Here is a 53,188-nt window from a genome sequence, read left to right as displayed (position 1 = left end):
GCGCCGGCGCGCGCCGCCGGCCTCTACCACTTCGCCCTGAACTACCCCAGCCGTAAAGACCTCGCCAACGCGCTCAAGCGCCTCCTGCAGGAGGGGCATCCCATCGACGGCGCCGCCGATCACACGACCCACCTGGCCCTCTACCTCCGCGACCCCGACGGCAACGGCATCGAGCTCGCCTGGGACCGCGATCCCTCCTTCTGGACCTACATGACCGATGGGAGCCTGACGCTGGAAAAAGTGCTGGGCGCCAACCAGCTGCTCGACGTGGAAGCCCTGCTGCGCGAGGCGGATGAAGAGGAGCGGCAGCAGGATGAGTAGCCCCGCCAAGAATCGAACTTGGATCTAGAGTTTAGGAAACTCCTATTCTATCCATTGAACTACGGGGCCAAAGCGCAAAACTAGTACTCTTTAGTCGTTGCTAGCGGTTTAGGACGTAGGAGTCGGAATTTTTGTAAGTTTCGTATTGTCGAATGCTATGGTGAGCCAGCATTTCAGACTTACATTTTTCAGTGGGAGAGTGTTACCACTTGAAATTAATACAAATTAATTAGTTCGTTTTTGGTAAGCAGTTTGTCATTCATGCCGTTCAATGAATACATTGTAAATTGGAATTACTTTGTGGACATTTCTGATTCCAATTTTATTTAGCTTTCAAACAGCACGGAAAATGTATATCAAGAAGATAGAAATCACAAATGTTCGCGCAATTGATCGTTTTGTGATGGAATTTGCGGAAGGCGAGGAGCCCGGATGGCATGTGCTGCTAGGCGAAAATGGTACGGGAAAATCTACTATTGCGCGTTCCATATCGGCTGTATTAATCGGGCCTGAAGACATTGGTCATGTGCGGCCAAATTGGGATGAGTGGTTAAAAATTGGTGAAGAAAGCGGCACCATCGAGCTTTTAATGAGTTTTAACGATCAATGGGATAAAACTGCCCAAACACGGCCACCTGCTGATCGTACATTCACATGCCAATTTACATTTCTAAGTAACGGCAGGGTTAAACTTGAAACGAATGCTTCAGCGAAAACCCGGAATCCTCTCAAATACAGCTGGTCGGGAAACAAAGGCTGGTTCTCTGCCGGCTATGGGCCTTTTAGGAGGTTGTCTGGTGGTGATCCTATCGAATTGCGACCTTTCTATTCTGCGCCTCGTGCGGGAGCTCATTTGAGTATGTTCGGAGAAAGTGTCGCCTTGACAGAGGCTTTGGTGTGGTTGAAAGATTTAGATAGAAGGCGATTGAAGGAGAATGAAATGAACGGATGGCTAACTGAAGCTGACATGGATTCAGGTGATGCAGGAAAAACGCTCTCCTTGATAAGACAATTCATTAATACTGCAGGGTTATTGCCATTCGGAGCACTGTTTCAAAATATTAATGCTGACGGAGAGCCCGTTTTTAAAGACGGCTTCGGAAATGATATCAAAATTGGTCAGTTAAGCGATGGCTACCGATCTGTACTAAGTATGGTCTTCGAACTTCTTCGACAACTATTCCTACAGTACTCACTGGATCGGGTGTTCGAAATCAGCTCATCAGACAATAAAATTAGTATGGTAGTCTCCGCACCAGGAGTTGTGATCATCGACGAAGTCGACGTTCACTTGCATCCTACTTGGCAGTCTGAAATAGGTCAATGGTTTCGTCAGAACTTTCCCAATATTCAGTTTATTGTAACTACACATAGTCCATTGATCTGCCGTGCAGCAGAACGAGGCAGCATTTGGAAACTAGCGAACCCCGGAGGTAAGGAGCGTGCTCATAAATTGAGTAAAATTGACAAAGACAAACTTGTCTATGGGGATATACTTGATGCATACGATACCGATGCATTCGGTGACGATATTGAACGGGGGAAGGAAGGGAGGAGTAAGCTTGAACGCTACCGTAAACTGACTTACAAGTTTCGGTACGGTCAAAAGATGACCCAAATAGAAAGCAGAGAACTCGCTTATCTCAAAACGCTCTTTGTTTCAAATGCTGAAAATTAAGAACAAGCGGCTCGATATCGCTACATTGAAGCACTTGGCTGCAAAACAGCTTCTGATTGATAGTCAGCCGACATTTACAGAGCGTACAGCAAAAGCCAAATCACTTTGGGGAAGTAAAACAAAATCTAAAGATGGTAAGGATGCTTTCAAAGTTATTGCCGAAAAACTTGACCTAATGTGTGTAGGGAAACGAATTTGCAATTACTGCGAACAAGCCGAGGCAATGGATATAGAACATATTCTCCCGAAGGGCTTTTTTCCTGAGAAAGCCTTCATATGGTCGAATTATTTGCTTGCTTGCAAGAATTGCAATACTGGTTACAAACTCGACAAAGCTTGGGTTTTTGTGCCTAAAGGTTCGAGCAATGTGGTGGAACTTATTCGAGGGGATGAGCCAGCATCCAATGATTCTGCTTTTATCGACCCTCGCCGCGAAGATCCAATGGACCTCATGCAGCTTGATTTGGCCGACTTTCAATTTTATGCTGCTGCAAAGTACCCGATGGGTTCTCAACAATTCGTAAAGGTCGAAAAAACGATAAGCATCTTACAACTTGACACGCGTGACAATTTAGTGCGCTATCGTAGGGATGCTTTCGTCAACTTTAAAAGAAGTCTTCGGGAATATGTTGCGGTAATGAATTCAACCGATTATGCGTCTCTCATACAAGCTACATACGGCGATCCTGCAATAGATTTACTACTTCCTTTCGACAAGCAGAAACGGAAAATACTTCGTGGGATCAAGAAGTCAATTCTTACAAGCTTGCATATTACAGTGTGGAGGGAAATGCAACGGCAGTTGGCTAGTATGCCAATCGATATCCAAGGTTTATTCAAGCAGTCTGGCGCAATCGATTGGTAAGCAATCAAGATTTTTCCTAGTTCCTCAATCTCAATAAAATGGAAAGGCCAGGAAGAACACCGCGCCTTCGCCTTCGCGGCCCTCCGCACGGATGCTTCCGCCGTGGCGCTCCATGATCTTCTGGCAAAGGGCGAGGCCGAGGCCCGTGCCTTCGAACTGGTCTTTGGAGTGCAGGCGGGTGAAGGGCTCGAAGATGCGCTTCGCCTGGTCGGGCGCGAAGCCGATACCGTTGTCGCGTACTTCGATGATAAGGTCGCCGGAGCTGGCGGGTGCCGTGAGGGTGAGCACCGGCGGGACGCCCGCGCGGGTGAACTTCAACGCGTTCTTTAACAGGTTGTAAAAGAGTTGGTACAGCAGCACCCGCGACCCTTTGAGCAGGGGGAGATCCTGGTAGTGCAGCGTCGCGTCTTTTTCGTGGATGGGCACTTCGAGGTCGACGGCGATCTCCTGCAGCAGGTCGGCGAGGTTCACGGGCTCAGGGCTGAACTCCTGGCCGTGCAGCAGCGAGTAGGCCAGTACGCCTTCTACCATGGCGTGCATGCGGTCGAGGGCGCCTTCCACTTTGTTGAGAAAAGTTTCGCCGGCGGGGCTGATGCTGCTGCGGGCTTCGTCGCGGTAGCAGCCCAGGAACAGGCGGGCCTTGCGCAGCGGTTCTTTCAGGTCGTGCGAGGCCACGTGGGCAAACTGCTGCAGGTCGTCGTTGGACTGCTGCAGCTGGCGCGTGCGCTCGCCCACGATCCGCTCGAGCGTTTCCTCGAAGCTTTTCTGCTCATGGATATCGAGCAGGGTTCCGGTCCATTTCGTCACCTGGCCCGCGCCGTCGCGAACGGGCTGCGCGATCGAGAGGTGCCAGCGGTATTCGCCGTCGCGGTTGCGGAGGCGCACCTGCTCCCGGAAGTCGGTAGCGGAGGCCATCGATTCTTGCCACACCTGCATCGCCCGCTCTTTGTCGTCGGGGTGAACCATGCTGGCCCAGGCCAGGTCGGCGTCCTCGATCCCCGAATATTCCTGCCAGCGGTTGGAGGCGTATTCGAGTTTGTGGCTCGTCGCGTCGCGCATCCAGGAAAGCTGCGGCAGCGCCTCGGTGAGCATCCGCAGGCGGGCTTCGCTGGCGCGGAGGGCTTCTTCGGCCTGGCGGCGCGCGGTGATGTCCACGCAGGCGCCGGTCATATAAGCGGGGCGGCCATCGGCGTCGAGGTAGGTTTTGCCTTTATCGTCGAGCCAGCGGATCGTTCCGTCGGGCCATACCACGCGGAATTGCAGGTCGAAGTCGGCGGCGCTGTCGGCACACTGGCAGCAGCATTCAATAACTGCGGCGCGATCGTCGGGGTGCACACATTCTATAAAGGAGTCGAGGCTGCGCACGGTTTGACCCGGCGGCAGACCGAAGAGGCGATCCAGGTTTTCGTCCCAGGAAAGCCCGTTGGTCTGGATGTTCCAGCGGAAGGTGCCGGTACCGGAGGCGGTGAGTGCGGCCTGGAGGCGCTGCTGCCCTTCGGTGAGCCAGTATTCGCTTTCCTTCCACGACGTGATGTCCTGCACGACGCCGGCGAAACGCGCGGCTTGCCCGGGTTGTGCGGGAAAGTATTTTCCTTTCGAGCGCAGCCAGCGGGTGCTGCCGTCGCTGGCGCTGCGCACGCGGTATTCCTGCTCCAGGATGCCGTTGCCGGCGGGGTCCTGTGCCGCTTCGAGGTTGGCGAGGGCGCGGGGCAGGTCGTCGGGGTGGATGGCAGCGCGGAATTCGGCCAGGGTGATCTCGGCTTCGGGGGGCAGGCCAAACAGCGCCTTGGTGCGGTCCGACCAGTTCATGCGGCCCAGCTCGGGAAAGAATTCATAGGTGCCCAAGGCTCCGCCTTCGAGGGAAAGGGCCCGGTGCAGCTCACTGTCGCGGAGCGCCTGTTGCAAGTCGTCGGGCGAGGACGCCTGCGCGGAAGGAAGGGCGGAGGGATATGGTTCCATGTTGCGGGGTCAAGGGAAGGGGTAAAGATAGGCGAAAGGAGGCGCTCCGGGAGGGTGGGGCGGGGCTCTTTGCCGTAAAAATACGGAGCCATTTACCGTATTTCCTCTATTGTTTGGGCCAGAATGTTGCACCAATTTTATGTCGCGCCGGTCAAACGGCACCTGTTACTGCAACCAAAACCCCTACTATATGCCTTACTTACTCCAATTCTGGATCCCGTTCCTTGTGCTCGGATCCGCGGTCGTTTTCTGTGACCGCCGCTGGTGCATGCTCCGCGACCTGACCCAACCCAGCCCACAGCCCTACAGCTGGAGCCGCGTGCAACTGGCCTGGTGGACGGTCATCATCCTCTCCAGCTTTATCGCCATCATCTGGATCGGTTACGTACCCGCCGGCAGCAGCGCCCGGGTGTACGAGGCGCCGGCGCTGAACGGCGCTGCCGTGGTCTTGCTGGGCATCAGTGCCCTCACCACCGTCACCGCCCGCACCCTCGATGCCAACAGCCCCCCGATCCACCACACCCTGGGCGGCCGCGGCAACGGCGAGAACTTTTTCCTGGACATCCTTTCCGACAACATGGGCGTGTCCATCTCGCGGTTCCAGACCGTGGTGTTCAACTTCGTGTTCGGCGTCTGGTACGTGCGCGAGGTGCTGGCTCACCTGGACCATTTCAAGGATCCCAGCTTCGTGATGCCCGACATTTCGCAGAATAACCTCATCCTGCTCGGTATGAGCTCGGCCACCTACGCGGTGATGAAAGTGACGGAAAACAAGGAGAAGCAAAACAAGCTGGAGGCTGCCGCCGCCGCGGGCGCTGCGGTCGGGGCCACGGTGCCCGATACGGCTATCGATCCCGAACCGGCGGTGGGTTAGGGTTATGGTCAATGAGTAATGAGTAATGAGTAATGAGTAATGAGTAGGTGTTGCGCCGAACCAGTTACCAATAGACCAATAGACCATTCGACCAATCCACCCGACTCCAAACCCCCAACTCCAAACCACAAACTGTTTTTATGTTCCAGGATAAATACGCCATCTCGGCCCAACTCCTTCCCAGCGGCACCCGGCGCCGCAGCGGGCGCATGCTCGGTCCCGTTAAGTTCATCGTGGCCCACGACACCGGAAACCCCGGCTCATCGGCCCGCATGAATGTCAACTATTACATCAGCACCGCCAACGGGCAGTCGGCCTCGGCGCACCTGTTCGTGGACGATAAAGAGATCCTCGAGTGTGTGCCCGCACTGTTGTCACGGCCCGAAAAGGCCTGGCACGTGCTGTACAACATGCCCAAGGACAATGAGCTCTACGGCGCCGACGCCAACGACTCCGCCATCGGCGTGGAATACTGCTATGGCGGCGGCATCGACGACGACAAGAGCTACGCCAAGTACGTATGGCTGCTGGCGAAGCTTTGCTACGAGTTCAAGCTCGACCCGGCCACCTCGGTCGTAGGCCACTTCTTCCTCGACCCCAAACGCAAGACCGACCCCGTGACCGGTCTCGCCCACAGCCGCCGCACCTACGAGCGCCTGCTGCAGGACGTGGTAACGGAGTACAACGAGTGCACCGGCCAGGGCGGGGCGCCGGCCTATACCGAAACACCCGTGTCGGCAACAGCCAATACGCTGGTGAAGCTCAACCTGCGCAGCGCACCGAGCACCCGCGCCGGGCTTGTGCAAACCCTTGCCGCCCGCACGCCACTGCAGCTCGTGGCCCGCATCGACAACGGCGAGCCGGTGAATAACAACCGCGTGTGGTACAAAGACCGTAACGGCAACTATTGCTGGAGCGGCGGCATCCAGTTGGGTGCAGCAGCAGCTCCCCTCTCCCCCGGAGCGGGGTCGGGGGTGAGGGCCGCCCCCCTTACCTTGGGGAAGGGGTTGGGGGATGGGTCTGCGAGCGGTGGTGCTCCGCTACTGGGCTACCGTCCCGACCAGAAGTGTATCGACTTCATCAAGTCGCACGAAGGATTCAAGCTCTCGGCCTACCAGGACAGCGCCGGCATCTGGACGATCGGCTACGGCTCCATCCTCTACGAAGACCGCAGCAAGGTGAAGCCCGGCGACCAGATCACCTCCGACCGCGCCGAGACGCTGCTGGCCATGGAGGTGGAGGAGAAGAGTGAAACGGTAAAGCGGATGATCCAGAACCCAAAGCTCAATCAGAACCAGTTCGACGCCCTCGTAAGCTTCGCCTATAACGTGGGCACCGAAGCGCTGCGCGGCTCCACCCTCCTGCGGCGCGTCAACGCCAACCCCGAAGACCCGAGCATCCGTGAGGCCTTCCGCATGTGGAACAAGGCGCATGTAGACGGGCAATTGGTGGAGATCGCCGGGCTGACGAAGCGGCGGGATGAGGAGGCGGATTTGTATTTCTCGTGACGGTAACCATTTCATTTAAATAACTACTAAAACTTTTTTATGCCTGACAATACTCAGGGTAACATTGTTCCCCCTGTTGTTGCACCCAGTTCCCAGGAAACGGTGCATTTCGACCTGTATAAAATCGCACAGACGGACGAGCCCATTACCGTGAATGTGATCCCCGGAGATACCGGGCAGCTTTCGCAAACAGATATTTCCGTGGATGGTAGCCCCATCGTATCCAACCAGCAAGGGGCGATCAACGGCTGCGCCATCGGGACCAACAATTCACTCCGCGGGCAGTTTCTGAACGTGGTCACCACGGTGACCGATATGCCCGGAGATACGATGGAGACGAGTTTCCGGTTCGAACTCAATGGTGGTCTGCAGCCGTATAAATACTCTATGGCAAAGACAGTCCAGTCGGTCGGCGAAACCGTTATCTATCGCATTAAAATCTTTTTCACCATTCACTAATCGTCATGGCAAAATCCATCATCGCCGCCTTGTCGTTGCTCACGATCGCGGCCGCGGGACAGGCGCAGGTAAAGGTCGATACCACAATCAAGCTCGATCTGCTGCAAGCGCCCGTGAATCCAGCCTTCAACATTTTAGGAATCAGCAACACCGACATTGAGCGGCCCACCGACCTGACCTCTTTCTCGGCCTCCCTGCAGCAGGCATCCAATAATTTCACCTCGTTTCCCAACAGCTACGCGGCACAGGTTGCACCGTTTCTCCTGCGGAAGGACAAGTATAGCCTGGCCGATTTCCGGGGTCAAAAAAATGCGATACCGCAGTCCTTTCTTGTTTCATTAGGGTTTACCCACCAAGGACCGAAAGGGCAAGAGAACGTGGACAGCCTGAAAACCACCAAGCTGGGTTTGGGCCTGAAGGTGTCGCTCATCCGACCGAATTGGTCAGAGCACACAAGCGCATTGTTCGACACGCTGATCCAGCGTCAACAGCGACTCAAGAACGTTTATACATCCGTTTTTGAAAGAATGTCTGGTCAGCTTTGGAAAAAGCAAGATACCTTATCGGGCCTCGAAAGGCAGGGTGACCTGTCCGATGCTGACCGGGCGACCTTTCAGCGTTTGGTAGTTGAAATCGGCACGCTGACCACTCAGCTTCACAATGCCGCCGTGCAGGCAGCAGATAGTAGCGCAGCCTTCCAGTCATTGAAAAATGCTGCAGCCAGTTTCAAATCGGAGCGCATCGGCTTCGCCGTTGATTTGAACTCCGGCTTCGCTATGAATTTTCGCCAGAATAATTTCGATGATGCGCAACTATATCGCGGTGGTGTTTGGATCACCGCAGGTTTTGAAGGCGGCAATAAAAGGATATCTGCCTTGGCGTTGTTGCGCTATCTCTATCATCCGGATACTGCGTTTGCAGGGAATGTTCCAAATGGCATTCAGTACTCGACCTTCGATGCCGGGGGCAAGTTGCTGGTGCCTGCGATGGAGGGGAAATTCGTTTTCAACGTAGAAGCGATCTACCGCAGTGTCCTGAAGAAAAATGTGCTCGATCCTTCCTGGCGCGTAGTGCTCAATACGGAGTACGACCTCGGATTGAACAAGAAGCTCACATTTGCCTTCGGACGCGACTTTGATGGGACCGTTACCAAAGGAGGAAATCTCGTTGCCGCAATCAATTTCATAGCTGGATTCGGAAGTGAGCGAAAGATCAGTAAGTAAGCTTTGCTTTTCATAGAGCCGGCAATTTTGCAACTTCGCCGACAATGCTCCACTACTACCTCGTCTACAAACCCTTCAATACCCTCTCGCAATTCACACCCGAGGCGCCCGGCGATCAAACGCTGGGTGACCTCGGGTTTTCGTTTCCCGACGATGTGTACCCCGTGGGGCGGCTGGATAAGGACAGCGAAGGACTGCTGCTGCTCACCAACGACAACAAGCTCAAGACCCGCTACCTCGACCCGAAGAGCAAGACGCCCAAGACCTACTGGGCGCAGGTGGAAGGGGTTATCAGCGACGAAGCGATCACGGCACTGAGGGGAGGGATTACGATCAACGAGAAGGGCAAAACGTACCGCACCCTGCCTGCGCTGGCCCGCCGCCTCGACGAGGAGCCTGAACTGCCGCCGCGCAACCCGCCGGTGCGCTACCGCAAAGAGATTCCCACCTCCTGGGTCGAGCTTACCCTGGTGGAAGGCAAGAACCGGCAGGTGCGCCGCATGACTGCCGCCGTGGGCTTTCCCACGCTCCGCCTCGTGCGTGCGGCCATCGGCCCGCTGCACCTCGGCCGCCTGCAGCCGGGCGAAGTGCGGGTCATCAAGCGCCCGCAGGGTATGTAACCGCTCCCGGCGCTCGGGGACGACTCCCAGGTGTTTCCCTGTCCCCCGAATGGGTTAGGAAGGTGTTTCGGTCTCCCATTCGCCGCCTGGAATCCACCGGTCGTCTAAAACAAAGCCCTTAGCGCCGGCTAGGGGTGTGCTTTCGTTTTGTCGTCCGGATGGCTTACCGCTGCCGGGTTCACCAACCGCATTATGTATCCCATGATCACACTCCAATTTCCCAACTTCAGCGCCATGAAAAGCATGGTGGAGCGCAGCAGTCTCCTTGTCTGCAGCTTCGATATCCTCAACTACACCATCACGGGAAAGTTTCCGCCCGAGCTCGTCAACCAGGCCATCTCCCAGCTTGGCGCCTCGCATTTCCGTAAGAATTAGGGCTTCGTAAGGCCAGAAGGATTAGTGAAAAGGGCTGTTTTAGCGTAATTTGCGCGCAGCCGGTGTCCGGCGACTCCCCTTAACTGACCTTTCATGATCCTTATCGTCGACGATAAGCCCGAAAATATTTTCGCCCTGCAGCGCATACTGGAAGTGAACCAGTTTGCCACCGACGCCGCCTCTTCCGGCGAAGAAGCCCTTAAAAAGCTCTTAAAGACCGACTACGCCCTCGTTATTCTCGATGTGCAAATGCCCGGGATGGACGGATTCGAAGTGGCCGAAGCCATCACCAGCTTCAACAAGACCCGCGACATTCCCATTATCTTCCTTTCGGCCGTCAACACGCACAAGCGCTTTGTAACGAAAGGCTTCGAGTCGGGCGCCGTCGACTACATCACCAAGCCCGTCGACCCCGACATCCTCATCCTCAAGGTTCGCAACTTTTACCGGCTCTACGAAAAAACGCAGGCCCTCAAGGCCGCCGAACGCGAGCTGAAAGCCCTCAATGAAAGCCTCGAACGCCGCGTGGCCGAGCGTACACGCGAGTTGCTGGAAACGAACCGTGAGCTGGAGATCTCCAACCACGACCTGCAGCAGTTTGCCTCCGTGGCCTCGCACGACCTGCGCGAGCCGCTGCGCAAAATCCAGCTTTTCGGCAACATGCTCCGCGACGACGCCGGCCTCCAGGGCCGTCACGCCACCAACCTCGAAAAGATCATCCGGTCGGCCGAACGGATGAACAACCTCATCCAGGACCTGCTGAGCGTTACGAAGCTGTCCGAAGCCGAACGCTTTGAATATGTGTCGCTGACGAGTCTCCTGCAAGATGTGCTCTCCGACCTCGAGCTGGTGATCCGCGAAAAAGGCGCCCGCGTGGCGTTCGGCGAGCTGCCCTCGGTAGAGGTCATTCCCGGCCTTATCCGCCAGCTGTTTCTCAACATCGTGTCCAACGCCCTCAAGTTTGCCAAGCCGGGCGAAGCGCCCCGGGTGGAGGTGCGCGCCGATTTTACCGACCGGCCCGACCCCGATGCACCCGGACACCCGGACGGCAATTTCTGCCGCATCCGCATCGCCGACCAGGGCATCGGCTTCGATGAAAAATACACGGCCAAGATCTTTACCCTCTTCCAGCGCCTCCACGGTCGCGAGGAATACGAAGGCACCGGCATCGGCCTGGCCATCGTCAAGAAAATCGTGGAAAAACACAGCGGTCTCATCTTCGCGCGGAGCCGCCCCGGCGAGGGCGCCTGCTTTATCATCTTGCTACCGGCGCGTCGCGACAGCGCGCCCGCTTCCAACACGGAAAGCGCTACCGTCAACGGAACCCCCATATGAAAAAAGTTTTCCTGAGGTTGCCCCTCCCGGTCAAGCTGATGCTGGCCGTCCTTATCCCGCTGGTGCTGCTCGTTTTCTTCGCCATCCAGATCTTTCGCGAAAAGGCCGAGCGCATGGAGCTGCTGGGCAATTACCAGTTCGCCATCAACCGCTCGGCGCAGATCAGCCAGCTGGTAGACGCGCTGCAGGCCGAACGCCGCTATGCCTTTGGCTATGCGCTGAAAAACGAGTTTCGCACCGAGCTCGTCACCCAGCGCTCCCGCACGGATGCCATGCTGCAGCAATTGCTTGAGCTGGACAGCAGCCTGCGCAACATGCCGGCCTATACCTTCCTCGACAGCCTGCCGGCCGTACGCCGCCAGGTAGACGACCAGGTGGTGGCGCCCCCGCTGGTGATGAACTATTACACCAACGTCATCTTCCGCGTCAATACGTTCAACGGTGTGTCGATGGGCGCCAACCAGCTGCTGCGGCCGATCGCCCCCGAGCTGACCTCGCAGAAGCTATTGTCCGAGATGGTTACTTACCTGGGTATCCTGCGCGCGAGCATTTACATGCAGCTGCACCTGCACCAGCTTAACGGCACGTCGGTGGAAGGGCTGCGCGGGATCTACGACATTTTTAAAAGCTTTGAACACGAATTCCGGGCAAAGGGCTCCGATTCGGCCCAGCATGCCTACGATGTCCTGCTTGCCCAGTCTGCGCTCCGGCCTACCTACCAGTTTGTAGATACGCTGTTCCGCGGCGCGGCGATCGACTCCAACTACAACGCCGAACGCTGGTGGGACATCTCCGCCAACGGGGTCGACCAGCTCCGGTCGCTGCAACGCGCCACCCTCAACAAGGCGCAGAAAGGCGTGCAGCAGCTGTACGACGAGGAGCGTGAAAGGCGCGACAAATCGCTGGTATACCTCATCGCGGCCCTCGTGCTCGTGGCCTTCGTGGTATCGACGGTGATCGTAAGCATCAGCCGCCAGCTCAATGAGCTTAATGAAGCCGCGGTGCGGATCGCGCGTGGCGAAACCGGCGTGCACCTGCAGCCGCAGGCCAACGACGTGGTGGGCAGCCTTACCCGCTCGGTGATGTCGATCGACGCCTCCAACCAGCGCCTGGCGGAAGCGGCCGACGCCATCGGCAGCGGCCGCTTCGACCTCGACGTGCACGCACGCAGCGAAGAAGATGTGCTCGGCAACGCCGTGGTACGGATGAAATCCGACCTGCAGCAATATGCGCAGGAAAGCGAGGACAAGCTGTGGCAGGCAGCGGGCATGGATGCCGTCAACGAATGTATCCGCGGCGAAAAAGATCCCGCACGGCTTGCTTACGATGCGCTGCAGACCATCGCCGACTATTGCGGCGCGCAGGTAGGCCTTTGCTACGTGCGCCAGCAGGACCACCTCGAGCACCGGGCCTCTTATGCGGTGGACGATGAAAGCAAGGTGCAGAAGCAAATCGCCTTTGGAGAAACCCTCGTGGGCGAGGCCGCCCGGAAGCAGAAGCTGATGCAGCTGGCCAATGTGCCCGAGCAATTTGTAAAAGTGCGCACCGGCAGCGGTGAGGCCGCGCCCACGCAGGTGGTCATCCTGCCCCTCGTGTTCAACGAACGCACCGAGGGGGTACTCGAGCTTGCCGCGCTGCAACCCTTCACGCCGCGTGTGCTGGCTTTCCTCCAGCAGCTGCAGTCCGTGGTAGGCGTGGCGCTGCATACGGCGCGCAACCGCGCCCGCCTGCAGGAGCTGCTCCACGAAACGCAGGCACAATCCGAAGAACTCCAGGCACAGCACCAGGAATTGGAAAACATCAACGCCGAACTCGAAGCGCAGGCCGAAAAACTGCAGGCTTCCGAAGAGGAGCTGCGCGTGCAGCAGGAAGAACTGATGGAGGCCAACCAGGAGCTGGAGGAACGCACCCGGCTACTCGAGGAGCGCAACCTGCTCATCGCGCAACGCAACCGCGAGATCCAGCAAAAGGCCGAGGAGCTGGCGGTCAGCACCCGCTACAAATCGGAGTTTCTGGCCAACATGAGCCACGAGCTGCGCACGCCGCTCAACTCGATCCTGCTGCTGTCGCGCCTGCTGGCCGAGAATATAGAAAAGAACCTCAGCACCGACCAGGTGGAATATGCCCAGGTGATTCAAAGCTCCGGGCAGGGGCTGCTGGCGCTTATCGACGAGATCCTCGACCTGTCGAAGATCGAGGCCGGCAAGATGGAGCTCGAGTTCCTCCCCGTGCCGCCGGCGTCGCTCGTGCACGACCTGCGCGGCATGTTTGTGCCGCTGGCGCAGGACAAGGGCCTCCGCTTCGAAGTGGAGCTGGATCCCTCGCTGCCCGGGCAGATCGAAACCGACAAAATGCGCCTCGAGCAGGTGCTCAAGAACCTATTGTCGAACGCGCTCAAGTTTACTACCGAAGGCAGCGTAACGCTGAAGCTCGAAGCCGGCGCGCCCGGCTATGTGCGCTTCGCGGTGCGCGACACGGGCATCGGCATTCCCGCCGACAAGCAGGCCCTTGTATTCGAAGCCTTCCGCCAGGCCGACGGCTCTACGCGGCGTAAATACGGCGGCACGGGCCTCGGTCTTTCAATCAGCCGTGAGCTGACGCGCCTGCTGGGCGGTGAGCTGCGCCTCGAAAGCGAGCCTGAAAAAGGGAGCACCTTTTACTTTGAGCTGCCCGAGACGCGGAAGATCGCCGAAGCCGCCGCCAGCCCGCCGCCCGCGGCCCTGCCTACGCGCCCCGACCCGGCCCCTGCGCCCGTAACGCCCGGCCCCGCCGAACCGGCAGCCGCCGTGGCCGCCCCGCAGCGGCATACCGCCGTCAACATACCGGCGCCCGTGCCCGACGACCGCGACGCCATCACTCCCGGCGACAACGTGATCCTCATCATCGAAGACGATACCGGCTTTGCACGCGCCCTGCTGGAGTTTACGCGCCAGCGCAACTACAAGGGCCTCGTGGCTGTTCGCGGCGACGAAGGCATCGAGCTCGCCCGCCACTTCCTGCCCAAAGGCATCCTCCTCGACATCCAGCTGCCGGTAAAAGACGGCTGGGAGGTGATGGACGCGCTGAAGCAGGACCCGCTCACGCGGCCTATACCGGTGCACATGATGTCGTCGCTCGAAGCACGCCGCGAAAGCCGCATGAAGGGAGCCGTGGATTTCATCAGCAAGCCGATGGCTTTTGAGCAGATGCAGGACGTGTTTCAGAAGCTGGAGCAGGTGGTGAACAAGGAACACAAGAAGGTGCTGATCGTGGAAGAAAACGCACGCCACGCCCAGGCGCTGGCCTACTTCCTGGAAACCTTTAACGTCAACGCGCAGATCGCCGGCTCCGTGTCGGCATCGGGCGCAGCGCTGCAGCGTGAAGACGTCGATTGTGTCATCCTCGACATGGGCGTGCCCGACCCGCAGGCCTACGAAACGCTCGAGTCGCTCAAGCAGCAGGCGGGTCTCGACAGCCTGCCCATTATCGTATTTACGGGCCGCAGCCTCTCGCGCAACGAGGAGCTGCGCATCAAGCAATACGCCGATTCGATCGTGGTGAAGACGGCGCATTCCTACCAACGCATCCTCGACGAGGTATCGCTGTTTCTGCACCTGGTAGAAGAGCAGGAGGGCGATAAACCGAAACGCAAAGGCAAGCTCGGCGCGCTGGGCGAGGTGCTGACCGGAAAGAAGATCCTCATTGCCGACGACGACGTGCGCAACATCTTTTCACTGTCGAAAGCACTGGAGCCGCACGGCATGGAAGTGCTGTCGGCCACCGACGGCCGCGAGGCACTGCAACAACTCAGGGAACACCCAGACGTAGACGTGGTGCTGATGGATATCATGATGCCCGAGATGGACGGCTACGAAGCCATGCAGGCCATCCGTAGAAATACGGACTTCCGCAGCCTGCCCATCATCGCCGTCACCGCCAAGGCCATGAGCGGCGACCGCGAGAAGTGCATCCAGGCCGGCGCCTCCGACTACATTTCCAAGCCCGTGGACGTAGACCAGCTACTCTCGCTGCTCCGGGTATGGCTGTACGAGTAATGGGATAATGGGGCAATGGGATAATGGGATGATGAGTAAAGAGTAATGAGCAATCAGTAATGAGTTTAAGCGTTGAACGGTTGGCAGGTCCTTGTTACCAATTAACCAATCAACCAATTAACTATTCAACGAAAAAAGGCCCGCAGGGCAAGCGTATGGAGATTTTGATCATAGATGACGAGCCCCGGAACATCTTCGCGCTGCGCGCGGTGCTTCAGTCGAAAGGCTACAAGGTGCAGGCGGCGGCTTCGGCGCCGGAAGGCCTGGAGCGGCTGCGCAGCGGAACGGCCATCGGCGTGGTGTTGCTCGACATGATGATGCCCGAAATGGACGGCACCGAGGCGCTGGCGCAGATCCGCGCCGACAGGCGCCTGCGGGAGCTGCCGGTGATCGCCGTGACCGCACAGGCAATGGCCGGTGACCGCGAGCGCATGCTCGAGGCCGGCGCCGACGAATACATCTCCAAACCGGTGGATGTGGACCGCCTCTTCAGCCTGCTGCAGCAATTCCAAATAAAGGGAGCTTAGCATTTGCACCCGGCCATGCGCCACCTGCAAAACACCAACTCCAAACTCCAAACTTCCCTATGATACGTGATGCCGAACTGGACCTGTTGCTGAACGACCTGCTGGAAAAATACGGCTACGATTTTTCCGAGTACGCGCGTGCATCGCTGAAGCGGCGCGTGGCCCGGCTCTTTTCGCTCGACCGATTTCCTTCCTTTGCCGAGTTCCGCTACCGCCTGCGTTCCGACGATGCTTACTTCCGCCGCTTCGTGGAAGAGGTGACCGTCAACGTGACCGAGATGTTCCGCGACCCGGCCTTTTACCGCGCGCTACGCAGCGAGGTGCTCAATGTGCTGGCCACCTACCCGCTCATCCGCGTGTGGCATGCCGGCTGCGCCACCGGAGAGGAAGTATATTCGATGGCCATCCTGTTAAAGGAAGCGGGCCTGCTGCACAAATCCTTGCTTTACGCTACCGACCTCAACCCCGACGCGCTCGAGCGGGCACGCAAAGGGATCTACCCGTTGGCGCATATGAAAACGCATTCCGAAAATTACGTGCAGTCGGGTGGGGTGCAGGATTTTTCGCAATACTATACCGCGCGCTACGACTACGCCTCCTTCGATCGCGAGCTGTCGAGCAAGATGATCTTCGCCACCCACAACCTCGTGTCGGACCGTTCGTTCAACGAATTTCAGCTCATCCTCTGCCGAAACGTGATGATCTACTTCGACCGGCCGCTGCAGGAGCGGGTGCTGCAGTTGTTCCACCAAAGCCTGGAGCCGCTGGGCTTCCTCTGCCTGGGCAGCAAAGAGAACCTGCGCTTTTCGGCGGTGGCACAGCATTTTACGGTATGGAATAAAGAAAAGATATGGCGCAAGACAGGCGCGTAAAACTGGTGGTAATCGGCGGCTCGGCGGGAAGCCTCGAGGTGCTGCTGCAGGTTCTTCCGTTCCTGCGGCCTGGCCTGGCCTATGCGCTGGTGATCGTGGTGCACCGGAAAAGCGCCGAGTCGATGCTGGCCGAGCTGCTGGCGAGCCGCACGCGCCTGCCCGTGAAAGAAGCCGAGGACAAGGAGCCCCTGCTGTCGGGCACCGTTTACCTCGCGCCCGCCGATTACCACACGCTACTCGAAAGCAACGGCAGCCTCTCGCTCGATTGCTCCGAAAAAGTGAACTGGAGCCGCCCGAGCATCGACGTCACTTTTGAAACCGCCGCCGACGTGTACGGCGAAACGCTGGTGGGCCTGCTGCTGTCGGGCGCCAACCACGACGGTGTTGTGGGGCTGGGGCGCATTGCCGCTAACGGCGGGCAGGTGTGGGTGCAGGATCCGGCTACGGCGCAGGTGGCCTACATGCCGCAGGGCGCCCTGAACGAACTACCGGTGGACCGCGTACTGCGACCCGAAGAAATGGCCGATGCGCTCAACGCGCTCTAGCCGGTCGCTGGCGGTCAGGAAAGCGGGAAGCTGATACAGATGGAGCAGCCCATGTTCGGTGCGCTGGTCATTTCCATTTCTCCCTTGAATACTTCGATGCGGTTCTTCATGTTGTGCAGGCCAAGACCCCTCCGTGCCTGCTGCAGGTCGAAGCCGACGCCGTTGTCGGCGATGCAGATGCGCAGCCGCTCGCTCTCCCCGCGGATATCGATGCTGACCTTGCTTGCCCGGGCATGCTTGACGATGTTGTTCAGCTGCTCCTGTAAGATGCGGTACACCGTCAGCTGCAGGCCGTTCTCGATGCGTTCTTCCGCTATGTCGAAGGAAAAATGGACCGTAAAGAGGTGCAACGTGCGGTACTGCCCGATCAGTTCATCCAGGGTGGCGCGCAGGCCGATGTCGTACAGTACCGGTGTCACGAGGGCCTTCGAAAGGTTACGGATCTCGGTGATGGCGCGCTGCAGGAGGCCTGCACTTTTCGAAACATAGTCGGCCTGCTGCGTGGGGTAATAGCCGATGTTTTCGATATAGAGCTTTGCGGTGGTGAGGATCTGGTTGACGTTGTCGTGCAGCTCCTTGCCGATCTCGCTGCGTTCTTTTTCTTGCGTGTTGATGATGGTGCGGGCGATCTCTTTCTGCACCGTGATCTTTTCTTCCAGCACCTTGCGCTCGAGGGCAAGCTTATCCGTCACGTCGTTGGCGTTGACGAGCACGTGGTAACCATTGTCGAGGTAGATGCCGTGCGTGGTGAGCTCCACGGCGATGACGCTGCCGTCTTTGGTCTGGTGGCGCGAGAGGTTCTGCATCCTGCCCGCGGGCATGAAGTCGCTGAAAAGGAACTGTCGTACGCGTTCGCGCTCCGACGGTGGCTGCAGGTCGATCACGGTCATGGAAAGAAACTCCTCGCGGCTGAAGCCGTAATGGTCGATGGCAGCGTCGTTCACCTCTACGAAGCGCAGGTCTTCGCGGCGGAAGATCCATTTTGGCTCGGGGCTCTGGTAAAAAAGAAGGCGGTATTTTTCTTCGGACAGCCGGATGGCTTCTTCGCTTACCGTGCGCTGCGTTACGTCGTGCACGGCACCGATCATCCGGAGCGGGCGTCCCGAAGCGTCCCGTATAATTACGGCCCGGTCCTGCAGGTACAGCAGCGAGCCGTCGGCATGAAAAAAACGGTATTGGTCTTCCCAGAGCGCCTGGCCGGGGTCGCGCACGGCGGCGAGTTGCTTGCGGAGTACGCGGTCGCGGTCGTCAGGGTGCAGGTTTTCGAGCCAGAGTTCACTGACGTGCCGCGTCGGCAATTCGAATCCGAGCAGGCGGGTAAACGACTGGTTGATGTAGATCTCGTTCGTTTCCAGATTCCAGTCCCAGAGCACGTCACTGGTGGCCTGCGATACAAACTGGTAGCGCTCGTAAAGTTCCTTGTACTGCCGCTCACTTTCAATGAGGCGGCGCGTCTTTTCAACGCGGTCGGTGGCGTCGTGGATAAAGCCGAAGGTGCCGGCGGGCTGCCCGTTCTGAAACCGCGGCACCAGCGTTACCTGCGCCAGCTTGCGCCCGGAGGGAGTGTTGAATGCCACGTACCCCGTATCCGGACAGCCTTCCAGAGCGCCCGTTAGTAGGTGTACGGCCGTCGCGCGCTCGCCCTCTTCGGCCAGGCCGGGAAACCAGGTACCGTTGACCACCGCTTCGGCGCAACCAAAAAACTCGGTCATCAGGTCGTTGCACATAACGATGCGTCCCTGTTCATCGGTTTGGAAAAAAACGCGTTGACGGGGGAGGGCAATGAGTGCTTCGGTATCCTGGATCATGTGCTGCAGCATGCAAAGAGCCCTGGGGCTTTGGGTAGAGACCGCGAAAGTTACCGATTAATGAATTAACCGGTTAACTCATTAATCGGTTCATCGCTATTTGTACGCCTGCTCGTGCACGCTCTTTACGGCGCGGCCCGAAGGGTCGTTCATTTTCTTGAATGCCTCGTCCCACTCCAGCGCGATGGCGGTGCTGCAGGCTACGGAAGGCTCCGAAGGAACGCAGCGGGCGGCCTCGTCGCCGGGGAAATGCTCGGCGAAAATGCTGCGGTAGTAATATTCTTCTTTCGAGCGCGGCGTATTCACCGGGAAGCGGAAGGCGGCATTGGCGAGCTGCTCATCGGTGACGCCTTCCGCCGTCACTTTTTTCAGCGTGTCGATCCAGCTGTAACCTACACCATCGGAGAATTGCTCCTTCTGGCGCCAGGTCACTTCGGCCGGCAGGTAGTCTTCAAAGGCCTTGCGAAGGATCCACTTCTCGATCTTGCCGTTGCCGCTCATCTTGTCTTTCGGGTTGCAGCGCATCGCTACGTCCATGAACTCCTTGTCGAGGAAGGGCACGCGTCCTTCCACGCCCCAGGCCGCCAGCGACTTGTTGGCGCGCAGGCAGTCGTACTGGTGCAGCTTGCCCAGCTTGCGCACGGTTTCTTCGTGAAAGGCCTTGGCGTCGGGCGCCTTGTGGAAATACAGGTAGCCGCCGAACAGCTCGTCGGAGCCTTCGCCGGTAAGCACCATCTTCACCCCCATCGACTTGATGACGCGGGCCAGCAGGTACATCGGGGTGGAGGCGCGGATCGTGGTGACGTCGTAGGTCTCGATGTGGTAGATGACATCGCGGATGGCGTCGAGGCCTTCCTGGATGGTGAAGTGCACTTCGTGGTGCACGGTGCCGATATGGTCGGCCACCTTCCGGGCGGCCACGAGGTCGGGTGCATCTTTGAGGCCCACGGCAAAGGAGTGGAGCTGCGGCCACCAGGCGTCTTTCAGGTCTTCGGTCTCCACGCGACGGGCAGCGAATTTTTTGGCGATCGCCGAGATCACCGAAGAATCGAGGCCGCCGGAAAGCAGCACACCATACGGTACGTCCGACATGAGCTGGCGGTGCACCGCTTCCTCCAGCGCTTTTTTCACCGCTTGTATATCGGTCACCGCTTCTTTCACGGCATCGTAATCGGTCCACTCGCGCTGGTACCATGTTACCGGCGTGCCGGTGCGGCTGTCGAGGAAGTGGCCGGGGGGGAATTCCTGGATTTTCGTGCACACGCCGGCAAGGGCTTTGAGCTCGGAGGCGACATAGAAAGTGCCCCATTCGTCCCAGCCCATATACAGCGGGATGATGCCCATATGGTCGCGGGCGATGAGGTACGTATCGTCGTTGTGGTTGTAGAGGGCGAAAGCGAAAATGCCGTTGAGGTCTTCGAGGAAGTCCGTGCCTTTTTCCGCGTACAGCGCCAGGATCACTTCACAGTCGGACTGCGTCTGGAACGTGTACGGCTGCCGAAGGTTCTTCTTGAGCTCGCGGTGGTTGTAGATCTCGCCATTGACGGCGAGTGCCAGCGACCCGTCGGGGCTGAACAGTGGCTGCTTTCCCGAAGCAGGGTCCACGATGGAGAGCCGCTCGTGTACGAGGATCGATTTCTCGCACACGAAGATCCCTGACCAGTCGGGGCCGCGGTGCCGCTGGCGGCGCGACATATTGAGGGCCTGCGGGCGCAGGTCGTCTGCTTTCTTTTTCAGGTCAAAGACCCCTACGATTCCACACATACTTGTTCTGTTTGGGTATATAAAAAGAATGCTTGCCCAGGCATTGGGACAAGCATCGTATGGCAACGAATATAACAAAAATGGCTGATGCCTGATGTAGGTTGTCTGATGCCTTTTTAAACGGAAAAAGGATCGATGGGCGATCCTTTCAAAAATATCAGGCATCCGAGATCAGCCATTCTCCAGGATCAGCCGGTCGATCGCGATGGCGGTGACCAGCATCACGCGGCGTTCTTCGGGCGACATCGACTCGCGGCTGAGCTCGATGTAGTAGGTGTTCTTGCCGCGGGTGTCGCCGGGCGTGGTTTTGGGATCGAATTCGCGGATGCTGCCGAAGCTATGGTAGTCGCGGTCGATGATGGCCATGTCCCAGCTGCTCTGGCTGCCGGTCACCTCGCCGATCTTTTTGCCTTCGGCGTTGAAGACCTTCAGGCGCGGCTTGCGCGAGCGGTATTTGTGTTTCAGGAACCCGATCACTTCGTTGCGGCTGTCGATCACTTCGGTGCGCGATACCAGGAGCGTCCATCCCCGGCGGATGGCGGCCACGGGGCGGCCCTGGCGGTCGGTCACCTGGAAGCGGAAGGGCAGTACGGACGATTTGAGAAAGATGCGCAAGAAGTGGCCCGCCAACGATACGCGCTGGACGAGGCTGCCCAGGCGCTGGCCGGAGCCGTCCCAGATGCCGAATTCGTTGCGGGAGCGCAGGCGGCTGCGGCGTTCTTCCACATAAAAGGCGTTGCCGGCGAAAAAGGCGTCAGCGCCGGTTCCCGTCCATTCATTCGTAGCCGTTGCCAACATAAGGTTCAGTCTTTGCGGTAAGATGCAAAAATAATCCTAAATGCGGCCGTTTATTCGGCTTAATGGCGCAGATCCTCGGCCAGCAGCTGCTGCTGCACCTTATCGATGAGCTCGTTGAAGTCGAAGGGCTTCGGCAGGAAATCGTCCGCGGCTTCGCGGCAGTCGTTCCAGGAATCGTCGCCCGACATGAGGATGACACGCAGGTCGCGGGTATCGGCGTCGGCGCGCAGGCGCGCGCAAAAGGCACGTCCGTCCTCGTCGCCCAGGCCTACATCGAGCAGCACCAGCGCCGGCTGGTGCGTGCGGATCTTGCGTTCCGCTTCGGCGGCCGAGCGCGCCAGGAAGGTTTCATAGCCCTGGCCTTTCAGGATGATCTGGGTGACCAACAGGAGGTCTTCGTTGTCGTCAACGAGGAGGATCTTGGGGTTCATAGGCGCGAGTGTTGTCTGGCCGCACTTGGCAAAAAAAGGGCCATTCTTCGGCTGCGCTCGGAACGACAAAAGAAATGGCGTTGCGATAGGCGCGAAAGAAGGCGGATTTTGTATGATGGATAGCATAACGCAACTATACTTTCGTAGGGCACCGGGGCCGGTACCGCCGTGGGCGCGGGTTTTTTCGCTCACATACGATTCACGAATCTTTAACGCGGCCGCCGCTCCGGCAAATGGTCCGTCCTCAGAAGCTTAAGGAGCAAATACATCCATGTCGTAGGTATGCCCGCTTTCCGGGGACGGTTTTTCGCACGGATTAGTATCTTGGCCGGGGCTATCGCTGCTCCCGTAAAAAGAACCGCATGAACCCGAACGTTGATTTCTATTTCGAAAAAGCCGGCCGCTGGCAAAAGGAAACGGAATACCTGCGGAAGCTGGTGCTCAGCTGCGGGCTCCAGGAAGAGCTGAAGTGGGGCTGCCCCTGCTACACACAAGACGGCCGCAACATCGTGCTCATCCACCATTTCAAGGAGTACTGCGCGCTGCTGCTGTTCCAGGGCGCGCTGCTTAAAGACGAGGAAGGCCTGCTGGTGCAGCAAACGGCCAACGTGCAGGCGGCGCGACAGCTGCGCTTTACCAGCCTGGTGGACGTGCGGGCGCGGCAGGCAGCTGTGAAAGCCTATGTTTTCGAAGCCATCGAGGTAGAGCGGGCAGGCCTGCGCGTGCCGCTGAAAAAGACAACGGAATTTCCGATGGCCGAGGAGTTTCAGCAGGAGCTCGCCGGCGACGCCGCCCTGAAGGCCGCCTTCGAAGCCCTCACGCCCGGGCGGCAACGGGCCTACCTGCTCCATTTTTCGTCAGCCAAGCAGCCGAAGACACGCGCGGCCCGCGTGGCACAATGCCGCCCGGCCATCCTGGAAGGCAAAGGACTAAACGACTAAATCCCCCCGGCTATGAAACCGCACCGCAACACCTTGTCCAACGAGGAGGCACAGGCACTGCTCCGGACGCTGCAGCTCCGCTTTGAAAAGAACAAAAAACGTCACCCGGGGCTCCACTGGGCCGCGGTGCAGGAGCGCCTGGCGGCGGCGCCCGGCAAACTCTGGTCGCTCCAGCAAATGGAAGAAACAGGCGGAGAGCCCGACGTCATCGGGACAGAGCCGGAAACAGGCGCGATCCGTTTTGCCGATTGCGCCGCCGAAAGTCCCAAGGGACGGCGCAGCCTCTGCTACGACCGGCAGGCACTGGACGAACGCAAGGAGCACAAGCCCGCCGACAGCGCCCTCGAGGTGGCCGCGGCCATGGGCATCGAACTGCTCGACGAAGCCGGCTACCGGGACCTGCAGCGGCTCGGTCCCTTCGACCAGAAGACCTCGAGCTGGATCCGCACACCCGTAGAAATACGGAAGCTCGGCGGCGCCCTCTTCTGCGACTACCGCTACGGGCACGTGTTCGTATACCACAACGGCGCTTCCTCGTATTATGCCGTCCGCGGTTTTCGCGGGGCGCTCACCGTATAAATGCGGCTACACGAGATGAAAGGGCTGCTCTAACCGGGGGTAGCCTTTGTTTTTTTAAAATGCCCATAAAATCTACGCGATGGCCTCGCCGGAAGTGTGGGCAACAAATATGGGAGGCACCCCGCCCCATTGGTCTAAATGGGGAAATAAGAACAGGAGTTCCGGCACTGCTTTATTAAAAGCTTCTAATCTTGAGGTTTACTCCTGTTTGCGGGCATCGGTAATCGAGGCGCTTCCACACAATGTCCCATTTTAGCATCCTTTTTGCATTTTGGTTCCCACTTGTGGTGACAGGTCATCGGCGACCCCTATGGGCCTGTATTGATTCCGTGCTGCTAACCTGTAAAACCTGATCTATGATCCGACTTATACCTACGTTACCTCCGACTGAATAAGCGCATTGGCGCCCACTCATCTGAACCTTCCTCGTCTTTTTGCTAAACAACCCCCCAAACCGCCCCGATTATGTGCCGGCAAAACCCCTTTATGCGAATGGGTATCAGCAGCCTTTTGTGCCTGCTGCTGCTTTTCTGTTCCTCCCTTTCCGCGGAGGCCCAATACAGTTTCTCGTCCAGCGGACTGAAGCTGAACGGTGCCACCGTTTACAATCCTACGTCTATCCAGTTCGGCCCCGACAACCGCCTGTACATCGCGGAGCAGGCCGGCTTTATCCGTATTTATACGGTGCGGCGCAACGGCCCGAACGACTACTCGGTGACCGGCTTTGAAACGATCACGCTGGTCAACGCGATCCCGAACCACGATGACGACGGTACCCTGAACAGCGGCATCACCCACCGCCAGATCACGGGCATCCTGCTGCGCGGTACCGCCGCCAATCCCGTCATCTACGTAAGCTCCAGCGATAGCCGCATCGGCGGGCCGAGCGGAGAGACCAACCTGGATACCAATTCGGGCATGGTTTCCATGCTTACCTGGAACGGTACCGCCTGGGTGAAGATCGACCTCGTGCGCGGCCTGCCCCGCTCGGAGGAAAACCACTCCGTGAACGGCATGCAGCTCGACGATGCGACCAACACGTTGTTTCTCGCTGTGGGCGGGCACACCAATGCCGGCTCGCCGTCCACGAATTTCAACTTCACAACGGAGTACGCACTTTCGGCCGCCATTCTTTCCGTCAAGCTGAACACGATCCTGGCCCTGCCCACCAAAGGCAGTGGCAATACGGCTTACAAGTATGATCTCCCCACGCTCGACGACCCCACGCGGCCCAACAACCCCGACGGTACGGACCTGAACGATCCCTTCGGTGGCAACGACGGCCTCAACCAGGCGATGCTCGTTGCGGGCGGCCCCGTGCAGATCTATTCTTCCGGCTACCGCAACCCCTACGACCTGGTGCTCACGAAGGCGCGTAAGCTGTATACGATCGACAACGGCGCCAACCAGGGCTGGGGCGGCTATCCCGCCGGTGAAGGCACAGCTAACGTTACCAACGACTATGTGCCCGGCGAGCCTGGCTCCACGAGCGGCACGCCCACGCAGGCGCTGGTGAACAACCTCGACAACTTTCATTACATCGGCCAGATCGATAGCTATACACCGGGCAGCTTCTACGCCGGACATCCCGCGCCCATCCGGGCCAACCCCGCCGGTGCCGGCCTGTATACCCACGACGGCAGCACCGGAATTTTCCGCAGCAGCAAGACCGGTCCCAACCCGCTGCCGGCCAACTGGCCGCCGGTGCCCGTAAGCATGGCCGACCCGCGCCAGGGCGATTTTAAAATGCCGGGCACGGAAGACGGCTCGCCCCTGACGTTCAGCTCGTCTACGAACGGGATCACGGAATACACGGCTTCCAACTTTGGTGGTGCCCTGAAAGGCGCACTGCTGGCGGCGGAATACAACGGCTCCATCGCGCTCATCAAGCTGACCGCCGACGGCACGGGCGTGACCAACGCAAAGAACCCGACCACGAAACTCGACCAGGAGCCGCCCTTCGCTTCCAACTTCGGCGCTACGCCGCTCGACCTCATTGCGCAGGGTGATAACGATATTTTCCCCGGCACCGTCTGGGCTATCACCTACGGCGCCCACGAAGTGACCATCTTCGAGCCGCAGGATATTGCCAATTGCACCGGTGCCAATAACAATACCGACGAAGACGGCGACGGCTTTACCAACGCCGACGAGATCGCCAACGGTACCAGTCCCTGTTCGGGTTCGAGCAAGCCGGCGGACAACGACGGCGATCATATCTCGGACCTCAACGATCCGGATGACGACAACGACGGCATCAACGACAAGCTCGATGCCTTCGCCATCGACGCCGACAACGGCCGCAGCACAACGCTGCCCGTTGCATACAACCTGTTTAACAACGACCCGGGTACGGGCTTCTTCGGCCTGGGCTTCACCGGCCTCATGAGCAACCGCGACAGCGTCTACACGCGCTTGTTCGATGCCGACAACCTCATCGCCGGCGGCGCCGTGGGCGCCTTCTCGGTGGTAGACGTGCCAACCGGTGACGCGCTGGGCAGCGAGAACAAACAGCAGAACGGCTTCCAGTTGGGCGTGCAGACGAACGGCCTGCCTTTCACGCTCCGATCCCGGATGACCGGACCCTTCTTTAACAACCAAACACCGCAGGGCGGACAATCGCAGGGCATCTTCCTCGGCAACGGCGACCAGGACAACTACCTGAAGATCGTGCTGAATGCCAACGGCGGCGTTGGCGGTATCCAGGTCGTGTATGAAAATGGTGGCGTGGTCACGAGCAGCCAGTATGCGATCAGCGGTGGCATCCCGGCATCGCAGCTTGACCTTTTTTTGAAATTCAATCCCGCCAACAACACGGTGCAGGCCGCCTATGCTTCCGGCAGCGGCGGTGCGGTGACCAACGTCGGAGCGCCGATCGTGGTGAGCGGCGCCGTATTGAGCGCATTGAAAGGGACTTCGGTGCTGGCCGTCGGCATCATCTCCACCTCGAAAGGCGGACCGGTATTCACCGCTACGTGGGATTATATCTACCTCACGGCCGATGCCGTGGCTTCTGCCGGCAACTGGCAAACCATAACACCGGCATCGGGCACCTTTACCGGCCGGGAAGAGAACGCTTATGTGCAGGCAGGCGATAAATTCTACCTCGTTGGCGGCCGTGGCAACAAGCCCGTGCAGGAATACAACCCCGTAACGAAAGCATGGGTGGACAAGGCCTACCAACCGCTGGAGCTGCACCACTTCCAGGCCCTGACGCTCGACGGGCTCGTGTACGTGGTGGGCGCCTTCACCGGCTCGTACCCGCACGAAACGCCGGTTTCGAATATTTACCTGTTCAACCCGGTGTCGAACAAGTGGCTGACGGGCCCCGTCATCCCGCAGGCCCGCCGCCGCGGTGCCGGCGGTGCGGTGACGTACAACGGCAAGGTCTACCTCGTAGGCGGCATCACCGACGGCCACTGGGCCGGCTGGGTGAAGTGGTTCGATGAATACGACCCCGCCACCAACACCTGGCGCACGCTTCCCGATGCACCGCATGCCCGCGATCACGTGCAGGTGTCGGTGCTGAACGGCAAGCTGTATGTAGCCGGCGGCCGCCGCTCCTCCGCATCTACGGGCCAGGATTTCGATTTTACCGTGCCTGAAGTGGATGTATACGATTTCGCTACCGGCGCCTGGACCACCTTGCCCGCAAGCAGCAACCTACCGACGCCGCGCTCCGGTGCCGCGAACGTAGTGCTGGGCAACGAGCTCATCGTGATCGGCGGCGAAAGCGCAACGCAGACCGCAGCCCATGCCGGGACTGAAGCACTCGACGTAACGACCAACACCTGGCGCACGCTCGACAACCTCGTGGAAGGACGTCACGGCACGCAGGCCATCGCCAGCAACGGCGGCATCTTCATCGCCACCGGCGCGGGCAACCGCGGCGGCACGCCAATCCTCGGCACACAGGAAGCATTCTATTTCTACGCGCCAACGACGCCGGGCGGCACAACGCTCACGCAAAGCACCTTGTCGGCGCCCACGACGCTCAACTTCGGGACGGCCCCGCTGAACAATCCCAATACGCAAACCCTCGTGCTGACCAACGGCAACGGCAACCAGGCGATCGTGGTGTCTTCCATCACGGTATCCGGTGCAGGCGCCTTTGCCTACAGCGCGCCCTCGACACTTCCGTTCATCATCCCCGCCGGCAAGTCGGTAACGATCAACGTTACCTTCAAGCCGACGGCCGCAGGCAGTCATACGGCCAACCTCGTGGTGGCGCATTCCGGCCAGGGTGGCACACTTACCACGGTTCTTAACGGCACGGGCAGCACCATAGCTTACCGCATCAACGCCGGCGGCGACGCCGTGACCAACAGCATCGGCACGTTCAGCGCCGACCAGTATTTCTACCCCGCGCCGGGCTCCACGCTCAGCGTTACCAACGCCATCAGCAATACAACCGACGACGCTATCTACCAATCGGAGCGCTACGGCCGTGAGTTCGACTACAACTTCCCCTTAGCCAACGGCCCGTACAAGGTGGTGCTGCACTTCGCAGAGCTGTATTGGACTACTGCCGGCAGCCGCATCTTCGATGTGTCGCTGGAAGGCGTGAAGAAACTCGATAACTACGACATCGTGGCGAAGACCGGCAGCGCCTTTACGGCCACCTCCGAAAGCTTCGTGGTGACGGTCAACGACGGTACGCTGAATATCCACTTCAGCGCGCTCACTGAAGATGGCGGCAAAGACAACGCGAAAGTGTCGGCCATTGAGATCCTGAGCTCCAACATCGCAAACGAGCCGCCGGTGAGCGACGCCGGTCCGGACAAGACCATTACCCTGCCCACAAACTCGGTCGTGCTCAACGGCTCAGGTGCCGACGCGGGCGGAACCATCGCATCGTATAAATGGACACAGACAGGAGGCCCCAACACGGCCACCTTCAGCAGCCAGACCGCAGCGGCGCCCACTGTCAGCGGGCTCGTGCAGGGCACCTACGTATTTGCGCTCGTGGTGACCGATAACGAAGGCGCTACAAGCGCCGCCGACCCGGTGAGCGTAACGGTAAACGCCGCCGCCCCGCCGGCCACGTCCGCCATCCGCATCAATTCCGGCGGTCCGCAGCTGACGACGGGCATTGGCAGCTTCTCGGCAGACCAGTATTATTACAGCGGCACCGTTGCGCAAACGAGCGCGGCCATCGCCGGCACGACCGACGACGCGCTGTATCAAACGGAGCATTGGGGCGGATCGTTTGCCTACAATATTCCTGTGAGCAACGGCCAGTACAAAGTAGTGCTGCATTTTGCCGAATTCACCTACACCACGGTCGGCCGCCGCATCTTCGACGTGTCGCTGGAAGGGGTGAAGAAGCTCGACAACTACGACATCATGGCCAAGGTGGGCGCCTATACCGCCACCACCGAATCCTTTACCGTGAGCGTAACCGACGGCACCCTTAATGTGGCCTTCAGCTCGCTGCCGGCCGATGGTGGCAAGAACTACGCGAAAGTGTCGGCCATCGAAGTGCTCCCGGTAACCAGCACAAATGCGGCCCCGGTGGCCGATGCGGGCGCCGACAAGGCGATCACGCTGCCCACCAATTCAGTGCTGCTCAACGGCTCGGGCACGGATGCCGACGGCACGATCGCTACCTACAACTGGAGCCAGGTGAGCGGCCCTAACACGGCTTCGTTCAGCAGCCGTACCGTAGCGGCGCCCACCGTGAGCGGGCTGGTGCAAGGCACCTACGTGTTTGCCCTCGTGGTGGGCGATAACGGTGGTGCCATCAGTACGGCCGACCAGGTACGTGTGACCGTGAATGCGGCCCCGACGAGTGGCGGGTCTACCTACCGCATCAACGCGGGCGGCGGCCAGCTCAGCGCGGGCATCGGCACTTTCAGCGCCGACAACTACTACTCCGATTCGCCGGGCGGCGGCACCTACAGCAACAGCAACGCTATCGCCGGCACGACCGATGATGCCCTCTACCAGACCGAACGCTGGGGTTACAACTTCGGCTATGCCTTCCCCGTTCCCAGCGGGCAATACAAGGTGGTGCTCCACTTTGCGGAGATGTACTGGACCACTGCCGGCAGCCGCGTGTTCGACGTGTCGATCGAGGGTGCGAAGAAACTGGACAACTACGACATCGTGGCGAAGGTCGGCACCCTGACCGCGACCACAGAAACCTTCACGGTAAGCGTGACCGACGGCCTGCTCAACATCGACTTCTCCTCGCTTGCTGTGGATGGCGGCGTTGACAATGCGAAAGTGTCGGCCATTGAGATCCTGCCGGTAACGAGCACCAATGCCAACCGTGCCCCGATCTCGAATGCAGGCGCCGACCAGGTCATTACGTTGCCCACGAGCTCCACGACGCTGCTGGGTTCCGCCAAGGATGTAGACGGTACCGTAGCGTCCTACCGTTGGGCGCAGGTAAGTGGCCCCAACAGTGCCACCTTCAGCAACGCCAACATGCACAAGCCCGTGGTCAGTGGGTTGGTGGCCGGCACCTATGTGTTCGCGCTCACAGCTACCGACAACCTGGGAGCAACCGGTGCGCCCGATAATATGACCGTGACGGTGAACCCGCCCGCGGTGACCGCTACGGGCCGCGGCTTCGATGGACAGGCGCTGACCGGTGCCGCAAGCCCTGAGGCGAAGAAGCCCGGTACTATTTCGTTGACGGGCGCTGCTGCTTTCAGCGTGAAGGCGTATCCCAACCCCAGCAACGGCGGCCGCATCTTCGTGCAGTTCCCGGAGCCCCTGCAGGGAACGATCAGCTGGACGCTGTACTCCGCTGCGGGCGAACGGATGGCGGGCGCGCAGCAACCGCTGCCCTACGCCACCACCGAACTGCCGCTCGACTTCAGCAAATACGGCCTGCCGCAAGGTGTCTACTACCTCGAAATAGTATCGGGCAGCCGCAGGAAGACGATCCGAATACTGTTTTCCGGCCGTTGAGTAGGGTAAATCCAACGTTGCAGGAAGCAAAAGGGCCACTCCATAAGGAGGGCCCTTTTCTATTTTTTTTAAAAAAAACACACTCTTTTTTCAAACACATGAGCGGGTGGCTGCTCATGTGTTTTGTATTTCAGCATCCTTTTTGCGGCTTTCTTTCCGATCTCGATGCTGACCCAGGACAACCGATGACTTGTTGAACGACAAGTGCCGACATGGATGGCCCGGACACATTCGACCTGATGCCCTCCCCCACATAGACAAACGATGGAACGGCTGCGCCGTGCAGCACCCTAATGCCTTTTTGCTAACCAACACCTAAATCGTGAACTATGTGCAGGCAAGACCATCCTAACAGATCCAGCGTCAAAACCTTATCCTTCCTGCTGCTCCTGTTGCTACTTTCCTTCGCGCCGCATGCGCAGTACAGCTTTTCCTCCAGTGGCCTCAAGCTGAACGGCGCCACGCTGTTCAACCCGACTTCTATCCAGTTTGGTCCGGATGGCCGGCTTTACATTTCCGAGCAAGCCGGCTTTATCCGCATCTTCACCGTGCAACGCATCGGTTCCAATAACTATTCGGTCACTTCCTTCCAAACCATCACACTGGTGAAGTCGATCCCGAACCACAACGACGACGGAACACCCAACAGCTCCGTCACCGAACGCCAGATCACGGGCATCCTGCTGCGCGGTACCGCAGCGAATCCCGTCATTTATGTGAGCTCCAGCGATAGCCGCATCGGCGGACCGAGCGGAGAGACCAACCTCGATACCAACTCGGGCATTATTTCGATGCTTACCTGGAACGGTAGCGCCTGGGTCAAGCTCGACCTCGTGCGCGGCCTGCCCCGCTCGGAGGAAAACCACTCCGTGAACGGCATGCAGCTCGATGATGCGACCAACACGTTGTTTCTCGCTGTGGGCGGGCACACCAATGCCGGGTCGCCGTCAACGAATTTCAACTTCACGACCGAGTATGCGCTTTCGGCCGCCATTCTTTCCATCAAGCTGAATACGATCATGGCGATGACCACGAAGGGCAGCGGGAACAATACGTATAAATACGACCTGCCCACGCTTGATGACCCGACGCGGACCAACAACCCGGATGGCAGCGATCCGAACGATCCCTTCGGTGGCAACGACGGTCTCAACCAGGCGATGCTCGTTGCGGGCGGCCCCGTGCAGATCTACTCGCCCGGCTACCGTAATGCGTATGACCTCGTGCTGACGAAGTCCCGTCGCCTGTACACCGTCGACAATGGCGCGAACCAGGGCTGGGGCGGCTATCCCGCAGGCGAAGGCACGGCCAACGTCACCAACAACTATGTGCCCGGCGAGCCGGGCTCCACGACCGGAACCTCTACGCAGGCAGTGGTGAACAACCTCGACAACCTGCACTATATCGGCAATATCGACACCTATACGCCGGGCAGCTTTTACGGCGGGCACCCTTGCCCCGTGCGCGCCAACCCGACGGGCGCGGGCCTCTATTCGCACAACGGCACCACCGGCGTGTTCCGTACCAGCAAGACCGGTCCCAACCCGCTGCCGGCCAACTGGCCGCCGGTGCCCGTAAGTATGGCCGATGTGCGGCAGGGCGATTTTAAAATGCCCGGCAATGAAGACGGCGCGCTGCTCACTTTCAGCTCGTCGACCAATGGCATTACGGAATACACGGCCTCCAACTTCGGCGGCGCGCTGAAAGGCTTCCTGCTGGCGGCGGAATATGACGGCTCCATCGCGCTCATCAAGCTCACCGCCGACGGCACGGGCGTGACCAACACGAAGAACGCCACCTCGAAACTCAACCTGGACGCACCTTTCGCGTCTAACTTCGGCGCCACGCCGCTCGACCTCGTGGCGCAGGGCGACAATGATCCCTTTCCCGGGAGCGTCTGGGCGATCACCTATGGCGCCGATGCCGTGACCATTTTCGAGCCGCAGGATTTCCTCACCTGCACCGGCGCCAACAACAATTCCGACGAAGACGGCGACGGTTACACCAACGCCGACGAGATCGCCAATGGCACCAACCCCTGCTCGGGCTCAAGCAGGCCCGCCGACAACGACGGCGATCATATCTCGGACCTCAACGATCCGGACGACGACAACGACGGCGTCAACGACAAGCTCGACGCCTTCGCCATCGATGCCAGCAACGGCAGTACGCGCACGCTGCCCGTGACCTACAACCTGTTCAACAACGACCCGGGCACGGGCTTCTTCGGCCTGGGCTTCACCGGCCTCATGAGCAACAGGGACAGCGACTATCTCAGGTTGTACAACAAAGACAATCTGATTGCGGGGGGCGCCGTTGGGGCCTTCTCCATCGTGAACGTTCCTTCGGGTGACGCACTGGGTAGTGAAAACAAGCAACAGAACGGCTTCCAGTTTGGCGTGCGTACGAACGGCGTGCCCTTCACCCTGCGCGGCCGCATGACCGGCCCCTTCTTCAACAATGCGACGCCGCAAGGGGCGCAGTCGCAGGGGATATACCTGGGCAATGGCGACCAGGACAACTACCTGAAGATCGTGCTGAACGCCAACGGCGGCACGGGCGGTATCCAGGTGGTATATGAGAATGCCGGCGTCGCCTCCAGCAGCCAGTATGCGATCAGCGGCGGCATCCCGGGATCCTCCATCGATCTCTTGCTGCAATTCAATCCAAACAGCAACAGCGTGCAGGCTGCCTATGCCGTAAACGGCGGATCGGTGTCCAACATCGGCACCCCCGTAGTAGTGAGCGGCGCTGTGCTGAATGCGCTGAAAGGAACGACCGTGCTCGCCGTCGGCATCATCTCCACCTCGAAAGGTGGCTCTCCGTTTACCGCTACCTGGGACTATCTCTACGTGAACGCCGACGCTGTTACGGCAACGGGCGGCTGGCAGCTGCTCACCCCGGCCACGGGCAACTTTAACCCCCGCGAGGAGAATGCGTACGTGCAGGCCGGCAACAAGTTTTACTTATTGGGCGGGCGCGGAAACAAGCCCGTTCAGGAATACAATCCTGCAACGAAAGCCTGGGTGGACAAGGCCAGCCAGCCGTTGGAGCTGCACCACTTCCAGGCACTGAGCTGGCAGGGGCTGATCTACGTTGTGGGAGCCTTTACCGGTGCTTACCCGCACGAAACGCCGGTGGCCAACCTGTATATCTACAATCCCGCTTCCAATGCCTGGTTCACCGGCGCCACGATACCGCAGGCACGGCGGCGCGGCGCGGGCGGCGCGGTTGTATTCAACAACAAGATCTACCTCGTAGGCGGCATCACCGATGGCCACTGGGCCGGCTGGGTGAAGTGGTTCGACGAATACGACCCGGCCACCAACACCTGGCGCACGCTTCCCGATGCGCCACGCGAGCGCGACCATGTGCAGGTAGTGGTTGTCAACAATAAACTGTACGTAGCCGGTGGCCGACGCTCCTCGGCGGCTACCGGGCAGGATTTAGACTTTGCCGTAGCGCAGGTAGACGTGTTTGATTTCAACAGCAATACCTGGTCTACGCTTCCGGCGGGCAGCAACCTGCCGACGTTGCGCTCGGGCGCCAGCAACGTGGTGCTGGGCAATGAGCTGATCGTGATCGGTGGCGAAAGCGCCGCGCAAACCGCTGCTCATGTGCAGACCGAAGCGCTGAACGTTTCCACCGGTACCTGGCGCACACTCGCCAACCTGCAGCAAGGAAGGCATGGCACGCAGGCCATAGCCAGCAACGGCGGCATCTACACAGCTGCGGGCCCAGGCAACCGTGGCGGTACGCCCCTGTTGACAACGCAGGAAGCCTTCTACTTCTCTGGCCCCACCACACCCAGTGGCAGTGCCTTATCGCAAAGCGCGCTGACGGCACCGGCTACGCTGAGCTTCGGCTCCGTGGCGTTGAACGGAACAGGAACGCAATCGCTGGTGCTCACCAACACGACCGGCAACCAGGGCATCCTGATTTCGGCCATCAGCATCACGGGCGCTGCAGCGTTTTCTTATACCTCGCCCAACGCAGTGCCCTTTGTGCTGCCGGCAGGACAAAGCGTTACGATCAGCGTACAGTTCCGGCCGACGTCAACGGGAAGCCAGTCGGCCAGCCTCGTGGTGACGCACTCCGGTTCCAACGGCAGCAACACAACCGCGCTGAGCGGTACCGGCGGAGGTGCTGCCGCAGCATCGTACCGTATCAATGCGGGTGGTGGCGCCGTGACCAACAGCATCGGCGTTTTTGCGGCAGACAACAAATTTTCGCCCGCACCCGGCAATGTGAGCAGTACCACAACAGCAATCGCCGGCACCACAGACGATGCGATCTACCAGACGGAACGCTGGGGAAACAGCTTCGGGTATGCATTGCCGGTAGCGAATGGCCAGTATACCGTAGTGCTGCACTTCGCGGAAATCTATTGGACCACCGCGGGCAGCCGCGTGTTCGACGTGATGATCGAAGGCGTGAAGAAGCTCGATAACTACGATATCGTAGCGAAGGCCGGCGCCTTTACTGCCACCAAAGAAACGTTCACCGTGAGCGTCACCGATGGCATACTTAACATTGACTTCTCTTCGCTCACAGCCGCGGGCGGAAAGGATAATGCGAAAGTGTCGGCTATCGAGGTGCTCGCGGCTGCGCCGGCGGGCCCTGCTGTCAGCTCCTTTACACTGGTGAATGCCGCGAATGAGCAGGACATCCAGACCCTGGCCAATGGCGCCACGATCAACCTGGCCACGCTGCCCAGCCGGAGCCTGAACATCCGGGCCAACACCTCGCCGGGCACGGTAGGTAGCGTCGTTTTTTCGCTGAGCGGATCGCAAACGCGCAATGCGACGGAAACAGCGGCACCCTATGCGCTCTTCGGCGACAATGCCGGCAATTACAACGCATGGACGCCGGCACCCGGTTCCTACACGCTGCAGGCAACACCGTTTACTGGCCCGGGCGGTTCAGGTACGGGTGGCGCGGCGCTCACCCTGAACTTCTCGGTGGTGGACCAGGCGACGACGACGGTAACGGCGCGCAGCAGTGCTTCCGGTACTGGCAAAGAGGTGTCCGTGGCAGATGACCTCGAGCTGCAGGTATACCCGAATCCATCCAGCACGCGATGGGTGTTCGTTCAATTTTCCGAACCGCTGCAGGGTGAACTTTCTTACGCCCTCTATACCGGCGCCGGCGACCGGATGCTGGTGGAGAAACAGGTGTTGTCCAACGCGACCTCGCTACTGGAGCTGGACTTCAGCCGGTATGACCTGGCCAACGGTGTCTACTACCTCGAGCTGAACGCCGGTGCCCGCCGGAAGACCGTCCAGCTCCTGTTTACCGGGCGCTGACCGGCGTACTTGAGTACGTATAACGACAATGCAATAGGAGCCGGATGTAAATGCCGGAAAGGTGTCGCCCAGGGACACCTTTTTCATGGAGGGGCAGAAGGGATGTTCCGGCCGCGCGGGAATCCTGTGAACGTGCATCGTTTTTTCTACAAACCCGCGCGCGGGTGGTTGACTGGAAGCTCCGCTAAAAAATTCAATCGGATTCAGAACGAAGAAGATACGGTCAATAGTAATTGTTAGCACTCTATTTGTAGTGAGATCCTTGCTGCGCGCAAGCTCCCTGCGTCGCTTCCCTCCCCCTGCATATTCAATAACCTCACCTGAATCCTTGCTTATGAGTGTATCAGTACTCAGGCCTGTAATCGGGTAGCTGCATTGTGGCTCACCCTGTTATATATATGATCGCTAACCTAAACATCCAACTATGCTCCGGCAAAAAATCTGCAACGGTATCGGTACACTTGCGTGCCTGCTCCTTTCTTTTCTCGTTAACATGGTCCAGGCGCAGTACAGCTTTTCTTCGAGTGGTTTGAAATTAGTGAACGGGGCCACCGTGTTCAATCCGACTTCCCTCCAATTTGGTCCGGACGGTCGGCTGTATATCGCAGAGCAGGCGGGTTTTATCCGGGTCCATACCATCCGGCGCAACGGCCCCAATGATTATTCGACCACCGCTTTCGAAACAATCTCGCTCATCAATTCCATTCCGAATCATAACGACGACGGAACGGTGAATGCCGCCGAAACCCACCGGCAGATCACCGGCATACTCGTGAAAGGAACAGCAGCGAACCCCGTGATCTACGTAAGCTCCAGCGACTACCGCGCCGCCACCGGCGCCGGCCTCGAAACCAACCTGGATACAAACTCCGGGATACTGTCGATGCTCACCTGGAACGGCAGCGCCTGGGTCAAGATCGACCTCGTGCGCGGCCTGCCCCGCTCGGAGGAATACCACTCCGTGAACGGCATGCAACTCGATGACCAGACGAACACCCTTTTTCTCGCCGTGGGCGGATTCACCAATGCGGGCTCACCCTCCACCAACTTCAATTACACCAACGAATATGCGCTGGCAGCTGCTGTTCTTTCCATCAAACTGAACACCATCATGGCGATGCCCACCAAAGGCAGTGGAAACAATACGTATAAATACGATCTCCCGACGCTCGACGATCCCACCCGGCCCAACAACCCCGACGGCAGTGATCCCAACGATCCCTTTGGTGGCAATGACGGCCTCAACCAGGCCATGCTCGTGGCAGGCGGGCCGGTTCAGATTTATTCGTCGGGTTACCGCAATGCCTACGACCTCGTGCTGACGAAGGCGCGCCGGCTCTATACGATCGACAACGGCGCCAACCAGGGCTGGGGCGGCTATCCGGCCGGCGAGGGCACCGCCAATGTGACCAACAATTACGTTCCCGGCGAGCCCGGCTCCACAGGCCCCACGGCCACCGAGGGCCAGGTGAACAACCTTGACAACTTTCACTACATCGGAAACATCGACACCTACGTTCCCGGCAGTTTTTACGGCGGGCATCCCTGCCCGATCCGCGCCAATCCCGCCGGCGCCGGCCTGTATACCCATAATGGGACTACCGGCGTATTCCGCAACAGCACTTCTGGTCCGAACCCGCTGCCGGCCAACTGGCCGCCGGTGCCCGTAAGCATGGCCGACCCGCGCCAGGGCGATTTTAAAATGCCGGGCACGGAAGACGGCGCGCCGCTGACCTTCACCTCATCCACCAACGGGATTACGGAATACACCGCCTCCAATTTCAACGGTGCGCTCAAGGGCTGTTTGCTGGCCGCGGAATACAACGGCGCTATCGCGGTCATCAAGCTGACCGCCGACGGCACCGGCGTGACCAATGCCCGCGACCCATTGACGAAGCTGAACCAGGAGCCCGACTTCGCCTCCAACTTCGGCGCCACACCCATTGACCTGGTGGCCCAGGGCGACAACGACCCCTTTCCCGGCACCGTTTGGGCACTGACCTACGGCGCCGACGCAGTCACCATCTTTGAGCCGCAATCGATCGGCACCTGCACCGGCGCCAACAATACAACCGACGAGGACGGCGATGGCTATACCAATGCCGACGAGATCGCCAACGGCACCAACCCCTGCTCGGGCGCCAGCAAGCCCGCCGACTTTGACGGCGATCATATCTCGGACCTCAATGATCCGGACGATGACAACGACGGGATCAACGACAAGACCGACGCTTTCGCCATCGATGCCTCCAACGGCAGTACCCGCACGTTGCCCGTGAACTACGATCTCTTCAACAACGACCCCGGCACGGGCTTCTTCGGCGTGGGCTTCACCGGCCTCATGAGCAACCACGACAGCGATTACCAGAAGCTGTATAACAACGACAACCTGATCGCCGGCGGTGCTATCGGTGCCTTCTCCGTGGTGGACGTGCCGGCGGGCGACGCGCTCGGTTCCCTGAATACCCAACAATACGGGTTCCAGTTCGGCGTCAAAACGAACGGCGCGGCCTTCACGTTCCGCTCTTCGATGACCGGGCCCTTCTTCAATAACCAAACGCCGCAGGGAGCACAATCGCAGGGCATCTTCCTGGGCAACGGCGACCAGGACAACTACCTCAAGATCGTGCTGAATGCCAACGGCGGCGCGGGTGGTATCCAGGTGGTATACGAAAATGCCGGGGTCGTTACCAGCTCCCAGTACGCGATCTCCGGCGGCATTCCCGGGACCAACCTGGAGCTGCTGCTCAAATACGACCCGGCTACCGGCAGTGTGCAGCCGGCATACGCGTCCAACCGTGGCACAGCCATCAACGTAGGTGCACCCATTCCGATGAGCGGGGCCGTACTGAATGCGCTGAGGGGAACCACGATCCTGGCAGTAGGCATTATTTCAACCTCCAGCGGAGGACCGGCGTTTACCGCTACCTGGGATAATCTCTACGTCACTACCGACCAGGCTGCTTCTACACCGCTGTACCGTATTAATGCGGGTGGGCCCTCCGTGACCAACAGCATGGGCGTCTTCGCTGCGGACAATCGCTTTTCGCCGGCGCCCGGCAACACGCACAGTGTTACCACTGCCATCAACGGCACCACCGACGACGCGATCTACCAGACCGAGCGCTGGGGCAATTCCTTTTCCTATGCCCTGCCGGTCAGCAACGGCCAATACAAAGTAGTGCTGCATTTTGCCGAGATCTACTGGACCGCCGCCAACAGCCGCGTGTTCGACGTAAGCATCGAAGGGGTGAAGAAGCTGGACAACTACGACATCTTCGCCAAGGTAGGTGCCTTCACGGCCACCACCGAAACCTTCGTGGTCAATGTAACCGATGGTACCCTGAACATCGCCTTTAGTTCGCTGACGGCGGTGGGTGGAAAGGACAACGCTAAAGTGTCCGCTATCGAGGTGCTCAGCAACAGCACGGCACCGCCTGCGAACCAGCCGCCGGTGGCCAACGCGGGCGCCGATGTAACGATTACCCTGCCCACCAGCTCCACGGCGCTCAACGGCTCGGGCACCGACGCCGACGGTACGGTGACCGGCTACAGCTGGACCCAGGTGAGCGGCCCCAACGCCGCCACGTTTAGCAATGCAACAGCGGCCAGTCCCACGGTGAGCGGGTTGGTGCAGGGCAGCTACGTGTTTGCACTCGTGGTGACCGACAACAACGGGGCTCCGAGCAGCGCGGCAGACCCGGTGACCGTACAAGTGAATGGTGCCGCAACCAACTCGGTCTTCTACCGTATTAATGCGGGTGGCCCTTCGTTGACCAACAGCATCGGCACCTTTGCCGCCGACAACAGCTTTGCGCCGTCGCCGGGCAACACCTTCAGCGTTGCAACCGCTATCGGGGGCACTACCGATGATGCCCTCTACCAGAGCGAACGCTGGGGCAACTCGTTTGGCTATGCCCTGCCTGTATCCAACGGCACCTACAAAGTGGTGCTGCACTTTGCCGAGATCTATTGGACTTCCGCCAACAACCGCGTGTTTGATGTCATGATCGAAGGGGTGAAGCGGCTCGACAACTACGACATCTTTGCCAAAGCAGGCGCCTTTACCGCCACTACCGAAACCTTTGTGGTGACGGTCACCGATGGCACGCTCAACATCGACTTCAGCTCGCTCACGGCAGTCGGTGGTAAGGATAATGCGAAAGTGTCCGCGATCGAGGTGCTCAGCAACAGCACGGGCACCAACACGCCTCCCGTCGCTAATGCGGGCGCCGATAAGACGATCACGCTGCCCGCCAGTTCCACCACGCTCAATGGGTCGGGCACCGATGGCGACGGCACCGTTGCCGGCTACACCTGGAGCCAGGTGAGCGGTCCCAATACGGCCAGTTTCAGCAGCAAGACCCTGGCAGCACCCACGGTGAGCGGGCTGGTGCAAGGCACTTATGTGTTCGCCCTGGTGGTGACCGACAACGGTGGTGCCAGCAGCACACCCGACCAGGTGACTGTGTTTGTCAACGCTGCCTCCCCGGGACAAGCGGTGACCTCTTTTACCCTGATCAACGCCAGCAACGAACAGGCGATCCAGGATCTGACCAACGAGACGACGATCAACCTGGCCACGTTGCCCAGCCGGAGCCTGAATATCCGGGCCAACACCTCGCCGGGTACGGTTGGCAGCGTCGTTTTTTCGCTGAGCGGATCCCAAACGCGCAATGTCTCCGAGTCGGGGGCACCTTATGCGCTCTTCGGCGACAATGCGGGCAACTACAACGCCTGGACGCCGGCGCCCGGTTCCTACACACTACTGGCAACGCCGTTCACGGGCCCGGGCGGCTCGGGTACGGGCGGCGCGGCGCTCACCCTGAACTTCTCTGTAGTGGACCAGGCAACAACGGCTACCGGGCGTAGTACAGACGATGAAGCCGGCAAGGCCGCAGTGCGCGCCAACGAACTGCAGCTGCAGCTCTACCCGAACCCGTCCCGTACGCGGCGCGTGTTTGTGCAATTTTCCGAACCGCTGCAGGGTGAACTCTCGTACGCCCTCTATACCGGCACTGGCGATAGGATGCTGGTGGAGAAACAGGTGTTATCCAACGCGACCTCGCTGCTGGAGCTGGACTTCAGCCGGTATCACCTGGCCAACGGGGCCTACTACCTGAAGCTGACAACGGGCGGGCGGCAGAAAACGGTGCAGCTGTGGTTGTCAGGGCGATGAAGACCTGCCTTTTTGCGGCCCCTTCAGACGCAACATCATGAATGCCAACTTTCAAATCCACGACTTACGCACGCTTCGCTTCGGGCGCCGCCTCATCGACCTGCACCGCAACTTCCACTTCCGGGGTTTCAACTACGACCTGCAACAGGCACGGGTAAAATTGTACTGGGTGAAGGGCGGCGGCAACTGGATCGCCGCCGAGGAGCTCGGGGCCTTTACGCTGCTGCACGAAAACGTGACCTACTTCCAGGTGCTGCTGCTGGCGGCAGCGACGATGGATGCGGATATCCGGACGCTTTCCGAAGTGACCTTTTTCCCGTCGGCTGAGCGCGACGCGCACGGGCAATTCATCCACCAGGCGGCGCCCGGCCCTTACGACGACATCATTTACTCCTTTGTCGGCGGGCCGGTCATCCGCATCGGCTGCGCACAGGTGTTGCTGCTGAAATGAGAGCCGCGCTTCTGTTTTTTGCCGTACTTTTTCCGAAAGGAAGCAGCCAATATGCGAAAAGTGATCGCCGCGATAAATATGACGCTGGACGGATTTTGCGACCACAGCGCCGTCGACCCGGACGAAGAGATTCATCAACACTACAGCAACCTGTTGACGGATGCGGGCGTGCTGCTCTACGGAAGGATCACCTACCAGCTGATGGAATACTGGCGAACGGTGCTGGCACAGCCAACGGGCCAGCGCGCCCTTGACGAATTTGCGCAGGCCATCGACAACGTGCCGAAGCTGGTTTTCTCCCGCACGCTGCACGAAGTGGATTGGGACAGCGCCCGACTGGCGACCCGGGGCCTTGAAGAAGAAGTGTTGGCGCTCCGGCAGCAGGCTGGAAAAGACATCTTTGTCGGCAGCCCGGGCCTCATCGTCGCCCTGACCCGGCTGGGCCTCATCGACCAATACCAGATCTGCGTGCACCCCGTGATCGCCGGCGGCGGGTTGCCGCTGTTTCACCAACTGGACAAGCGCATTGCGCTGAACCGCACGGCGACGAAAAGCTTTTCTTCCGGCGCCATCATCCTGTATTACGAGCCGGTAGCTTCCCGACCGCGACGGCGCATGGCGAGCGACGCGGGTTGTTAGCGCTTACGCCGTCAATCTTCTTCTCCGGAAATCGAGAAAACCGAGCGCGAGGAACAGCAGCGCATAGGCCGCCGACATCCAGGCTGCCTGGTCCAGCTTCGGCTGCAGCTTCGCGAGGTAGGGGAACACCTGGAAACAGTAGGGGAAGAAGTCCACGAGGGAGGACTTGAACTCGAGGGTCAGCATCATCCCGGTGATCCAGAGCGTGAGGCCGATGGCGATCGGCACGATGAAGTTGCGGAAGCGCAGGCCAAGCCAGAACTGGAAGGCGCAGAGCGCCAGCATCGTTACGTACGCATTGGCGCTGTCGGTCAGCAGTTTCATCGCATCGAAAGGCTGGCTGAGCAGGTGGCGCGACGGGTCGTTGAGGTGCATCACCACGATCACCACCGACAGGTATACAAGGTTGGCTGCAAGGAACAGGAGGAGGAGCCGGTTGATGTTGAGAAACTTGGCGAGAAACACGGCCCCTTTCGTTTGCGGCGCGGCGAACACCTGCTTCCAGGTATTATTACGGTATTCGATCTGCGGCAGCAGCGTACAAATGAGGATCACGAACAGCGGAAAGAACACGAGGCCCGCCCGCTCCATGCCGAGGTCGTACACCGCGTTGAGCGAGCCTTTGTGCACCGCGTCAACGTCGCCGCCGCCGGTAAGTACGTTGAGCAGGAAGATGAGCGGCACGGGTGCGGCGCCCGCCAGCGTGAAATAAAACGAAGCGGTTCGTTTGGTTTTGAGTGTTTCGGCGCGCAGCGCGGTCAGCAGTTTCATGAGTGGGCGGTTGTGAGGTCGATGAAAAGTTGTTCGAGGTCGCTGCCCTTCGGGTGCAGCAGGTACACGTCGAGGCCGTGGCCCGTGAGGTGGCGGTTGATGGCGGCCACCTGGCCCTCGTTGTGAAAGGCGACGCTCACGCCTTCGGCGCTCAGCTCGGGGGCGTGCTCCTGCAACAGCCGGCAGGCGACCTCGTTATCGGAGGTGCGGAGGTGCAGGCGGGAGCCGCGCTGCTGGAACCCGTGCAGCTCGGCAAGCGGGCCCTGGAACAGCATCCGGCCTTTATAGATGATACCCACGTGGCTCACCATCTTCTCGATCTCGCCCAGCAGGTGGCTGGAGAGAAGGATCGTCATGCCGTGCCCGGCGTTGAGCTTTTTGATCAGCGCGCGGAGCTCGATGATGCCGGCGGGGTCAAGGCCGTTGGCGGGTTCGTCGAGGATCAGGAGTTCCGGGTTGGGCAGCAGGGCCAGCGCGATGGAGAGTCGCTGCTTCATGCCGAGCGAGAAGCGTTTCGCCGTCTTTTTGCCGGTGTCGGCTAGGCCGACGATGTCGAGCACTTCCTCCACGCGAGCCTTCGGGACGCCATATGTTTCGCGGTATACATCGAGGTTTTCGCGGGCACTGAGGTGGCCGTACAGCGAAGGGCTTTCGATGAGCGAGCCGATGCGGCCGAGGATCGCTTCGCGCGCCGCGTGCAGGGGCTGGCCAAAGATTTCGATGTCGCCCTTCTGGTTGTTGAGGAGGCCAAGAAGGAGCGACAGGGTGGTGGTCTTGCCCGAGCCGTTGGGGCCCAGGAAGCCATAGATGCTGCCGCGCTCTACGCGGAGGCTGATGTCGTGCAGGGTTTGCACACCCCGGGCATAGTGGTACGAGAGCCCGGAGGTCCGGATGATGGGATCCATGTAGGGAGTTTTAGTGGTGCTGTGCCCGGCCGTGAGGCATTCAAAGCGGCGGTACACTCCCAAGCTAATTACTATGCTAAGCAAGGTACATTGTTTAAGCATGGACGGTGAAATGCCGGGATCGCTGGTAGCGGCCAAAGCCGTGATTGGTCCGCTTGCGTTGGGCTTTTTCGCGATATGGCCCCGTCACAAATGACGTAGCCGCCAAGTAAAGTCCGGGTACCAGCAAGACGGCGATCCGTCCTGAAGGGACAGAATATCGGTAGCCGGCAGGCGCAACCTGCCGGTAATCGGCCGGGATGCGAAATTCGTCCGCCCGGCTGCGCCGGACGTTATACAGATGGCGCCCCTCCAGGGCGCCGCGCACCCGCTTTCGACTCCTTCCGGCGGGCTTTGCCCGCCGGCTACCGGGATGGCACCGCTTCGCGGCGCTGGCGTTCCTAACGTAGACAGCCGCTTAGGTCCATCGGAGCAATCGGAGCCGGTAATCTGCAAAACCTGGAACCCTGCGCTGCTTCCCCTCCAGTGGCATCGTGTGTTTTATCCTGTACATCATTTTGGACAAGCCCTTCGCGCGCAGGGGCCGGGTGGAGGCGCTGTCCATCGGCTTCCTGCTCGCCTGCGCCTTCCCGGTAACGGCCTTCGCGGGCGGGGCCGACCTGGTGGGGACAAGGGCCGGGGTTTATGCGTTGTTTTGCTCCTTCGCCCTCTCCATCGCAACGTATTATTGGTTCAATGCGGAACGACGCCCGCGGACGTTGCGCCATGGCTGATCGTGCGCCAAAGCACAAAGTGTTCTACTTTAGTCCCCGCGTCGACGTGAAATGCGGATCGTTCCGTCGGCACCTCCTTACTAATCCAACTCATGAAAAGTATCGTCCTCTTATTTGTTTCTCTCTTCCTCTGCGGACCGCTCTTGGCGCAAAAGGTACCGCCCCTTCCTGCAGAAGGCGCCACGCTGGCCGACTTTATCCCGAAAGGCTGGCACCTGCTGGATTCGGCAATGGGTGAGATCAACAGGGACGGGCGGAAGGATGCCGTGCTCGCCCTGGAAGCGAACAGGGTTTCCCTGCACCGCTATGGGCCGTCGGCCATCGATACGTTTTCGGCGAAGGCGCGCGTGCTCCTCGTCTTGCTGAGCAACGCCAAGGGCAAGCTCGCCGTTCATTATGCTTCCGACAAGTTCATCCCTTATCGCCTGGGCACCTGGGAGCCGCTGAATGGGGCGTCCATTCCGCGGCCGGGGATCCTAACGCTGTCGTTTGCGCACCAGTACCCGCGCGACTCCGAGTACGGTGAGCACGTGGATTACACCTTTCGCTTCGAGGACGGCGCACTGGTGCTGATTGGGGCAGACTACGAGGCCAATGTCGGGAGGAGTTGGGAATACGAATCGTACAGTTACAACTTTCTCACGGGCAAGCGCAGCAAGGTCGTGGGCGATGAAGAGAACAACACTTCCGGTAAGCCGACGTGGCGTTCGTTCAAAAAGCGACGGCTGCTGCTGGCCACGATGAAAGGTCCTTTCACCACCGAAATGGCGGACGATCAAATTGCCTTGTAACCATAAACACGCCTGGCACTTCAACGATGAAAACAGTGAATAGGAAATGCAAATTCGTTATCCTGGCCCTCCTGGCAGCAACGGCAGCATCCGGACAAAAGCCTGTTCCTAAGCCTGCTGAGGAGCCCCCGGTGACCCGCTTCAGGGCCGAACTGGTGGCCGCCCGCGAGAACCCGGCGGCGATTGAGTTTTCGGTCGACACGTTTCGGCTGGAGCTGGCCTACCGGAAGGTGGTGGAAAAGGCGAAGTCCGATTTCGATATGAGCGAAGCCACCGATGCATTGGCCCACGGCTATGACAGCCTGATGAACAAATACTACAGGAAGCTGGCAGCTGTGCTCCAGGGAAGTGACAAGCAAACGCTGGTAGCTGCGCAAAAAGCCTGGCTCGCCTTCCGGGATGCGGAAGGCAAGCTTTCGAGAACGGTCAGTCAATCCGAATATTCCGGCGGCGGAACGATGCAAGGCCTTGTTGAATCCCAGGAATACCTGCTGCTCGTCCGAAGCCGGACCACGGCACTTTTTGATCACTACGCGCGGGCAACCCAGTCGTATTGATCGCTGAAAGGAACTTTGAAGACCGCTTTCCGTCCGTTCCAACCCGTCGTTCGTGGATTTGCCCGCAATCGCTTTAATTTGTTGCCGATGTTAGCGGTCATCCGCCGGCGTGTGCTGGCGGCCGTTGCCAGCACCAACCCGACACAATAAACTAAGAACCCATGCGAAAAATAATCTCCTTCGTGCACGTATCGCTCGACGGCTTCGTGGCCGGACCGGCCGGGGAAATGAACTGGATCAAAGTGGACGAAGAGCTCTTTGACCACGTAGGCAAGCGGATCCAGCAAACCGACGCCGCCCTGTACGGGCGCGTCACTTACCAGATGATGGAATCCTACTGGCCCGATGCCGGCAAGGAACCCGGCGCGAGCAAGCACGACCGCGACCACTCCGCCTGGTACAACGGGGCGCACAAGTTTGTGATGTCCCGCACGATGAAAGGCACCGAGCTGCCCAACACGACCGTCATCAGCGACAACCTCGCCGAGCAGGTCAATGCCCTCCGGCAGGGCGACGGCAGCGAGATCCTGCTGTTCGGCAGCCCCACGGCCACGCATGCCCTGATGGAGCAGGGCCTCATCGACGGCTACTGGCTGTTTGTGAACCCGGTGATCCTGGGACAAGGCATCCCGCTGTTTGCCGGTATCCCGGGCAAGACCGCCTTGAAGCTGCAAAGCACGCAGCCCTTCAAAAACGGGGTGACCGAACTCAATTACACGGTGGAGCGCTCGTAGCACCGGCGATGGCCGGGAGCATTCACGGAAGGGGCCGCACGGGGGCAGACTTGTTGTTCTGACCGGTGCGGCTTATCTTTCGGGAACAACCAACCGCACGTCCCGCCATGAACAGAGCCAACGCCCTCCTGCTGCTCCTGCTCTCGTTTTTTACAGTAGCGGCTTCCGCACAGGAAGACGCCGTTACGAAAACCACCGACTCCATCGTAGCCGAAGGCCGGCGCCTGTACCGCCGCGAGATGGCTTCCTGGTACGGTACCGACCTGTTCCTGGAAGCATACACGAACCGCGAGAACATCGGCGGCTATTTTTCGTATACCGACGGGGCGCTGGCGCGCTGCGTCTTCTTTTCGCGCGCCGCACAACCCTCCGTGATCGGCAGCATCACGTTCGACAGTACCTACAACACCCGCACGGCGAAGGTGGACCTGGCCGAACGCCCCTTCAGCAGCGAGGAGCGGGCGCTCCATGACATCCGGCAGGCCACGCTGGACCTGATGCAGTCCGACACGCTGTTTCAATCGTATTCCAACAGCAGCTTCAACCTCATTCCGCTCATCGACGGCGTCGACCGCAAGGTGTATGTGCTCACCGGTCCGAAGAGGGAAGGCCTGGTGGTCTTCGGCAACGACTACCTCGTAAGCTTCGATGGCAACAACGCCGTCACCGGCAAGCGGCGCCTGCACCGCCACCGACGTGTGCACGCTGATGCTGTACGGCCGCTTTACGAAGTGGAAGCAGCACAGCGTGGTTTCGAAGAACTACCTGAACATCTGGAACGTGCAGACCAACGAGCTCTTCGTGATGACGATGGAAGCGCTGGATCGCATCAACGAAGACCAGAAGAAGCGCCACCCGAAACATTGATGCCCGTGAACGTGAGTGGCAGGCGTGTTTCGTTTCACGCAGAGGGCCGGGAGCGATTCACGGAGCGCACAAAGAGCATTTGAGCTACCCACAAACACGCGAGGTGAACGAAATATCTGAACCGTCGTTTCCTACGCGCTTGCGAGAGACGCCGCAAGCGGCTGAGCGGGAACCACACTTCGTAGGAAATACGCAACGTCAAACACACATAAGGAACGGCAGCTTTCCTCAGCCGCCTGCGGCGTCTCTCGTACCCTCGGGTTTAGGGATGCTCAAATCAATAGGACCGCTTAAGTGAATTGTTGGTAGCGAACCTGGCACTCCGTGTCCTCCGTGAAACGCTCTCGCTTCTCTGCGAGAAAAAACCTTTTCCAATGCTTCTGCAACGCACAAAAAAAGGATGCCGTCACTCGGAAGAGGCTCGGGTGCTTTCGTTAGGCACTACTTCAGGGACGGTGCCAACCAGGTGAATCCCCTAATTTTAGCGGAACCCCCAGCAAAGAATCATCATGAAAAGTAGCCTGCTGCAGATGCACAACATGGGCATCGTTGTTGCGTCGCTCGACGACGCCGTTTCGTTTTTCACGGAGATCGGCCTGGCCCTCGAAGGCCGTATGCGCGTGGAAGGCCCCTGGGCCGGCCGCGTGACGGGCCTCGGCGATCAATCGGTGGAGATCGCCATGATGGTGACCCCCGACGGGCAGAGCCGCCTCGAGCTGTCGCAGTTTCTGACACCCGCCCCCATTGCCGATCATCGCACCGCTCCCGTGAATGCGCTGGGCTACCTGCGGGTGATGTTCCGCGTAAGCCACCTCGACGAGCTGCTGGAGCGCCTCGCGCGGCGCGGCGCTGAGGTGGTAGGCGAAGTGGTGCAGTACGAGAACGTATATCGCCTGTGCTACATCCGCGGGGTGGAAGGCCTGCTGATCGGGCTGGCGGAGGCGATCGGCGGGGCAGCAGAGGGAGAAGTGGAACCGCAGAGGGCGGGATAGAGCGGGAGTGCGCGTCGTGAACGGCGCAGCAGCCGGTCAGTGCCCAAGCGTTTGATTTTTCGTCTTCTTAGTGCGCACCGGCGCGACCGAAGGTCATACGAAAAGGCCGCTCCAACCGGGGCGGCCTTTTTGATATCGTCGCTTCGCGCAACTACAAACTACAAACTACAAACTACAAACCACAAACTACAAACTGCTCTCCGTCTCCGGTTTACGATGCACCGGGTTTCTACGGATGACGCGGGCTTCGTTGTAGTCGCGGGCGAGGTCGGGGTACTTGCTGCGGAGGCCGCGGATGACAGGATCGATCTTCTCGGCCAGCAGCTTGTTCACCTCGGTGAAGCCGGTGGAGAGGTCGCGGGTGTTGCCCTTGCCGTCGGTGATGGCCACGGTGGGCGCCTGGGCCTGTTCTTCGTAGCGGCCCTTGTTGGCCTCGAGGTTGGCGATGGCGTCGTCGCTGAGGCCGTAGTCGGCCAGCTCGGTGCTATAGCGGCGGGCGGCGGCGAGGTAGCGTTCGGCGAGTCCGGGCAGCTCGCCGTCGCGCACGCGGGTGTAATAGGAGTCGGGGCGGTCGGTAAGTGCGCGGAGTTCGTGGTTGTCGGTGTCGTTGGCGAATCCCAAGAGCACGTTGCCCACTTCCTGCAGGGCCGTCGTGAGCAGTCCGGCCGCGCCGCCTTTGCTGTCGGTGGCGCCTTCGGAGCCGGTAAAGCGGGCGTCGCGGGTGCGGGACAAATTCGCCTTGATCTGCCGCATGCGGCCGAAGTGGCGCCGCAGGGCGGGGACGGAGTTGATGGTGCTTTCGTGGCGCAGGGCAATGCTGTCGACGCGCTCCAGCATGTTGTACTGGGATTCCTGCTTTTTGGTAAAGGCTTTTGCTTTTGCCATGTTGAAAAAGGATTTAGTGAGTTAAGAAATAAAACCTTGTTTCCAATGGGTGCGGTGGTGCCTTTCGCAGGTGGTTTAGTAGGTAGCGCGTCCCTACCGGAAGCGCTACAGTAAGGTAGTGACAAATTTTCGGTTGCGCAAAACCGGTTGCGTTCCCGGAGGCTCTGTTAACCGTTTTTCGGGGTCTAAGCTCTTGACAATCAAGAGGCTAAAAAATGAAAAATTTACCCGTTGCAACCCCACTTTATGACACGGTGACAACGATTTATGACAGGGAAGCAGGTGCAGGTGCCGTTGCAAAGTCGTTTTACCCCGTTGTAGGTGCGTCGTGCCCGGTTGCAGGATGGACGGATGCCTTTGCAAGTACGCTTTATGCGTTTGCGGGCCGGTTTTATGCCATTGTAGCAGTCGATTGGGCATTCGCGAACTGCTCAAAGGCCTTTGCAGGTGTGACGAATGGCCCTGCGGGCCGGGCGGATGCTTTCCGGGCTGGGGCGGATGCTTTCCGGGCTGGGGCGGATGCTTTCCGGACCGGGCCGGATGCGATTGCGGGGTTGTTGCATGCGTTTGCAGGCGGGCCCCATTCTGTTGCAGGCGTGTTCCGTTTCATTGCGGGGAAGGAGAGCGGGTTCGTGGATGGAATGTGGGTAGGTGTGATTGGCGCGATAGTAAGTGTGAACGAGGCGCTCGGAGAAGTGTAGTAGTTGTGGGGCTTTGCGGGTCGGAGGAAGATGTCGCAATTGCAGGAGGGCGTGAGGGCCACGATGCAGCCGGTGTTTGAGTGCCTAGCTACATTATATGCCGGCAAAACAGTTTATATTATTATCTTTCTTCCCTAAGGCTGCCACCGCGGAAAGTCCTGGCTGTTGTGCACCATCAAAACCAACTTTATGAAGCATGTGACTTTGGCTGTATTGGGCTTATTTATTTTCTTTACGGTTCGCTCGCAACAACTGACACTAAAGGAACTGGTTCAGATCAGGACGAGCGAAATGGTTACGCTCAACAAATTTTTTGTTAGTAAAGAGTGGGAGTTCATTGAAGCGAAGAAGTCAAAGCCCATTACGGTATTCGGGTATTTCGGTAAAGACCGGAGCCAAGGCCCGATATCGCTAGTCGGATTCGGTACGGAGTCTCATTTGTCCGAAAGGGCCGTTACTTTTTTCACTATGGATAAGCCCTATTTCCTGATGCTTTTGAAGCAACTACAGGCAAGCCCAGGAGGGATTGTCAAAACGGTCACTAAGGGTACTAAAACGATCGATTTTTATGTAGTAAACAATTCAGTAGTCGGCAATAAGAGAAATCAAGAGCAACAGCCGGATAGGTATACGTTTGAAATTTACTCGATGGCCGACTTTAAATCGTTGTTTGAGAAGCTATAGTCTTGTAATGACATTCAAGTTTAGTCCGTCGCATAGCTAATGACGTTGCACTAGGTCTTCGAACATACTAAAGACCTAACTTTCCTCTCGGTCACAGCGCAAAGCCTTGGTCGTTGTATGCAATTGCCAGAGCATCATTCATTCCAAAACCAAACCACATATTATGGGACAATATACTGACCTGCTTTACAGTGCTAACATCAATTCAATTGCCTCGACTGTAAAGTCCATATTGCAACCTCTAAAGAGTTTCGGATTCACTCCGACAAATGACCCGGATGAGATTTTCGGATCTTTTTCCATTCTACTTGGACAGCGGGCGCAAGCTGCAATGTTTGGAGGCGTTACAAAGGGAAATTATCTGCTAGATACAGGTGTTAATGTATATAATGCGATGTACGAAGAGTGTTTTGTTACACAGACGCAATCATACAAATTGGACTTGCCGTTATTTGTATTCACTGCAATGTATTTAGAATCACATAATAAAAGGGACAGTCTAAAAGTGGCAGATTCTAATCTGAAACAAGAATTTTTTGAATGTATTTACGATACATGCCATAATAGCTATCCCCAACAATGCAAGTTTGACCGTTATCGTTCTGTCGAAGTGCTGGAAACGTTTCTTTTATTCCTTTCAAAGAAGTTCGGAAATTGAAATAGTCTTACAATTCACAAAGACATATGACATCGGTTTTCCTGCTTTTCATTCTTGTCAAAAGGGACAACTTCTTTTACAGCATCCTTCCTGACGGCTAACAATATTGAACTACGTCGATTTATATAACCGTCTTTAACTGATTTGCTTAACGCTGATTACTGAAGTTTCTCCTCGTTATCATTCTGTTTTTGGGTCGAGCTGGCCATGCGCAGGTGATTGATTTCTCCCGGGCGGAAATTGACTCGGCGCGTGAAGTTCATTGGGAACCTATGGTGCGGGCCGAAAAAAAGGTAGTGGTGGCTAAATTGGGTATCGACACGCAAGGGTTTACCGTACAGTTTTCTAAATTTCGATGGGATAGCGGGTCTTCAACGCTCATGGTAGAAGGCACAGTCTACTTCGCGGCCAGTAAGCTTTCAGACGATCAAAGGTTAGGAGGCGCTTAGCTATCGGTCGGGACAGTTCAAGCCGGCAGGGTGCATTTAATTCAGAAGATTGGTGTTTCCGCGCTCAGTGGGCCTGAAGAAGGGATATTCAAGGCAGTGGTCCGGTTAAGAAAGGGAGAACAATTGATCTTGACGGTCGCTGATTCCTATTTCCTTCAATCCTATGATCCGCGGAAATTAACGCGAAAAGCTTCAACGCATTAAAGGGCCGCTCCATCCGGAGCGGCCCTTTTGTTTTATCAATCACATCAGACATCAGACATCCGACATCAGCGATCTTCCTACCATCCATCTCCATCCAGCATATTCCCTAATCCACCCAACACGCCTCCTTCTTCTTTCCGTCCGCCCACGGAGCCGAACTGCAGGATGCGGCTGGCCAGGCGGGAGATGGGCAGCGATTGGATCCAGACCGTGCCCGGGCCGCTGAGGGTGGCGAAGAAGAGGCCTTCGCCGCCGAAGATGGTATTCTTGATGCCGCCTACGAACTGGATGTCGTAGTGGCAGGAGGGGGTGAAGGCTACGATACAGCCGGTGTCGATCTTGAGGGTTTCGCCGGGATTGAGGTGGCGCTCCAGGATGTGGCCGCCCGCGTGCACGAAGGCCATGCCGTCGCCCTCGAGCTTTTGCATGATGAAGCCCTCGCCGCCGAAGAGGCCGGTGCCGAGCTTGCGCTGGAACTCGATGCCCACGCTCACGCCGCGGGCGGCGCAGAGAAAGGCGTCCTTCTGGCAGATCATCTTGCCGCCGAGGCGGAGCAGGTCGAGCGGGATGATCTTGCCGGGATAGGGCGAGGCGAAGTACACCTTGCGCTTGCCGTGGCTGTTGATGTTGGTGTACGCGGTCATGAAGAGGCTCTCGCCCGTGAGCAGGCGCTTGCCCGCCGAGAACAATTTGCCCATGAGGCCCTGGCTCTGGGCGCGGCCGTCGCCGAAGATGGTCTCCATCTGGATGCCGTCGTCCATCATCATAAAGGCGCCGGCTTCGGCCACCGCCGTTTCGTTCGGGTCGAGCTCGATCTCGACGCATTGCATTTCTTCACCGATGATCCGGTAGTCGATTTCGTGGGAAGTCATGTGGGAAAGTTTATAGTTTATAGTTTATAGTTTCCGGTTTCTGGTTTCCGGTTGGCCCCTTGTGTCCGTCATTGCGAGCGAAGCGAAGCAATCTGTTTCACGACCAGTCCGCGGCCAAGGGGCAGCGGAGCCGGCGAGGGTAGGCTTGCCCGCCCGGCTGACGCCAGTCGGACGGGCTTCGTCAGCCGGCGCTTCACGCCGTCCTCCTCGCAATGACGGGACGGTATGGGGCGCTTCACGCCTCACGCCTCACGCTTCACGCTTCACGCCTCACGCCTCACGCCTCACGCCTCACGCCTCACGCCTCACGCCTCACGCCTCACGCCTCACGCC

The 53,188-nt window shown here is 58.9% G+C and carries 39 protein-coding genes and 1 tRNA gene; 30 read left to right on the top strand and 10 right to left on the bottom strand.

Annotated features, from left to right (window positions below):
• Nucleotides 1-321, top strand: a 321-nt coding sequence (locus tag E0486_RS15595; protein WP_207906275.1) for a VOC family protein, incomplete at its 5' end; no start/stop codon positions are given.
• Here the strand turns inward: E0486_RS15595 and E0486_RS15590 are convergent.
• Nucleotides 319-390 (bottom strand) — tRNA-Arg (locus E0486_RS15590). The genes E0486_RS15595 and E0486_RS15590 overlap by 3 nt on opposite strands.
• 280 nt (nt 391-670) lie before the next feature.
• Between E0486_RS15590 and E0486_RS15585 the strand changes: the two genes are divergently transcribed.
• Nucleotides 671-1,999 (top strand): AAA family ATPase, encoded by a 1,329-nt coding sequence (locus E0486_RS15585; RefSeq protein ID WP_131853453.1) that lies wholly within the window; start codon nt 671-673, stop codon nt 1,997-1,999.
• Nucleotides 1,986-2,864, top strand: coding sequence for an HNH endonuclease family protein (locus E0486_RS15580; protein WP_131853451.1), 879 nt, complete (start codon nt 1,986-1,988; stop codon nt 2,862-2,864). The genes E0486_RS15585 and E0486_RS15580 overlap by 14 nt, the downstream gene beginning before the upstream one ends.
• A gap of 30 nt (nt 2,865-2,894) precedes the next feature.
• Here E0486_RS15580 and E0486_RS15575 read toward each other — a convergent pair whose 3' ends face one another.
• On the bottom strand, nt 2,895-4,823 hold the full coding sequence (locus E0486_RS15575; protein ID WP_131853449.1) for a sensor histidine kinase: 1,929 nt from the start codon (nt 4,821-4,823) through the stop codon (nt 2,895-2,897).
• A 190-nt stretch (nt 4,824-5,013) separates the two neighbouring features.
• On the opposite strand from E0486_RS15575, the gene E0486_RS15570 reads away from it, so the two are divergent.
• The 11 genes from E0486_RS15570 to E0486_RS15525 all read left to right on the top strand — a co-directional run bounded on the left by E0486_RS15570 (nt 5,014) and on the right by E0486_RS15525 (nt 17,195).
• Nucleotides 5,014-5,697: a hypothetical protein gene (locus E0486_RS15570; protein WP_131853447.1), complete on the top strand. Its 684-nt coding sequence runs from the start codon at nt 5,014-5,016 to the stop codon at nt 5,695-5,697.
• A 140-nt stretch (nt 5,698-5,837) separates the two neighbouring features.
• Nucleotides 5,838-7,205: a glycoside hydrolase family protein gene (locus tag E0486_RS15565; protein WP_131853445.1), complete on the top strand. Its 1,368-nt coding sequence runs from the start codon at nt 5,838-5,840 to the stop codon at nt 7,203-7,205.
• A gap of 39 nt (nt 7,206-7,244) precedes the next feature.
• A complete protein-coding gene (locus E0486_RS15560; protein ID WP_131853443.1) occupies nt 7,245-7,664 on the top strand; it encodes a hypothetical protein in 420 nt (139 codons plus the stop codon).
• 5 nt (nt 7,665-7,669) lie between these two features.
• Nucleotides 7,670-8,887, top strand: a complete 1,218-nt coding sequence (locus E0486_RS15555) for a hypothetical protein (RefSeq protein WP_131853441.1) — start codon at nt 7,670-7,672, stop codon at nt 8,885-8,887.
• Nucleotides 8,888-8,931: 44 nt separating this feature from the next.
• Nucleotides 8,932-9,507: a pseudouridine synthase gene (locus E0486_RS15550; RefSeq protein ID WP_131853438.1), complete on the top strand. Its 576-nt coding sequence runs from the start codon at nt 8,932-8,934 to the stop codon at nt 9,505-9,507.
• A 201-nt stretch (nt 9,508-9,708) separates the two neighbouring features.
• The gene (locus E0486_RS18990; RefSeq protein WP_165917368.1) at nt 9,709-9,882 is read left to right on the top strand and encodes a hypothetical protein; all 174 of its coding nucleotides are present in this window, start codon (nt 9,709-9,711) and stop codon (nt 9,880-9,882) included.
• 93 nt (nt 9,883-9,975) lie between these two features.
• A complete protein-coding gene (locus E0486_RS15545) occupies nt 9,976-11,217 on the top strand; it encodes a sensor histidine kinase (protein ID WP_131853436.1) in 1,242 nt (413 codons plus the stop codon).
• Nucleotides 11,214-15,251, top strand: coding sequence for a response regulator (locus E0486_RS15540; RefSeq protein ID WP_131853434.1), 4,038 nt, complete (start codon nt 11,214-11,216; stop codon nt 15,249-15,251). The genes E0486_RS15545 and E0486_RS15540 overlap by 4 nt, the downstream gene beginning before the upstream one ends.
• Before the next feature lie 155 nt (nt 15,252-15,406).
• A complete protein-coding gene (locus E0486_RS15535; RefSeq protein ID WP_131853432.1) occupies nt 15,407-15,778 on the top strand; it encodes a response regulator in 372 nt (123 codons plus the stop codon).
• 59 nt (nt 15,779-15,837) lie between these two features.
• Entirely contained in the window at nt 15,838-16,650 is an 813-nt protein-coding gene (locus E0486_RS15530; protein ID WP_131853430.1) for a CheR family methyltransferase, read from the top strand.
• On the top strand, nt 16,629-17,195 hold the full coding sequence (locus E0486_RS15525) for a chemotaxis protein CheB (protein ID WP_131853428.1): 567 nt from the start codon (nt 16,629-16,631) through the stop codon (nt 17,193-17,195). The genes E0486_RS15530 and E0486_RS15525 overlap by 22 nt, the downstream gene beginning before the upstream one ends.
• A gap of 14 nt (nt 17,196-17,209) precedes the next feature.
• On the opposite strand, the gene E0486_RS15520 is transcribed toward E0486_RS15525, so the two are convergent.
• The 4 genes from E0486_RS15520 to E0486_RS15505 all read right to left on the bottom strand — a co-directional run bounded on the left by E0486_RS15520 (nt 17,210) and on the right by E0486_RS15505 (nt 21,996).
• Nucleotides 17,210-19,015, bottom strand: a complete 1,806-nt coding sequence (locus E0486_RS15520; RefSeq protein WP_131853426.1) for a sensor histidine kinase — start codon at nt 19,013-19,015, stop codon at nt 17,210-17,212.
• An 84-nt stretch (nt 19,016-19,099) separates the two neighbouring features.
• Nucleotides 19,100-20,767, bottom strand: a complete 1,668-nt coding sequence (gene asnB, locus E0486_RS15515) for an asparagine synthase B (protein WP_131853424.1) — start codon at nt 20,765-20,767, stop codon at nt 19,100-19,102.
• A 171-nt stretch (nt 20,768-20,938) separates the two neighbouring features.
• Nucleotides 20,939-21,565 carry a phospholipid scramblase-related protein gene (locus E0486_RS15510; RefSeq protein WP_131853422.1) on the bottom strand — a complete coding sequence of 209 codons (627 nt, stop codon included), beginning with the start codon at nt 21,563-21,565 and terminating at the stop codon, nt 20,939-20,941.
• Between the two features lie 59 nt (nt 21,566-21,624).
• Nucleotides 21,625-21,996, bottom strand: a complete 372-nt coding sequence (locus tag E0486_RS15505) for a response regulator (RefSeq protein ID WP_165917367.1) — start codon at nt 21,994-21,996, stop codon at nt 21,625-21,627.
• Between the two features lie 362 nt (nt 21,997-22,358).
• Here E0486_RS15505 and E0486_RS15500 point away from each other — a divergent pair, with 362 nt between their 5' ends.
• From E0486_RS15500 to E0486_RS15470, 7 genes are all read left to right on the top strand, one after another.
• Complete coding sequence (locus tag E0486_RS15500) at nt 22,359-22,937, top strand: YdeI/OmpD-associated family protein (protein WP_131853418.1); 579 nt, start codon at nt 22,359-22,361, stop codon at nt 22,935-22,937.
• Between the two features lie 12 nt (nt 22,938-22,949).
• A complete protein-coding gene (locus tag E0486_RS15495) occupies nt 22,950-23,516 on the top strand; it encodes a DUF4256 domain-containing protein (RefSeq protein ID WP_131853416.1) in 567 nt (188 codons plus the stop codon).
• A gap of 492 nt (nt 23,517-24,008) precedes the next feature.
• The gene (locus E0486_RS15490) at nt 24,009-30,437 is read left to right on the top strand and encodes a malectin domain-containing carbohydrate-binding protein (RefSeq protein ID WP_165917366.1); all 6,429 of its coding nucleotides are present in this window, start codon (nt 24,009-24,011) and stop codon (nt 30,435-30,437) included.
• Nucleotides 30,438-30,766: 329 nt separating this feature from the next.
• Complete coding sequence (locus tag E0486_RS15485; RefSeq protein ID WP_131853412.1) at nt 30,767-35,743, top strand: malectin domain-containing carbohydrate-binding protein; 4,977 nt, start codon at nt 30,767-30,769, stop codon at nt 35,741-35,743.
• Between the two features lie 424 nt (nt 35,744-36,167).
• Nucleotides 36,168-40,922 carry a malectin domain-containing carbohydrate-binding protein gene (locus E0486_RS15480; protein WP_131853410.1) on the top strand — a complete coding sequence of 1,585 codons (4,755 nt, stop codon included), beginning with the start codon at nt 36,168-36,170 and terminating at the stop codon, nt 40,920-40,922.
• Nucleotides 40,923-40,959: 37 nt separating this feature from the next.
• Entirely contained in the window at nt 40,960-41,373 is a 414-nt protein-coding gene (locus E0486_RS15475; RefSeq protein ID WP_131853408.1) for a hypothetical protein, read from the top strand.
• A 51-nt stretch (nt 41,374-41,424) separates the two neighbouring features.
• Nucleotides 41,425-42,012, top strand: coding sequence for a dihydrofolate reductase family protein (locus E0486_RS15470; protein ID WP_131853406.1), 588 nt, complete (start codon nt 41,425-41,427; stop codon nt 42,010-42,012).
• Between the two features lie 3 nt (nt 42,013-42,015).
• Here the strand turns inward: E0486_RS15470 and E0486_RS15465 are convergent, their stop codons facing one another.
• Both E0486_RS15465 and E0486_RS15460 read right to left on the bottom strand, forming a co-directional pair.
• Nucleotides 42,016-42,783 (bottom strand): ABC transporter permease, encoded by a 768-nt coding sequence (locus E0486_RS15465; RefSeq protein WP_131853404.1) that lies wholly within the window; start codon nt 42,781-42,783, stop codon nt 42,016-42,018.
• A complete protein-coding gene (locus E0486_RS15460; RefSeq protein ID WP_131853403.1) occupies nt 42,780-43,688 on the bottom strand; it encodes an ABC transporter ATP-binding protein in 909 nt (302 codons plus the stop codon). The genes E0486_RS15465 and E0486_RS15460 overlap by 4 nt, the downstream gene beginning before the upstream one ends.
• A 557-nt stretch (nt 43,689-44,245) precedes the next feature.
• Between E0486_RS15460 and E0486_RS15455 the strand changes: the two genes are divergently transcribed.
• The 6 genes from E0486_RS15455 (at nt 44,246) to E0486_RS15430 (ending at nt 48,402) form a co-directional block, all read left to right on the top strand.
• Nucleotides 44,246-44,461, top strand: coding sequence for a hypothetical protein (locus E0486_RS15455; protein ID WP_131853401.1), 216 nt, complete (start codon nt 44,246-44,248; stop codon nt 44,459-44,461).
• A 92-nt stretch (nt 44,462-44,553) separates the two neighbouring features.
• The gene (locus E0486_RS15450) at nt 44,554-45,252 is read left to right on the top strand and encodes a hypothetical protein (RefSeq protein ID WP_131853400.1); all 699 of its coding nucleotides are present in this window, start codon (nt 44,554-44,556) and stop codon (nt 45,250-45,252) included.
• 131 nt (nt 45,253-45,383) lie between these two features.
• Complete coding sequence (locus E0486_RS15445) at nt 45,384-45,809, top strand: lysozyme inhibitor LprI family protein (RefSeq protein ID WP_165917365.1); 426 nt, start codon at nt 45,384-45,386, stop codon at nt 45,807-45,809.
• Nucleotides 45,810-45,970: 161 nt separating this feature from the next.
• Complete coding sequence (locus tag E0486_RS15440) at nt 45,971-46,543, top strand: dihydrofolate reductase family protein (protein ID WP_131853396.1); 573 nt, start codon at nt 45,971-45,973, stop codon at nt 46,541-46,543.
• 107 nt (nt 46,544-46,650) lie between these two features.
• On the top strand, nt 46,651-47,493 hold the full coding sequence (locus tag E0486_RS15435) for a hypothetical protein (RefSeq protein ID WP_131853394.1): 843 nt from the start codon (nt 46,651-46,653) through the stop codon (nt 47,491-47,493).
• 426 nt (nt 47,494-47,919) lie between these two features.
• Nucleotides 47,920-48,402 (top strand): VOC family protein, encoded by a 483-nt coding sequence (locus tag E0486_RS15430; RefSeq protein WP_243697461.1) that lies wholly within the window; start codon nt 47,920-47,922, stop codon nt 48,400-48,402.
• A gap of 186 nt (nt 48,403-48,588) precedes the next feature.
• On the opposite strand, the gene E0486_RS15425 is transcribed toward E0486_RS15430, so the two are convergent.
• Nucleotides 48,589-49,287 (bottom strand): hypothetical protein, encoded by a 699-nt coding sequence (locus E0486_RS15425; RefSeq protein ID WP_131853390.1) that lies wholly within the window; start codon nt 49,285-49,287, stop codon nt 48,589-48,591.
• 215 nt (nt 49,288-49,502) lie between these two features.
• Between E0486_RS15425 and E0486_RS18985 the strand changes: the two genes are divergently transcribed.
• The 3 genes from E0486_RS18985 (at nt 49,503) to E0486_RS15410 (ending at nt 51,330) form a co-directional block, all read left to right on the top strand.
• Entirely contained in the window at nt 49,503-49,988 is a 486-nt protein-coding gene (locus E0486_RS18985; RefSeq protein WP_165917364.1) for a hypothetical protein, read from the top strand.
• Nucleotides 49,989-50,177: 189 nt separating this feature from the next.
• Nucleotides 50,178-50,672 (top strand): hypothetical protein, encoded by a 495-nt coding sequence (locus E0486_RS15415; protein ID WP_131853388.1) that lies wholly within the window; start codon nt 50,178-50,180, stop codon nt 50,670-50,672.
• A gap of 163 nt (nt 50,673-50,835) precedes the next feature.
• Nucleotides 50,836-51,330: a hypothetical protein gene (locus tag E0486_RS15410; RefSeq protein WP_131853386.1), complete on the top strand. Its 495-nt coding sequence runs from the start codon at nt 50,836-50,838 to the stop codon at nt 51,328-51,330.
• A gap of 730 nt (nt 51,331-52,060) precedes the next feature.
• On the opposite strand, the gene E0486_RS15405 is transcribed toward E0486_RS15410, so the two are convergent.
• Nucleotides 52,061-52,855 carry a TIGR00266 family protein gene (locus E0486_RS15405; protein WP_131853384.1) on the bottom strand — a complete coding sequence of 265 codons (795 nt, stop codon included), beginning with the start codon at nt 52,853-52,855 and terminating at the stop codon, nt 52,061-52,063.
• Between the last annotated feature and the right edge of the window lie 333 nt (nt 52,856-53,188).

It is taken from the genome of Flaviaesturariibacter aridisoli, assembly GCF_004343705.1.
In the GTDB taxonomy this organism is placed as follows: domain Bacteria; phylum Bacteroidota; class Bacteroidia; order Chitinophagales; family Chitinophagaceae; genus Flavisolibacter; species Flavisolibacter aridisoli.
The sequence above is the reverse complement of the archived record's forward strand: the minus strand, read 5'-3'. Positions and strand labels throughout refer to the sequence as shown.

What these genes read in the sequence shown, in the direction of transcription:
- E0486_RS15430 (WP_243697461.1), top strand. Translation starts at nt 47,920, where the DNA reads ATGAAAAGTAGCCTGCTGCAGATGCACAACATGGGCATCGTTGTTGCG.
- E0486_RS15580 (WP_131853451.1), top strand. Translation starts at nt 1,986, where the DNA reads ATGCTGAAAATTAAGAACAAGCGGCTCGATATCGCTACATTGAAGCAC.
- asnB (WP_131853424.1), bottom strand. Translation starts at nt 20,767, where the DNA reads ATGTGTGGAATCGTAGGGGTCTTTGACCTGAAAAAGAAAGCAGACGAC.
- E0486_RS15525 (WP_131853428.1), top strand. Translation starts at nt 16,629, where the DNA reads ATGGCGCAAGACAGGCGCGTAAAACTGGTGGTAATCGGCGGCTCGGCG.
- E0486_RS15470 (WP_131853406.1), top strand. Translation starts at nt 41,425, where the DNA reads ATGCGAAAAGTGATCGCCGCGATAAATATGACGCTGGACGGATTTTGC.
- E0486_RS15405 (WP_131853384.1), bottom strand. Translation starts at nt 52,855, where the DNA reads ATGACTTCCCACGAAATCGACTACCGGATCATCGGTGAAGAAATGCAA.
- E0486_RS15500 (WP_131853418.1), top strand. Translation starts at nt 22,359, where the DNA reads ATGAACCCGAACGTTGATTTCTATTTCGAAAAAGCCGGCCGCTGGCAA.
- E0486_RS15535 (WP_131853432.1), top strand. Translation starts at nt 15,407, where the DNA reads ATGGAGATTTTGATCATAGATGACGAGCCCCGGAACATCTTCGCGCTG.
- E0486_RS15575 (WP_131853449.1), bottom strand. Translation starts at nt 4,823, where the DNA reads ATGGAACCATATCCCTCCGCCCTTCCTTCCGCGCAGGCGTCCTCGCCC.
- E0486_RS15510 (WP_131853422.1), bottom strand. Translation starts at nt 21,565, where the DNA reads ATGTTGGCAACGGCTACGAATGAATGGACGGGAACCGGCGCTGACGCC.
- E0486_RS18990 (WP_165917368.1), top strand. Translation starts at nt 9,709, where the DNA reads ATGATCACACTCCAATTTCCCAACTTCAGCGCCATGAAAAGCATGGTG.
- E0486_RS15495 (WP_131853416.1), top strand. Translation starts at nt 22,950, where the DNA reads ATGAAACCGCACCGCAACACCTTGTCCAACGAGGAGGCACAGGCACTG.
- E0486_RS15440 (WP_131853396.1), top strand. Translation starts at nt 45,971, where the DNA reads ATGCGAAAAATAATCTCCTTCGTGCACGTATCGCTCGACGGCTTCGTG.
- E0486_RS15425 (WP_131853390.1), bottom strand. Translation starts at nt 49,287, where the DNA reads ATGGCAAAAGCAAAAGCCTTTACCAAAAAGCAGGAATCCCAGTACAAC.
- E0486_RS15460 (WP_131853403.1), bottom strand. Translation starts at nt 43,688, where the DNA reads ATGGATCCCATCATCCGGACCTCCGGGCTCTCGTACCACTATGCCCGG.
- E0486_RS15490 (WP_165917366.1), top strand. Translation starts at nt 24,009, where the DNA reads ATGGGTATCAGCAGCCTTTTGTGCCTGCTGCTGCTTTTCTGTTCCTCC.
- E0486_RS15550 (WP_131853438.1), top strand. Translation starts at nt 8,932, where the DNA reads ATGCTCCACTACTACCTCGTCTACAAACCCTTCAATACCCTCTCGCAA.
- E0486_RS15505 (WP_165917367.1), bottom strand. Translation starts at nt 21,996, where the DNA reads ATGAACCCCAAGATCCTCCTCGTTGACGACAACGAAGACCTCCTGTTG.
- E0486_RS15530 (WP_131853430.1), top strand. Translation starts at nt 15,838, where the DNA reads ATGATACGTGATGCCGAACTGGACCTGTTGCTGAACGACCTGCTGGAA.
- E0486_RS15565 (WP_131853445.1), top strand. Translation starts at nt 5,838, where the DNA reads ATGTTCCAGGATAAATACGCCATCTCGGCCCAACTCCTTCCCAGCGGC.
- E0486_RS15415 (WP_131853388.1), top strand. Translation starts at nt 50,178, where the DNA reads ATGAAGCATGTGACTTTGGCTGTATTGGGCTTATTTATTTTCTTTACG.
- E0486_RS15485 (WP_131853412.1), top strand. Translation starts at nt 30,767, where the DNA reads ATGTGCAGGCAAGACCATCCTAACAGATCCAGCGTCAAAACCTTATCC.
- E0486_RS15410 (WP_131853386.1), top strand. Translation starts at nt 50,836, where the DNA reads ATGGGACAATATACTGACCTGCTTTACAGTGCTAACATCAATTCAATT.
- E0486_RS15450 (WP_131853400.1), top strand. Translation starts at nt 44,554, where the DNA reads ATGAAAAGTATCGTCCTCTTATTTGTTTCTCTCTTCCTCTGCGGACCG.
- E0486_RS15560 (WP_131853443.1), top strand. Translation starts at nt 7,245, where the DNA reads ATGCCTGACAATACTCAGGGTAACATTGTTCCCCCTGTTGTTGCACCC.
- E0486_RS15465 (WP_131853404.1), bottom strand. Translation starts at nt 42,783, where the DNA reads ATGAAACTGCTGACCGCGCTGCGCGCCGAAACACTCAAAACCAAACGA.
- E0486_RS15545 (WP_131853436.1), top strand. Translation starts at nt 9,976, where the DNA reads ATGATCCTTATCGTCGACGATAAGCCCGAAAATATTTTCGCCCTGCAG.
- E0486_RS15480 (WP_131853410.1), top strand. Translation starts at nt 36,168, where the DNA reads ATGCTCCGGCAAAAAATCTGCAACGGTATCGGTACACTTGCGTGCCTG.
- E0486_RS15435 (WP_131853394.1), top strand. Translation starts at nt 46,651, where the DNA reads ATGAACAGAGCCAACGCCCTCCTGCTGCTCCTGCTCTCGTTTTTTACA.
- E0486_RS15570 (WP_131853447.1), top strand. Translation starts at nt 5,014, where the DNA reads ATGCCTTACTTACTCCAATTCTGGATCCCGTTCCTTGTGCTCGGATCC.
- E0486_RS15555 (WP_131853441.1), top strand. Translation starts at nt 7,670, where the DNA reads ATGGCAAAATCCATCATCGCCGCCTTGTCGTTGCTCACGATCGCGGCC.
- E0486_RS15540 (WP_131853434.1), top strand. Translation starts at nt 11,214, where the DNA reads ATGAAAAAAGTTTTCCTGAGGTTGCCCCTCCCGGTCAAGCTGATGCTG.
- E0486_RS18985 (WP_165917364.1), top strand. Translation starts at nt 49,503, where the DNA reads ATGAAAAATTTACCCGTTGCAACCCCACTTTATGACACGGTGACAACG.
- E0486_RS15520 (WP_131853426.1), bottom strand. Translation starts at nt 19,015, where the DNA reads ATGCTGCAGCACATGATCCAGGATACCGAAGCACTCATTGCCCTCCCC.
- E0486_RS15475 (WP_131853408.1), top strand. Translation starts at nt 40,960, where the DNA reads ATGAATGCCAACTTTCAAATCCACGACTTACGCACGCTTCGCTTCGGG.
- E0486_RS15585 (WP_131853453.1), top strand. Translation starts at nt 671, where the DNA reads ATGTATATCAAGAAGATAGAAATCACAAATGTTCGCGCAATTGATCGT.